Raw genomic sequence first — 57,671 nt, 5'->3', positions numbered from 1 at the left:
AAAAAACACCGAAAGGCACTGCACCTCAGCATGCAGTTTTCGGAGCGATTGAGGATTTCTTAAATCACCCAGCTGATTTGAAAGCTCCGTTATTGGCGCATGCGATTACTCATTGTCGAACTATGCTAGCAAAGGCGAAACAGCAAAAGCAGTGGTTGTCGTTTGATGACCTACTGACCCAGTTATCTGCGTCGATCGATGTCGATGAGCAGTCACTGCTGGTGGAAAGGATTCGCACGCTCTACCCGGTGGCGATGATCGATGAATTTCAGGATACCGACCCACTGCAATACAGTATTTTTAGCCGAATCTATCTTGATAATCCGCAGTGCGGCTTGTTTATGATCGGTGACCCAAAGCAGGCGATTTATGGCTTCCGTGGCGCAGATATCTTTACCTATATCAAGGCGAGAAACCAAGTTAGTGCTCACTACACCTTAGGCACTAACTGGCGCTCAAGTGCCGATATGGTCAGTGCGGTAAACCAAGTGTTTATGAATTCGGACAGCCCGTTTATCTACGATCAAGACATTCCATTTTTGCCCGTTGCTGCCAGTCCATCAGCCGACAAACGCCAATGGGTGATGAACGGAGAAACTCAGCACGCACTTACCTTTTGGCTGCAAGAGGCTGAAGATAAGCCATTGCCGAAAGGTGAATATCACAAGGCAATGGCAGAAGCGACAGCGAGTCAAATTCAAATTATTCTGACCGCTTCTCAAAATCAACAAGCCTATTTTGATAACGGCAAAAAACAACATGCCGTGAATGCGGGTGATATTGCTGTTTTGGTTCGAACCGGTAGTGAAGGTCGTCTGATTAAGAACGCGTTGTCGGAACAAGGCATTGCGAGCGTGTATTTATCCAACCGAGACAGTGTGTTCACCAGCTTGGTCGCACAAGATATTCAACGTTTGTTGCAGGCGGTGCTGACACCTGAAAATGACCGAGCATTACGCGCCAGTTTAGCGTCGGAGTTGTTTGCTCTGGATGCCGCATCATTGGATGAACTCAACAACGATGAAGTGGTGTGGGAAAACGTCGTTAACGAGTTTAGAGAATATCGTAAGTTGTGGCTTCAGCGCGGCGTGTTGCCAATGCTTCGCAGCGTGATCAGTAAACGACATCTCGCGGAACGCTTACTGGAAGAAGAAAATGGTGAGCGCTCACTCACTGATTTAATGCACATTGGCGAATTGTTGCAACAAGCTAGGCAGGAGCTCGACAGTGACTATGGCTTGTTGCGTTGGTTGGCAGAAGCGATATCAGATGCACAAAATGGTTTAGGCGGCAGTGAAGATGACATTCAACGTCTTGAGTCAGAGAGAAACTTGGTTCAAATCGTTACTATTCACAAATCGAAAGGTTTGGAATATGACCTTGTATTCCTCCCATTTGTCGCGAGTTACCGAGAAGCGAGCGAAGGCAAATTCTACGACCATGATTCAGACACCACAGTACTCGATATTACTGGCAGCGACAGTGCCTTAGCGCAAGCCGATAAAGAACGACTAGCGGAAGATTTGCGCCTGGTTTATGTAGCGCTGACTCGTGCGGTTTATGGCTGTTTTATTGGTATAGCGCCACTGCGTAAAGGGCGTTCAACCAAAGAACCGACAGGCGTGCATTTGAGTGCGATGGGCTACTTGGTTCAAAACGGACAAGAGCAGGGTATTGCCGAATTGCATCAAGCTCTAACGGCAATTGAAGGCAAAAATTCAAGTGTGCTGCTAGCCGAAATTCCAACCGCTCACGAGCAAGTGTTTGTACAAACCGAGCAAGTGAGCGAAGACTTACATGCGAGCGAACTCAAGGCTTCAATCGACCGGGCTTGGCGTATCACCAGTTACTCGGGGCTTGTAAAGCAAGGCAGTCACGGTGCGAGTCATGACGCGACCATTGAGGTGTCTGGCTTTGATATTGATTCGGCTGATGAGCAGGATGAGTCTGAGTTGATTGAGCCTGAACGCTCTATCTTTACGTTCCCTCGTGGTGCTCGCCCAGGTACTTTCTTACACACCTTGTTTGAGGAGGTTGAATTTACCGAGCCAGCAACCAGTGAACATAACACGCAAGTAATCACTCACTTATTAGAATCAGAGCAATACGAACTCGAGTGGCTACCTGTGCTTCAGCAACTGGTCGATACGGTACTGAACACCGCGTTGGATGGTAAGAGCTTAAAACTAAGTGAGAAAGACTCAACACAACGATTAGTTGAGATGGAGTTCTTACTACCAATCGAAGTGTTGGCTGCATCTGAATTGAATCAAACCATTCAATATCATGATCCGTTATCGGCAAAAGCGGGCGACCTAGGTTTCCAAACCGTGCAAGGTATGTTGAAAGGCTTCATCGATTTGGTGTTCGAGCATCAAGGTAAATACTATGTTCTTGACTGGAAATCGAATCATTTAGGAGATGATGTTGCTGTCTACCATGGCGAAGCATTGAAATCGGCGATGGCTGACCACCGTTATGATCTGCAATATCAGATCTATGCGTTGGCATTGCATCGCTTTTTACGCAGCCGCGTTGCGGATTACAGTTATGAACAACATTTTGGTGGGGTTTATTACTTGTTCTTAAGAGGAATGGACGGTCAATCTCAACAAGGTATTTTCTCGGCGAAACCAACACTGGCTTTGCTCGATGAAATGGATCAATTGATTGACGGTAAAGTGATAGACAGACGTTCAGCACAATTGAATGACAATGAAACTGGACAGATGGGGCTTTTATAATGACAACAACGACCACTAATACCGGCATAGATACTGCGAACACAGCAAAGCCAGTTTCACTTATTCCTGAGCAACTGATGGATGTACTCCAGTTTCTTGCGGATAAGGGTTCTATTCGTCAGTTGGATTATCAATTTGCCCGTTTTCTTGCTCAGCAAGCCACGAGCTACCCTCAAGAGATCGGCTTTCTCGCGGGGGTAGTGAGCCATGAATTAGGCAAAGGACACATTTGTACTCAGCTTATACAGCAGCATACGACAGGCCCTGAACTAGCGGCAGATCTTGCTCAGTTACTTGGGTTATACGGTGAAACTGCACTGCAATTGAACCAAAAACTGTTGGGTATTGATTGGGTGGCTGTGCTTCAATCATCAAACTTAGTGGGAACGACCAACGATTGTGTTAAGCCTCTAATGTTCGATGGGCAGCGTGTCTATTTACAGCGTTATTGGAACTACGAAGTTGTGTTGGCTGAGACCTTAAACCGTTTAAGTAAGCCGGTAGAGTTCAATACTGAGCAGAAAAAAGCGCTGACTGAAACGCTCAATCTGCTTTTTGCACGTAGCTATCATTTTCTGTTTAACGCCTTAGCCAAGGCTGAAGCAAGCCAACAAACGTCTCAGGTATTACGCCAACAATTGGTGTGTGACCATCTTGATATTGTGAATGAGCAGGCTTTAGATTGGGGATCAATCGACCAAGCGATTGTACAAGCTAAGCAGGTGACGGACTTAGATGTGTTGGACGACTTGGTGCCGTTATCGGCATGTTTGAACTGGCAAAAAGTCGCGGCAGCGGTGGCGCTGAGTCGTCGTTTTGCGGTGATTTCTGGTGGGCCGGGTACTGGTAAAACAACCACAGTAACCAAATTACTGTCGGCGATGATCGAGCAATCGCTCAGCCAAGGTAAAACGCCAACGATTAAGCTGGTGGCACCGACAGGTAAAGCGGCGGCGCGTTTAACCGAGTCGATTGGTAAAGCGATTGAGCAGCTGCCATTAGCGCCTGAAGTGAAGGCCAACATACCAACTGAATCGAGCACGTTACATCGATTACTCGGCGCGATTCCTAACCGTGCTGAGTTTAGACATAACCGACGCAATCCACTCCACCTTGATATCTTGGTAGTGGATGAAGCTTCAATGGTTGATCTGTCGATGATGTATAAGCTGGTGGATGCACTTCCTGAGCACGCAAGGCTCATCTTATTGGGTGATAAAGACCAACTCGCTTCAGTAGAGGCAGGTGCTGTGCTCGGTGATATCTGTTCATTCAACTCTGCAGGGTACAGCACAGCGCAAGGCAATTTGATTGCAGAGATGACAGGTTTTGATGCGATAGCTAAACCAAGACAAGACAAAGCTGGAGCGGTGAATCCCCCTGCGATTGCGGATAGCTTGTGTATGCTGCAGAAGAGTTATCGTTTCGATGCGCGCTCCGGTATCGGTCAGCTGGCAAAAGCAATCAATAATGGTTCTGCGAATCAAGTAGACCAAGTGTTTGCCAAAGGTTTTGGCGATATCGAAAACCACCCTCTGTCGAGTGACAGCTATAACCTGATGCTGCGTACTTTGGTTAACGAGTATGGTGCGTACCTCAATAGAATGAATGTGCCGTTGGAAGAGTTAGAAACTCAAGAAGCGAGAGCGAAATCGGTACTCGATTTGTTCAGCCAATGCCGACTGTTGTGTTCCATTCGTGAAGGGGATTTTGGTGTTAAAGGCCTCAACCACAGAATTGAAAGAGCACTGGCCGCAAGGCGTTTGGTGAGCCCTCATAATGATGAGCTGTGGTATCACGGACGTCCTGTTATGGTGACGCGAAATGATCATGGCTTGGGTTTGTACAATGGTGATATTGGTATCTGTATGCTTGAGGCGGGTTCTAGTCAACCTGACTTAACCCCTCGTTTGAAGGTCTATTTTGAGTTGCCCGATGGCAGCGTAAAAGCTGTGCTACCAAGCCGAGTGCCCGATCATGAAACGGCTTATGCAATGACAATACACAAATCTCAGGGTAGTGAATTTGATCTGACCTTAATGATCTTGCCGCCAGATTTCAGCCCTATTTTAACGCGGGAGCTTATCTATACAGGTATTACACGTGCGAAGAAACGACTGATGATGTTCAGCGATACAAATGTGTTGAAGCGTGGGATTAAGGTGAAAACAGAGCGAGTGAGTGGTTTAGGCAGTCGCTTAACGAATTAGTCGTTATGGACGGCTAGAGAAGGTTTTGAACTTAGGGCTAGACAAACACAAAGCAACCATCCTTAGTTGCTTTGAGCGTTATTAGGAATCAGAGCCTAAAAACGCTCGAGTAAACGATATGTGGTTTATCTTGTACTTTGCTTGGCAATTCAAAATAAACTCTTTTAGATTCTCGCTAACAGGGAACACGCAGTGTACGTCTAGCCCTTCTAAGAATTGGTTATCAGCCATATCCCAAAAACTTTGCAGCGAGTTACAAACAATGGTTCTCATATCAATATTGCTCTTTTTGCTGTTTATATTAACGAGCAGAGCTAATGTTAGCGTGCTGGCCGTCAACGGGTATAGCAATCCGTGCAGTGACCACCTCAATGAGTTCGACATGACTATCGAGATGGCAATTCCAATAAAAACATTTGTTAAGATTATTAAAGCGTCTAAATTCTATACAATTATACGTGTGAGTGAAAGTGCATAGTTAATAAATCTCATATAGAAAACGATTACATTTGCAATTATTTTTCCTTTGAAGTGAGATTTTAGTCCAAAACTTTATTTACACATTTAACGCTAAGATTTTTGAGTTACGTTGATAGTTGTACAGCCCCTGTTTTTCCATCGGTAGCTCATCAACTCCGATCTCGTAAAACCCTTGTTCACGGAACCAATGCAGGCTATGTGTGGTTAAAACGAAAATTTGGTCGATATCACGAGACTTCGATTGATGACGCATGTAGTCCAGTAATATTTGCCCGCGGTTGCCATCACGATAATCAGGATGAATAGCCACGCACGCCATCTCCGCCATATGATCTTCCGGGTATGCGTAAAGCGCTGCGCAACCGATAATCAGCCCGTCTTTTTCAATAATGGTAAATCGGTGGATTTCTTGCTCTAGCTGTTCTCGAGAGCGGCGCACTAAGATGCCTTGTTCTTCAAGAGGGCGAATAAGGTCAAATATGCCACCAATATCGTCAATCTGAGCTTGTCTTACTTGCTCGGCACTAGCCATGACCACTTGGGTTCCAATACCGTCAAAAGAGAACAACTCTTGGATTAATGCGCCATCTACCTTGTAGCTGATTAGATGACAACGAGGCACACCAGCTCGACAAGCGGAGATCGCTCCTTTCAAGAAGCGCAGTGTTCCTGTGCTCATGTCTTCGGCAGGATTTTGAGATTCCGTTAATCGTTCTAGAATTTGCTTGGCATCTTTAGGGAAGAGTTCGGCGAGCACGTTACCGCGTTCATCTGTTACCCCTTGTTCGGAGCAGAAGCCAATCAGCTTGTCGGCCTTTAGACGAATAGCAACTTGGGTAGCGACCTCTTCAGAAAGTAGGTTAAAGCTTTCGCCTGTCACGGAGCTGGCAATAGGGCCAAGCAGTACAATTGAACCTTGGTCAAGCGTGCGATTGATCCCTTCGATATCGATTCGACGAATACGCCCGCTGTGGCAATAATCCGTACCGTCATCCACGCCAAGCGGTTGAGCCGTAATGAAGTTACCACTCATAACATTGAGTTGAGTGCCTGCCATCGGTGTGTTGTTTAAGCTCATTGAGAGGCGTGCGGTGATGGCAAGTTGAAGCTGTCCAGCAGCCTGCATAGCGACGCCCAAAGAATATTCATCAGTGACCCTAATATTCTTGTGATAAGGCGTATGGCAATCTTGCTTGGCGAGCAATTGGTTGATCTGCGGTCTTGCCCCGTGAACGAGAACAATCTTTACTCCAAGGCTGTGGAGCAAGGCTATATCACTAATAATGTTACCAAAGTTCCTGTCGGCAACGGCTTCGCCTCCCAGCATAATGACCATGGTTTTGCCACGGTGAGCATTTACGTAAGGGGTTGATTGTCTGAAACCTTTTACTAGCGCTGTACTTCTTAATTTCACAGAACAAGTCCATTTTGTTTATTTATTCGATAATTTAGCATTTAAATTCAAATGTAAACAACACCTTTTTGGAATAAAGCGCAAACTATTCTTATCTAGGCTTCAATATATAAACTGTCTCAGTGTAGAATGCGCATAGTATCCTTATGAGTAGTCACCGAATGCAACAAGCTCCAGCAACAAAGAACAAAATCGATGAGATAACCAAAGGTCTCTACAGCGAAGCTGATCAGCGCAATCAATCTAAGTTGAAGCGTAAGATCATTGAACGTTGTTTAATGGTTCTAGCCTTAGTGGGTTCGTTTGCGGTGGTTTCTTTGTTCGGCGATGTGCTTTCCCGAGTGCAAAATGCGGCGACGCCCGACAATCTGATATACGGCACTTGGATAGAGCAAGATGTTGCACATTATGCGACCGATGAGTTTGTTCTGAATGCTAATGGTGTGTCAGTTCGTGGGTCTGTTGTTTCGACGAGCTTTGACTTTGATGGAAACTACTTTGAATACAAGGCGGGTGATAAAACCTATCGCTTCCGCATGACCAATTCTGACAATACAGAAATGGTGCTCGATTCTGACAGTCACTACAATCCCATCTTCCGCCTTAAGGGCCATATCGATAACTCCGTCCGATAGGTTATCTTCTTGTAAACTCTTACAATCTAAGATTGTGTTATCTGACTGTTTTTGTCATCCTCGATGCATAGAATTTTTAGGATGACTCTTGTGATTAAAAAATGGCTTCCCCTTGTCGCTGCCTCTTTGTTATTTGGCTGTGCTCAACCCACTGATCTTGCTCAGCAACACCTTGATGACGAATTTCCTCGCACCTTGAATAAGGTCGATCAGGTTGAATCCAATAAACCAAGAGACTACACCGCATTTGCAGAACAAGCTGAGATGGTGGTTTCTAAATCCCCTTCGATGGCTAAAATCTATGAGCCGCTTTATCAACAACTCAATGAGTGGGCGATGCTGAGTGGAGATCCAAGCGAGCTAGCGAATTTTGGCGTTCAAACCGCTCAACTAGGTGGTGGTGATAAACAAGGCAATGTTTTGTTCACGGGCTACTTTTCTCCTGTGATGGAGCTGCGCCACGAAGCGAATGAAGAATATCGTTACCCTGTTTACGGGCTTCCTGAGTGTGGTAAAGAGTGTCCAACACGCCAAGAGATTTACAACGGCGCACTAGAAGGTCAGGGCCTTGAGTTAGGTTACTCAGCAAACCGTATCGACCCATTTATGATGGAAGTACAGGGCAGTGGATTTGTACACTTCGGTGATGATGACACGCTGCAGTATTTCGCCTACGCGGGTAAGAACAATAAAGCTTATGTGAGCATTGGCCGTGTTCTGATTGAACGAGGCTTAGTTCCACGCGAAAAAATGTCGCTAAAAGCAATCAAAGAGTGGGTATTGGCAAACGATCCTGAAGTGGTCAAAGAGCTGCTTGAGCAAAACCCATCTTTCGTGTTTTTTGAAGCGAGAGACGACCTATCTGTGATGGGTAGTGCGGGCATTCCTCTATTACCTATGGCGGCGGTTGCGGGCGATCGCTCTATCTTGCCTATGGGGACGCCGATTCTTGCTGAGGTTCCATTATTGAATGCTGATGGTACTTGGAGCGGCGCTCATCAACTAAGACTGCTATTGGTTTTGGATACGGGCGGCGCGGTTAAGCAAAACCATTTGGACCTTTACCACGGCATGGGCCCTCGAGCGGGTACAGAAGCGGGCCATTACAAGCATTTTGGTCGTGTGTGGAAGCTCGGTTTAGATGGCAGCGCAACTGAAGCGCCTTGGGCTTTGCCTCCTGAAAAGGTTGAGTAAGCTACAATAAAATAGGGCATTGAAAGCGAATCGCTAATCCCCTAGACTTTTTATTCAAGAGTGCGTATAAAACGCACTCTTTTCTTTTTCTCAGAAATAAATTGGCGGCAACAATGCGTGAATTGACCACTCCAGCTTCAGAAAACTATGACCAACGATTTGGTGGCACCCGTCGCCTATATGGCAATAGTGAAGTCGACATACTTAGAGCAGCACACGTGTGTGTGATCGGTATTGGTGGTGTAGGTTCATGGGCGGTTGAAGCGCTTGCTCGTACCGGTTTAGGTGAGCTGACTTTGATCGATATGGATGATGTGTGTGTGACCAACATCAACCGTCAGATCCACGCAATGTCGGGTACCGTTGGTAAAAGCAAAATCGAAGTGATGGCAGAGCGCGTTAAGCTGATTAACCCTGAGTGTAAAGTTAACCTGATTGACGACTTTATCGGCCCTGATAATCAGGCTGAATACCTATCGAAAGAGTTCGACTTTGTATTAGATGCGATTGACAGCATGAAAGCTAAGGCTTCACTGTTGGCTTATTGTCGTAGCAACAAAATCAAGGTGATCACTACCGGTGGTGCGGGTGGTCAAATCGATCCCACTCAAATCAAAGTGGCTGATCTGACGAAGACGATTCAAGATCCGCTCGCGAAGAAGCTAAAAGATACCCTTCGTCGTCATCATAATTTCCCTAAGAATCCAGCACGTAAGTTTGGTATCGATTGTGTGTTCTCAACTGAACAGCTGAAATACCCTCAAGCTGACGGCAGTGTATGTGCTGCGAAAGCGACAGCAGAAGATCCAAAACGTATGGATTGTGCGACGGGTTTTGGTGCGGCAACAGTTGTAACGGCGACGTTTGGTTTTGTAGCTGTTTCGCGTATCGTTGAAAAGCTGATTCAAAAGCACGCTAAGTAACGTCTTTTACTCAATTAACAATCGACTGGATATTAAAATGACCACATTCCCAAGCTCTCCATTCGGCACTGAAATTACCAGTGATGATATCGTCGCGAAGATGCAGACATTCAGCGGCTGGGAAGACCGTTATCGCCAAGTGATTCAATGGGGTAAGAAACTGCCAACGATGCCTGATGAACTGAAAAGTGAGCAGGTGATTGTCTCTGGCTGTGAAAGCCAAGTGTGGTTGGTTTCTCAGAATATCGATGGTGTTTGGCACTTTTGTGCTGATTCTGATGCGCGTATCGTTCGCGGTCTGATTGCTTTGGTGATGGCTGCGTATGATGGAAAAACATCAGAGCAGGTTCAAGCGTTCGATATTGATGGTTACTTTGAACAAATCGGTCTAATTACCCACCTTAGCCCATCTCGCGGTAATGGATTAAAAGCGATTGTTGCTCAAATCCAAGAGCTAAGTGCTTAATATCTCCTTGATACACAGAAGCAAAAAGGGTTGACGTTAAACGCCAACCCTAAGTAATTTCGCTACTCCCTAAAGCATATCAACGGCTTTTTCTATCGCCGCTACGAGCTTTTCAACATCATCCATGTTGTTGTAAATACCAAATGAAATTCGAACCGTTCCTTTCACATTAAGTGCATCCATTAATGGGTGAGCACAATGATGTCCTGCACGTACTGCGATACCTTGCTGATCCAGTAGAGTCGCTATATCTTGATGGTGAACACCATCCATCACAAAAGTAATCACACTTGCGTTAGGTTGATACCCTAAAATCTGAATGTCATCCAGTTTACTGAGAGCAAGATAAGTCTCGTGTTGTAGTTGGTGGATATGATTTTCGACATCTTGTTGTACAAAACCACTTAACCATTCTATTGCGGTGCTTAGTGCTATGGCTCCTGCCACATTTGGCGTGCCCGCTTCGAATTTGCCAGGCAGTTCTGAAAAAGTAGTGCCAGAGAAAGAGACGCGCTCGACCATTTTGCCACCACCATGCCAAGGTGGCATCGCTTCTAACAATTCAAGCTTGCCGTAAAGCACACCGATGCCCGCAGGGGCATAGAGCTTGTGTCCAGAGAATACGTAGAAATCCGCACCTAAAGCTGCAACATCGACTGGTTCATGGACAATGCCTTGCGCGCCATCGACGACGACCACGGCATTCATCTTATGTGTTTTCTCGATAACTTGTTCAATAGGTTGGCGAGACCCAGTCACATTGGTTATCTGGGCCAGAGCAACAATCTTGGTTCGTTCAGTCAACAGTGCATCAAAAGCAGCAAGGTCGAATTCGCAGTCAGATGTCATTGGGATTTTGATGATATTAGCACCGGTTTGTTCTGCCACAATTTGCCAAGGGACAATGTTGGCGTGGTGCTCCATTTCGCTCACCAGGATTTCATCGCCCGGTTGGAGGGTACTTCTAGCGTAGGTTTGAGCGATAAGGTTGAGTGCTTCGGTGGCACCGCGAGTCCAGATAATCTCTTTCGATGAGGTTGCGCCAATAAACTGAGCGACCTTATCTCTGGCAGCTTCAAACTGACTGGTCGCGTTCGCTGTTAAGCTATGGCTACCACGGTGAACATTGGCATTTTGTTTGGAGTAATATTGGCTAATGGCATCAATAACTACCTGAGGTTTTTGTGTCGTTGCCGCGCTGTCTAAGTAAATCAATGGTTGTTGATTGATGGTTTGTGATAGCGCAGGAAACTGCTCTCGGATGTGATTGATATCAAGCATCTATTCTTACCTAAATCTTGGAAATTGGTGCCAGCGTTATGCTTAGCGGTATTGTTATTTTATCGCGACTTGTTGACCGTTGCTGACTAATCTTGATGATTCCAGCTATTTTCTTGCTCTTTGACCTGATTGAACAGCTTTTGGTTAACAGGAACTTCTATCTGATGTTTAAGCGCTGTTTTTATTAGGTGTCCAGTGATGAAGTCGATCTCTGTCTTGCGTTGGTAAAACATATCCTGCTTCATGGATGAGTTGTTCTGCGCCGTGGCTTGGATGACCTGCTTGACACTTGCTTCTAATCCGTCGAATGAACAAGCGATCTCTTCGGCCTGCATAACTTGTGTGAGCTCTTCAACGATAGAACTTAAAATACCCTCAAACCTTTGGTCTGCAAGTTCACCATTCTTGATTTGTTCCAACCCAGTAAGTGGATTGATAGCACAATTGATGGCGAGTTTAGCCCAAAGCGCGGTTTTTATTTGTGGGTTCCAACTCACAGTGGGGAGAGCATCATCCAATACATCAACCAAAAACGTGCACTGTTGACCCGTTTGGTTAAAAGCACCCAACTGGGTTTGTCCTATTCCTGTGTGAGATACACTATTACGATCAGGTTTGAATGCTGCTTGGGTCGTGGTTGCCAATACTATCGGGTGAGCATTAATTTGAGTGGCAATGTTGTCGACCGCGCCCATTCCGTTATGCATGAACATGAGAATGGTGTCAGAGTCGAGATATTGAAGTAACGGAGTGGTGGCTTCTTCTACTTGCCAAGCCTTGACTGTGAAGATCACTAAGTCACTCGCTGATAGCTTGTCGATATTGTTATTGCTGAAGGAAAGTGAAGCTTGTCCATCAAGCGATAAGTCAATTGAGTTATCAGTGGAACGACTCCACAAAGACACATTATGACCAGCTTGAGAGAGTTTGATAGCCCACAAAGAGCCGATAGATCCAGGCCCAATAATTGAGATGTTCACAGCGATACCGAGATAAGAAAGTGATGCAGCAAGGATAGCGAGGCATTAAATGAAAGCAATAAAAAATGGCACCCGAGGGTGCCATTTAGGAAGTTTTCTTAGAAGTTCGATTAGAACTTGTAAGTTACTGCTACGTAGTGACCTACGCCAGAAGACTCAGCTTGTGCTGATGCATTCCATGGAAGGCCTTCGCCATCTGCAAAACCGTATACATCTTTGTATAGTTTTAGACCGTAGCCAACTGCGAACTGATCTGAGTGCCAGTAAAGACCGTTGAACATTGCACCACCATTGCTTGATGTTGCATACCCTTTACCTTCATCCATACCGAATTGGTAATCGATGTAACCTTGGTAAGAGATGAATGAACCGTTCTCGAAGAAGTGGAAAGGTTTGAACCAGTTAGTCGAGATTTGGAAACCGTTCCAATCTTTTTTGTTTGAGTCGTATGTACCGTAAAGGTTTAGACCCATTTTACCGAACCATGGAACCATTACGTCAGAACCAAGACCAATTTTTTGAGTGTTAACACCAGGGCTACCATCGATACAACCTGTAGCATCACAGTTAGTAGCACCACCACCGCCCCATTCCATAAGAGATGCAACGTATAGCTCTTGAACTGGACCAAAAGAAAGGTCTTTACCAGTTAGGCCATCGATAGACATACGAGGAGCAAACTTCATGAACATTTTTTCAGATTTTGCTTTATCGCTGCTTGAGTCCGACGTTAGGTTAAATACATCAACATAGCCGTAAAGATCGAAAATACCATTGCGACCACCAAACTCCATCTCTAGGTAATCATGAGTAGACTCAGAAACACCTTTCTCATTAAAAGCACCCATCAAGTTGAACTGTAGGAACTTGTAATCGTTCTTGTGGATGTCGCCGTCAGAATAATCCGCTGCCATTACTGGAGCAGAAGCTGCTGCTAGTAGGGCAAGAGCTAAAAGTGATTTACGCATAATGGAACTCTCTATGTTTAAAATAAGTAACCCGCTAATCCGTGCGTGTTTGTATGTCCGAATGCCGAGCATAATAGCGATTTTGTTCTCAAATAAAAGTGAGACAGAGTGAAAACTATAATTATTATGGTGAGCCTGATCACACTAACGATCTAAATGATGGAACTTTAATGTGTCAATGCATCTTGATGCACCTCTAATTCTATTGATTTTGTGAGATTAGATTATTTTGTGGATAAATCGGTGAAATACTGCGCTAAGCAAACGATTCTACTAAATAGAGTGACATGCATATCAAAATCAACAGTATTCCTTTCTAATCGTTTTCTCGTGAAAAATGACTCATTAAATCCACCTCTCAATCTTGTCTTTGATCTATTTTTGACCAACTGCGTAATGATGTTGGAATCAATTGATGAACAACTCATGTGATGACTGACTAGGAATTTCAACCTAGCTACTTTTGGAATCACGGAGAATTAAAGACAGTTCACTGCACTAGATTTTGAGGCAATTTTTAAAGATTAGATATTGGACTAATCATTTGTGTGACGAACTGGTCTAACTTTTTTGGAGAGAAGACCGATGAAATATTCACCAATACTCGCGGTAGCGATATCAGCCCTGTTCATTGTTGGGTGTGATGATGACGATGAACCAACAACTCAACTTCAAGCTGTACATGCATCGCCAGATGCCCCGTTGGCTAACGTTTTAGTAAATAGTCAGGCTCGTTGGAGCGGTGTCGATTATGCTCAAGCATCCGGATATGCCTCAGTAGATCAAGGCCAAACCACTCTGCAAGTCGATGTCCAACTCCCAGGTGACGCAGTAGCGACTGTGATTCCGCCAAGCCAATTCGATTTGAGCGGTGACCTAGATTACACCGTAATGGTGGTCGGTGATGCTGATGGTTCTAATAACCCGGTTGAGGCTTTAGTTGTGACGCGACCTTCTGAGGGAACGGCAACGAGTTCAAGTTTAGATGTGCAAGTTGTTCACGCGGCAACAGGGGTTGGAGATGTGAACTTATACGTAACGGCGCCGAATGATCCATTGGGTGCTCCGCTTGGCACTCTCGGTTATAAAGACTTTACTGACGTACTCAATATTCCAGCAGGGCAATACCGAGTGAGATTAGAAACCGTGAGCGGCAATGCTATTGCTTTTGACTCCGGAGAAATAACTCTGTCTGGCGGTAGCGAGCTAACGATCGCGGCTGTGCCAAGAGCTGACTCCAATAGCACTTCCCCAGTAAAATTGATGGTAATGGACGGTTTGGGCTCATCTTTAATCTACGACATGGCAGAAACTGCAGAAGTAAGAGTCGGTCATCTCGTTGATGGCGCCCCAGATGTAGATGTTTTTGTCAACGGAGCTGCATTTGCACCTCTTGCTGATTTGATGTTTAAAGAGATCCGTGGATTTTTAGATTTAGCAGCAGGGACTTACGATATTGACATCTTTGCCGATGGCACAACGACCAATACATTGATTGATGCTGACGGGGTGGCTGTATTTGCCGGAATGGATTACAGCATTTATGCAGTGGGTATGTTAAGTCCACTCAATTTGGAACCACTAGTTGTCCCTGAAAACCGTCGCCCGGTTGCGACCAGTGCGGTGTTAAACATTACTCATGCGGCGGCAAACCCAGTTGCAGCATCGGTTGATATCTACTTGACTGAGAACGTGGGAATATCTGGTAGCACTCCGGCACTAAGTGATGTGAAGTTCAAAGATTACGCGAATGGTATTTATGTTGCAGCGGGATCTTACTACGTGACAATTACTGTCGCAGGAGACCCAACTACTGTTGCCATTGACTCTGCGCCTGCAACTTTGGCTGACGGTGTTGTTTATCAAGTCGTCGCGATTGATGACTCGACGGGAACTGGTTTTAACTTGATCGTAAGTGATACAACAGATTAGCGTTTAATTATCGGCTGGCAGAAAGTAAAAGAGGGTAGCCCAGTGCTACCCTCTTCTCTTTTGTTTTCTTTTACTCTTATTCGTGGTTGTTTTTGGCTTTTTCTAATAAATCAGTGAAAAAGTGGCGTAACGAGTAGAGCATGATCAAACTTGGAATCACCATTAATGACGTTAGTATAAAGAAGGTTGACCAATCATTGAGGAAGTCGACCAGCTCACCGCTAAATGAAGCCAGAGTTGTACGACCGAAATTTCCAAGTGATGCTAGCAAGGCGTATTGCGTTGCCGAGAAAGCTTGCCCAGTTAGTAGCGTTAAGAAGGAAACGAATGCCACTGTCGAAAAGGCGGTCGTGAAGTTATCGACAATAATCGTTGCCAAGAACAGTGTTTCACTTGGGCCTGCTTGAGCGATCCATGCAAACATTAGATTACTGGCTGCCATGGCAACACCGCCAATCATCAGTCCGCGTACAATGCCGAATTTTACATTGAAGACGCTGCCTACCAAAGTGAAGAATATGGTTGCGCCCCAACCAATTAACTTCGAATAGTGGCCGATCTGTTCGTTACTGAAACCTATCTCTTTATAGAAGGTGATCGACATGCGACCTAGGAAGGCTTCACCTATCTTAAATAGGAATACGAACAGCAGTAGGGTGATGGCAACTTGAACTCCGTTTCGTTTGAAGAAGTCATAAAACGGTTCTAACACGGTAACACTGAACCAAGCCACGACTTTCGAACCGACAACCTTATTGTGGCGTTGCTGAGCCTGTTCTTGCAGGGCTTCGCGTTGTGTATTTGGCTCTCCGACAAAAAGAGTAAACAGCATTAGTACGACAACGACGCCTGCCATTCCGTAATACACGCCATTCCAACCGATTGAGTCTGCGTTAATAAAGGCAAGGTAGCCTGGTAGAGAATACCCCGTCCACCAACCAATTACGGCCATTGCAGAAGCTTGCGGCAGTTTTGATGCTTCGGATTTTGGGAAGGTATCAATACGAAATGCATCAATCGCGATGTCTTGCGTGGCTGAGGCAATGGCAATAGCGAGCGCCAACATTGAAGTAAACGCCAAGTTCTCTGCGGGATTGACGCCTGCGATGAATAAGGTACCGATTAAAACAATGGATTGGCAGAAAAAGATCCAACTGCGTCGCTGGCCGAGTATTGCGTGAAGCACCGGCAGTTTTACTCGGTCTACCAATGGTGCCCATAGAAAGTTAATCGCATACACGGCAAACACACTGCCAAAGTAGCCGATGGCAGCACGCGTTAAACCTGCATCTTTTAGCCAACCAGACATATTGGATCCAATAAGAACCCATGGGAAGCCACTCGAACAGCCGAGCATAAACACCCAAAGTAGGCGTTTATCTAGGTAGCTGCGGAAAGTCTGCATCCAAGAAAGAGAGGGAGTGCCTGATGACATAGTGCGTCCTTGTGTAGAAAAACGCCCTTAAGAAATAAGGGCGTTAGATTGGATTACTTAAGAAGGGTCACTTTAGTGATGACGATTGGGTCAACTGGTATGTCTGACATGCGGCCCATTCGCTTGGTTGGAATCGTTGCCATCTTTTGAACAACATCAAAACCTTCAGTTACTTTGCCGAATACAGCGTAGCCTGGGTTGCTACCTTTTGCGTTCAAGAAGTCATTATCAGAGAAGTTAATGAAGAACTGACGAGTTGCAGAATCTGGCGCATTAGTACGAGCCATCGCGATTGTTGCTGTATCGTTCTTCAAGCCATTGCTGCCTTCATTCTTGATAGGAGCGTAAGTTGCTTGTTGATTCATCTCTTGATCGAAGCCGCCACCTTGAGCCATAAAGCCAGGAATAACACGGTGGAAGATAGTGCCTTCGTAGCTGCCGTCAGCAACGTATTTTAGGAAGTTCTCCGCACTAACCGGTGCTTGTTCTTGGTTAAGCTCAATAGTGAAGTCGCCTAATGTTGTTTCCACGTTTACTTTAGGACCAGCCCAAACGCTTACGCTCACTAGCATTAATGCGATAGAAGATAAAATACGACCCATTAGAAACGTTCCTTCATGTAAGTTTGTAGCTCTTGGTCGTTAGCGATCTCAGTAAGAACCAAGTTGATCACGTCATTAAGAACCATAGAGATGTCGTCGTTAGATGCACTCAATGCACCAGTGCGTGTTGCAGTGCCGTTGAATGTTTTAACTAGTTTGCCTTCAGGCGTTTCAGCGGTAACTTCAAGCGTTACTTTACCGTCCATTTTGTTTTCCATAATGGTGTGCTCTACGGTAACGAGTGCTTCTTGAATCTCTAAAACAATCGAGTTTTCACTGTTTACGCTCGCACGAAAACCTTGAGACTCTAACTGCTGTGCAACAGCATTTTCTAGAGAAATACGCATGTTTTGCTTAGCGTGAATTGGCTGAATGTTTGAACGGCCACTATCAACCAATGCAACATATTGAGCGGCACGAACATCTTTACTGGTTAGTGTGTATGTTTTGCCTTGTACAAGGTTGCTTGAGCTTAGTGAAGCTTCTGGCATTACATTGATTTGTTCTTGCTGAGGGGCTGAACATGCTGTCAAAGCCATAATAGAAGCAGCCAAAATCAGTTTTTTCATTCCTTTATCCTTTCTAAATTCACACCAGAAGCTCGGTATCTTAAATTCTTGTGAAGTCGTTTCTGCTTATTTATTAAAATTCGCAGGCTCTCTTGTTGCTTGTAATATCTCAAATTTTTGGTTTAGTTCAAGCGTTTCAACGTTAGCTTCACCAAATAGTCTCGCTAGTTTGACATCGTATCCGAGGTGTCGGTTGCCAATAACAATTAATTTGCCTCCATTGCTAAGAACATGCTTTGCATCACAGAACATTTGCCATGCAATGTGATCAGTAATCGCTTGTTGCTGATGGAATGGAGGATTACACATCACTAAGTAGGTGCTGTTTTTCTTAAAGCCATCTAAACAGTTGTTGGCGATGAACTGGAAGTTGCCGTCTTCACCAAGGTTATCCTTGACGTTTTGGCGTGCTGACTCCACAGCCATAAAGCTTTCATCCACACAGGTAATACGAGCTTGTGGGTTCAATTGCCCTGCTTTTACGCTCAATACACCGTTGCCACAGCCTAGGTCGATGATATGACGCAGCTCTGGATCTTGAGGGATATGCTCTAGCATATAGCGAGCGCCTTGATCGAGTGCTTCCCCTGAGTAAACATTTGGTAAATTTTTCAGGCGGATATCTTCACCGTCTACATCCCACTCCACAAAAGGCTCTACCGTTTGAACAGGTTGGCAATTTGGAGAAGAGAAAACCAAGCGGTGCTTTTTCTTCGCTAGTGATGTTTTGGTTTCGCCTAGGTACTTTTCGAACAGGTTAAGCGTAGAAGTGTGAATCTCTTTTACCTTGTTGACGCCAATCACTTGGCAGCCTACAGGCAATGCTTGGCGTAGCTGGCTCAGTTGCCAGATTAGGTGACGATTTGTTTTTGGCAGCTGCATGATCACAAGGTCGATACCGTGTGGGATATCATCCATCGTGTTCAAGAAGTTCACTCGGTTACTTTGATTACGCTGCAAGTTTTTCAGGGCGCCACGGTGAGAGATAAATGAGTCGCTCATCATAGTGACATCATGATCTTTCGAGAACCAAGTCGATAGGGCACCGAAGCTGTCGTTCATGATCAGGATGTGTTTACCAGGTTCAAGGTTCATCTCTTCAACATGGCTAATAATGTATTCGTCGCCCGCATCCCAAGCTTGAAGGGTTTCATTTGAACGTTTCGGGAAACGATGTAAGGTCAAAGTTCTGTCGTGAAGGGTAAGTTCGGTTTTCATTGCTTGAGATACTTATGTAAGAAATAACAAAGATATTGTCTCAAATGCAGGCTGAACAAGATAGAAAAAACTCAACCAAACCTATGCCATTCGCTATGAAATACTCAGACAGTCGACCGCTTAGGGTTTATACTCATCCCACGGATAATGCCAATACGTTATTAAGGAATCACAATGATCCAAGAAGTTATCGAAACAAAATTGCACAATGAGTTTTCACCAAGTCATTTAAGCGTGGTGAATGAGAGCTATATGCACAATGTTCCGGCTGGTTCTGAGAGTCATTTTAAAGTGATTGTTGTCAGTGATGTGTTTGAAGGTTTGCGTCTTATTGCTCGTCATCGAGCGGTAAATAAGGCACTTTCAGAAGAGTTAGCCAATAATATCCACGCACTGTCTATTCACACTTATACAAAAGATGAATGGATGAAGCAGCTAGATAGCGTGCCAGACAGTCCAATGTGTATGGGTGGCGGAAAGTAAGAAGGCCTATATACAGAGAAAAGCGCCATGGCACTTTTTTTGTCGTCAAACTTATGTATTTTCGTTCTTATATCACCCAAACTGATGTCAAATTGAACGGGCTCAAATACCTACAATGAGTAATGTTTTTATTAACAGTGTTTCAACATAACTAGTAAAATATTAGTTTGTGACAGAGTATTAATCTCTTGTTTAAAACACGATTCAAAAGCCATTTTATCTGTGCGGCTCGTCAAATTTATACATATTTGAGAGGCCATATGCTTCAAATCTCACCAAATAAAGGCTGTATTCAAGTTATTGGTCATGGCATCGAGTTGTCAAAAAATGCTAGAATATCGCACCTGATAAATCTCACATGATTCGTGTGGTGATTTTATTATGAAAATGTTGCGATTTTGGTATCTCAAATTTACCAAAACCGGACACTGTAATGTCGTGTCTAAGGGCGAGTTTAAAACGTCCTGAATTTACGCAATTAAAAGAATCTTTTTCCCGATAAAGTAGTGCAAGTGCGTATGATTACAATAAATAAGGGTTTGGATCTTCCTATCGCAGGAACTCCATCCCAGGTGATTAATGATGGTAAGTCCATCACTAAAGTCGCCTTGCTTGGCGAAGAGTACGTTGGTATGCGTCCTACGATGCATGCTCGCGTTGGTGATGAAGTGAAGAAAGGCCAAGTTCTTTTTGCAGATAAAAAGAACCCAGGTGTTGTATTTACTTCTCCAGCAAGCGGTAAAGTTATTGAAGTGAACCGTGGTGCTAAGCGTGTTCTTCAATCAGTAGTGATTGAAGTAGCAGGCAATGAGCAAATCACGTTCAATAGCTATGAAGCTAGCCAACTAGCAGGTCTTAACCGTGAAACGGTTAAATCTCAGTTAGTTGAGTCTGGCGCATGGACCGCTTTGCGAACTCGTCCGTTCAGCAAGGTTCCAGCCATTGATTCTGAAACTCAGGCTATTTTCGTTACTGCTATGGATACTAATCCGCTAGCAGCTGAGCCAGAATTAATCATTAACGAGCAGTCTGATGCTTTCGTTGCTGGTTTAGATCTTCTTTCAACTCTGACTAACGGTAAAGTGTACGTTTGTAAAAAAGGTACTAGCTTACCTCGTTCAGCTCAGTCTAACGTTGAAGAACATGTTTTTGATGGCCCACACCCTGCAGGTCTTGCAGGCACGCATATGCATTACCTATATCCGGTAAATGCACAAAATGTAGCGTGGAGCATTAACTACCAAGACGTTATCGCATTCGGTAAGTTGTTCCTTACTGGTGAGATTTACTCTGAGCGTGTTGTTTCTCTGGCTGGTCCAGTAGTTAATAACCCACGCCTAGTTCGTACTCAAATTGGTGCTAGCCTTGAAGAGTTGACGGACAGCGAGTTGATGCCAGGTGAAGTTCGCCTGATCTCAGGTTCAGTATTATCTGGTGTTCACGCTTCAGGTCCACATGCTTACCTTGGCCGTTACCATCAACAGGTTTCGGTTCTTCGTGAAGGTCGTGATAAAGAGCTATTTGGCTGGGCTATGCCTGGTAAGAACAAGTTCTCTGTTACTCGTTCATTCCTTGGTCACGTGTTTAAAGGTCAGTTGTTCAACATGACAACGACAACAAACGGTAGTGATCGCTCTATGGTTCCAATTGGTAACTACGAGAAAGTAATGCCATTAGATATGGAGCCTACTTTGCTGCTTCGCGATCTATGTGCTGGCGACGTTGATAGTGCACAAGCACTTGGTGCGCTAGAGCTAGATGAAGAAGATTTAGCACTGTGTACCTTTGTATGTCCTGGTAAGTACGAGTACGGTCAGTTACTTCGTGAATGCCTAGATACAATTGTGAAGGAAGGGTAATTTTCATGGGCCTTAAAAAGTTTATTGAAGACATCGAGCATCATTTTGAACCAGGTGGTAAACACGAAACGTGGTTTGCGCTTTACGAAGCTGCAGCAACACTTTTCTACACACCAGGTACAGTTACAAAGAAAAGCTCGCATGTCCGTGATAGCGTTGACTTAAAACGTATCATGATCATGGTTTGGCTTGCGGTATTCCCAGCAATGTTCTGGGGTATGTACAACGCAGGTGGTCAAGCTATTGCAGCACTAAACCACATGTATTCAGGTGCAGAACTAGTTTCTATCATTGATGGTAACTGGCACTACTGGCTAACCGAAATGCTTGGAGCCTCCTTAGGAGCCGATGCAGGTTGGGGCAGTAAGATGCTCTTGGGTGCGACTTACTTCTTACCTATCTACGCGACGGTCTTTATCGTTGGTGGTTTCTGGGAAGTACTGTTCTGTATGGTGCGTAAGCACGAAGTTAACGAAGGTTTCTTTGTTACTTCTATCTTGTTCGCGCTTATTGTTCCGCCAACACTTCCTCTATGGCAAGCTGCACTAGGTATTACCTTCGGTGTTGTTGTTGCTAAAGAGATTTTTGGTGGTACGGGTCGTAACTTCCTAAACCCTGCACTTGCTGGCCGTGCGTTCCTATTCTTTGCATACCCTGCTCAGATTTCTGGTGACGTAGTTTGGACTGCAGCTGATGGTTTCTCTGGTGCAACAGCGCTTAGCCAATGGGCTCAAGGCGGTGGTAGCGCGCTAATGAACACGGTATCTGGTGAGACGATCACTTGGATGGACGCATTCATTGGTAACATTCCAGGTTCTATCGGTGAAGTATCAACGCTTGCACTTATGATCGGTGCTGCAATGATCGTATACATGGGCATTGCTTCATGGCGCATCATTGCTGGTGTTATGATCGGTATGATTGCTGTATCAACATTGTTTAATGTGATCGGTTCTGACACTAACGCAATGTTCAGCATGCCTTGGCACTGGCACCTAGTTCTAGGTGGCTTCGCATTTGGTATGTTCTTCATGGCAACAGACCCTGTATCAGCGTCATTTACCAATGGTGGTAAGTGGTGGTACGGCATCCTAATCGGCGCAATGTGTGTAATGATTCGTGTAGTTAACCCTGCATACCCAGAAGGCATGATGCTTGCGATTCTATTCGCAAACCTATTTGCTCCTCTGTTTGACCACGTTGTAATCGAGAAGAACATTAAGCGGAGACTAGCGCGCTATGGCAAGTAATAACGATAGCATTAAAAAGACGCTGTTTGTTGTTATCGCATTGAGCCTAGTGTGCTCAATCATCGTTTCAACAGCTGCAGTTGTTCTTAAACCTAAGCAACAAGCTAACGCGGTTCTAGATCAGCAAACTAAGATCCTTGAAGTTGCGGGCATTGAACTTGCGGGTAATATCCCTGAACTGTACGCAGAGAACATTGAACCTCGTCTAGTTGATTTCGCTACTGGCGATTTCGTTGACGGCGATGCTGCTGCATACGACCAACGTAAAGCGGCAAAAGATCCAGCTCAGTCAATCAAGCTTTCAGCTGAAGATGACATCGCTAAGATCCTTCGTCGTGCTAACACGGGTACTGTATACCTTGTGAAAGATGGCGCTGAAACTTCTAAAGTTATCATCCCTGTTCACGGTAACGGTCTATGGTCAATGATGTACGCATTCGTTGCGGTAGAAACTGATGGCAACACAGTTTCTGGTATCACTTACTACGAGCAAGGTGAAACTCCTGGACTTGGTGGTGAAGTTGAGAACCCATCTTGGCGCGCTCAATTCGTTGGTAAGAAATTATTCGACGAAAACCACAAACCTGCTATTCAGGTTGTTAAAGGTGGCGCTCCTCAAGGTTCTGAGCACGGTGTAGATGGCCTTTCTGGTGCAACACTGACTAGCGTTGGTGTTCAACATACATTTGACTTCTGGTTAGGTGATATGGGCTTTGGTCCGTTCCTAGCAAAAGTTCGTGACGGAGGTCTGAACTAATGTCTAGTGCAAAAGAAATTAAAAAGAGCATCTTAGCGCCGGTGTTGGACAACAACCCAATCGCGCTACAGGTTCTTGGTGTGTGTTCTGCTCTTGCGGTAACCACTAAGCTAGAAACAGCATTTGTTATGACTATCGCGGTAATGTTCGTTACTGCTCTGTCTAACTTCTTCGTTTCTTTGATCCGTAACCACATTCCTAACAGTGTGCGTATCATCGTTCAGATGGCAATTATCGCATCACTAGTAATCGTGGTAGACCAAGTGCTTAAAGCATACCTATACGATATCTCTAAGCAGCTATCTGTATTCGTAGGCCTAATCATTACTAACTGTATTGTAATGGGTCGTGCTGAAGCATTCGCAATGAAGTCTGCGCCAATCCCATCTCTAATCGATGGTCTTGGTAACGGTCTTGGTTACGGTTTCGTTCTTATCACTGTTGGTTTCTTCCGTGAGCTTCTAGGCTCTGGCAAACTATTTGGTATGGAAGTACTACCTCTAGTGAGCAACGGTGGTTGGTATCAGCCAAACGGCTTGATGCTTCTAGCACCTTCTGCATTCTTCCTAATTGGTTTCTTGATTTGGGCAATTCGTGTGTTCAAACCAGAACAAGTAGAAGCGAAGGGGTAAGGTAGTCATGGAACATTATATTAGTCTGCTAGTTAAATCGATTTTCATCGAAAACATGGCGCTTTCTTTCTTCCTAGGTATGTGTACATTCCTAGCGGTATCTAAGAAAGTTAAAACTTCTTTTGGTCTTGGTGTTGCGGTAGTTGTAGTACTTACAATCGCTGTTCCTGTAAACAACCTTGTTTACACACACATCCTGAAAGAAAACGCGCTTGTTGAAGGTGTCGATTTAAGTTTCCTTAACTTCATCGCATTCATCGGTGTTATCGCGGCACTTGTACAAATCCTAGAGATGGTTCTAGACCGTTTCTTCCCACCTTTGTACAACGCACTAGGTATCTTCCTCCCACTGATCACAGTTAACTGTGCAATCTTTGGTGGTGTATCTTTCATGGTAACTCGTGACTACAACTTTGCTGAATCTGTTGTTTACGGCTTCGGTTCTGGTGTGGGTTGGATGTTAGCTATCGTTGCTCTTGCGGGTATCCGTGAGAAGATGAAGTACTCTGACGTACCTCCAGGTCTTCGTGGCCTTGGTATCACGTTCATTACTGTTGGTCTGATGGCGTTAGGCTTTATGTCTTTCTCTGGTGTTCAACTGTAGGGTAAGCACCCAGTAATAAGGAATAACAAATGCAAAGCATTATTCTTGGCGTAGCGATGTTTACCATTATTGTATTGGCTCTAGTACTAGTGATTCTTTTCGCTAAGTCTAAGTTAGTACCATCAGGTGACATCACTATTTCAGTAAACGGCGACCCTGAAAAGGCGATCGTTACTCAACCTGGTAGCAAGCTACTTGGTGCCCTGGCTGGCGCTGGTATCTTCGTATCTTCTGCTTGTGGTGGCGGTGGCTCTTGTGGTCAGTGTCGTGTAAAAGTTAAGTCTGGTGGTGGCGACATCCTTCCAACTGAACTTGATCACATCACAAAAGGTGAAGCTCGCGAAGGCGAACGTCTTGCATGTCAAGTTGCTATGAAAACTGACATGGAGATTGAACTAGACGAAGATATCTTTGGTGTTAAAAAGTGGGAATGTACTGTTATCTCGAATAACAACGAAGCTACTTTCATCAAAGAACTTGCTCTAGCGATCCCTGAAGGTGAAGAAGTTCCGTTCCGCGCGGGTGGTTACATTCAGATTGAAGCTGAACCACATCACGTGAAATACGCAGATTACGATATTCCTGAGGAATACCGTGGTGACTGGGATAAGTTCAACTTGTTCCGTTATGAGTCTATCGTTAAAGAGCATTCGATCCGTGCTTACTCTATGGCTTCATACCCAGAAGAGAAAGGCATCATCAAGCTTAACGTGCGTATCGCAACTCCGCCGCCAAACAACCCTGACGTAGCTCCTGGTGTTATGTCTTCATACATCTGGTCTCTTAAAGAAGGCGACAAATGTACTATTTCTGGTCCATTTGGTGAGTTCTTTGCTAAAGACACAGACAATGAAATGGTATTCATCGGTGGTGGTGCAGGTATGGCGCCTATGCGTTCTCATATCTTCGACCAACTTAAGCGTCTTAAGTCTACTCGTAAGATGTCTTACTGGTATGGCGCGCGTTCTAAGCGTGAGATGTTCTACATTGAAGATTTCGATGGCCTAGCGGCTGCAAACGAAAACTTCGTGTGGCACTGTGCACTGTCTGATCCTCAACCAGAGGACAACTGGGACGGTTACACTGGTTTCATCCACAACGTACTGTACGAAAACTACCTGAAGGATCACGAAGCTCCTGAAGATTGTGAGTACTACATGTGTGGTCCACCGATGATGAACGCTGCTGTTATCGGCATGCTGAAAGATCTTGGTGTAGAAGATGAAAACATCCTACTAGATGACTTCGGTGGTTAATCCACTTAAGTGATTGATATTATGGCTGACTCCTACGAGTCAGCCATTTGTTTTTCTAAGACAGCTTTTGACAACATACTGGCTTATATAAGAAAGAGTAAGGCATTCAAAATACCTATTTTTTACTCTTATTTTTCCTTATATAAATCCTCAACATTAGACAGGAGTAAGCAAGTGAGAATTTGGCTTGTTGCATTAACTTCTTTGATTTTTCTTGCGGGCTGTGAGCAGTCAAGAGAGCAAGTGCATTTGAGTGGCCCAACGATGGGCACGAGTTACAATATTAAATACATCAATGGTGATGAATTTCCTGAGTCTAATGAAGTTCATACAGAGATCGATCGTCTACTTGAAGAAGTAAACGACCAGATGTCGACTTACCGTGAAGATTCCGAATTAAGCCGTTTCAACCAGCATAAAGGTGCGGATGCGTTCGAAGTATCTGAGCAAACAGCGACGGTTGTGAAAGAAGCGATTCGTTTGAACGGTCTTACTGAAGGAGCTCTGGATGTAACGGTTGGTCCGTTAGTTAACTTATGGGGTTTTGGTCCTGAAGCTCGTCCTGAAGTTGTGCCATCAGATGAAGAGCTTGCTGCTCGCAAGGCTAAGATTGGTATCCATCATCTTAGTGTTGAAGGCAACATGTTGAAGAAAGACCTACCTAACCTGTATGTCGATCTATCCACGATTGCAAAAGGTTGGGGTGTTGACGTCGTCGCTGACTACCTTGATTCTATCGGTATTCACAACTACATGGTTGAAGTCGGTGGCGAAATTCGTCTGAAAGGTTTAAACCGTGAGAACGTGGGCTGGCGTATCGCGATTGAGAAACCAAGCGTTGATGAGCGTAATATCCAAGAGATCATCGAGCCGGGTGATATGGCTATCGCAACCTCTGGTGATTACCGTAACTATTTTGAACGTGATGGTGTTCGTTACTCACACATCATCAACCCTGAAACAGGAAAGCCTCTTCACCATAAAGTGGTTTCTGTGACTGTTTTAAACCCGTCTTCAATGACTGCAGACGGCTTATCTACGGGCCTTATGGTCTTAGGTGAGGAAAAAGGAATGGAAGTCGCAAACCAACATAACATCCCAGTGTTCATGGTGGTAAAAACAGCAGATGGCTTTAAAGAAATTGCTTCTGAAGCATTTAAGCCATACTTAGGTAAATAAGGTAAGCGAGATAATTATGAATACATTTCTGATTACATTTGGTGTTTTTCTTGCAGTAATCGCAGCGATGTCAATTGGCTACATTATCCAAAAGAAAGTTGTGAAAGGTAGCTGTGGCGGTTTGGGTGCTGTTGGTATTGATAAAGTATGTAACTGCCCTGAACCTTGTGACGCGCGTAAGAAGCGTGAAGCACGTGAAGCTTACCGTGAAGAGAAGCTGGCTGAGCGTCAACAAAAAGAAGCGGCTTGGAGTAAAGACCGTATCGCTTAATTGGTGACAGTCATAGGGGATAGAGTTATCTATGCCCTCAAATTGAAAAGCTCAAGATTATCGTCTTGAGCTTTTTTAGTTTTGAGGTCTAGCAATTAATCTTGGTATACCAAAAATGGAAACAGAGGCGAATGACTATTGTTCGATTTGCATGCTGTTACGCGCAAACACTAGTTGGTTTCTACCTTGCTCTTTTGCCGTATAAAGAAGCTCATCAGCGGCTTTGATCTGCTCATCTAGCTTCGCGTCTAAATCGGTTACGCCGATACTGATACTGACCTTGATTCTTTGAGAGTCATGCTCAACAACATGGCTTTCAATGGCTTCTCTCATGGACTCTAAGTTGTCAACAAAGCTCTCAAACGAACCACACGACTGAATACAAAATTCTTCGCCACCGAAGCGTACAGCAACATCATCTTTAAAATGGTCTTTGATGATCTTGCCGACTTCCACGAGGACTGCATCACCACCATCGTGACCGTAGGTGTCGTTCACTTTCTTGAAGAAGTCGATATCCATCATGGCTATACTGCGCTGCTCACAACCTTTACATGTTTGATTGAACAGGTAACGACGGTTCCATAAGCCAGTAAGAGCATCCTCGTTGGCATGTCGAAATAGCTCGTTGGCCGCTTCTTTCATATCAAGCAGTTGATGGATACGGCAAAAAAATTCTTCTTGGTTAAAAGGCTTGTAAAGGAAGTCGTTAGCCCCCGCTTTAAGGAATCGAGCTGTCATGGTGCGATCATCGCTGCCTGATAACCCTAGAATAGCCAACTGGTTTCTGTCGTGATCGCGTCGTATCTCACGGATCATCGCTATACCGTCTTTCTTCGGCATATCATGGTCTGTAACAACGAACGTAATATCGGGATCGTTATGAAGGAGCTTTAATGCTTGTTCGCCATCTTCGGCTTGGATAGTTTGGATATATTGGTGTTCTAGAAGTTGAGCTATGTAACGGCGAACGACCGCTGAATCATCGACAACCAATGCTTTGTGATGGCGATTATTCGAAATTCTTTGAACCAGGGGAAGTAGGTAGCTTACTGATGACATACTGTCTTTAAGTATGTAATCGATAACGCCTTTGGCTAGGACTTGCTCTCGCAGTTGATTGTCGAACATCCCGGTCAGGACAATGATTTTCTGTTGATAGCCTAAGACGAGATCAATGATCTCGCCGTCTTGGCCGTCAGGTAAACAGTAGTCGAGGACTGCACACAAGAAATCCGTTTCTTGCTCTAAGATCGCTTTGGCTTCTTCTACAGATTCCGCCAACGCAACTTCATAGCCATCGTTCTTAAATTGTTGGTAAAGATAGTTTCTGAATGCGCGACTATCCTCTACCACTAGTATTTTTTCACTCAAAAGCTATCCCTACTTATAGACTAAATACTCCTAACAATACTATCAGAATAGTGGGCGGCGAATGAAGTGAAACCTGTTGAGCTGGACTCCAGATCATTTTAAATCTGAGAATAATTGATTATACTGTTCATAGATACAGTTGTAAGGTTGAGTTATTTCCAAATGTGCAGTTCGGACCAAGAGAAAGTCAGAAAAATAATCCATGTCGATATGGATTGTTTTTACGCGGCTGTAGAAATGCGTGATAACCCTGCTTACCGAAATCGCCCGTTAGCTGTTGGTGGGCATGAAAAGCAACGCGGCGTTTTGAGCACCTGTAATTATGAAGCCCGCAAGTTTGGTGTTCGCTCTGCAATGCCTACCGGAAAGGCCCTACAGCTTTGTCCTAATCTATTGGTTGTGCCGGGAAGAATGTCGGTCTATGTCGAGATATCTAAAAAGATCCGTGAAATCTTCTCTCGATACACATCAATCATTGAACCACTTTCCTTGGATGAAGCTTTCCTTGATGTCACCGATTCTAAGCGGTGTCACGGTTCAGCAACACTTATTGCCGAGTCTATTCGCCGTGATATTTGGAACGAACTGAACCTGACAGCTTCTGCTGGTATTGCACCGATTAAATTCTTGGCGAAAGTGGCCTCGGATCTGAATAAGCCCAATGGTCAGTTTGTTATACCTCCACAGGACGTTCAATCAGTGATTGATGAGCTGCCACTTGAAAAGATTCCTGGTGTCGGCAAGGTGAGCATTGAAAAGCTGCATCAAGCGGGTTTCTTTACTTGTAAGGATATCAAAGAGTCTGACTATCGAGACCTGCTACTCAAGTTTGGCCGTCAAGGCGCATCACTCTGGAAGCGCAGTCATGGCATTGATGACCGAGAAGTTATCATCGAGCGAGAGCGAAAATCGGTAGGCGTAGAGCGCACCTTCACTCAAAATATTTCAACCTACGCCGAATGCTGGCAGGTAATCGAAGACAAGTTGTTTCCTGAACTCGAAACTCGCTTAGAAAAAGCCAGCCCAAGTAAAGCGATCATCAAGCAGGGCATTAAGCTCAAGTTCGCTGACTTTCAACAAACCACGATTGAGCACATCCACGCCTCTCTCGATCGTGAACACTTCAAAGAACTGCTAAGTGAAATACTGAAAAGACAACAGGGGCGAGAAATACGCCTGCTTGGTTTAAGCGTAATGCTGCAACCCAAAGACCAAATGCGTCAGTTGAGTTTCTTTTAGGGAAAGGCACTGAGAGTTAGTCTTAGAGGTGTTACTGGAAATGTTGGTGTTTGAATACCGACTAGGTTTGATAACCTAGCCGGTTTTTACCTAAGTATGGAAACTAGCTTACCTAGGAAGTTGCTTTACTCGCGCTAAGGTATCACTGAATGGTTGCTGCTCTAGCTTACCGTAGCCGACCATTTTGCTGGCTTTAAGCTTGGTTGAAAGTGGGGTGGCGATTCCACAGAGAAAGCGAGTAATCGCTTCATCGGTAATCAATTGCTGGCTTGCTGAAATGAACTCATGGATCCATGTCATTACCGTTTCATCATCAATAGGTTCAACATCAACGGTTGGTAAGATTGCCACTTCTCCTCGACATACAGAGCAGTGACCGCAGTTTGTTGGTGCTTTATCATCAGCAAAGTAACTCGCAAGGCGTGAGCTGAGGCAAGTATCCGCCTCAAAGAAATTCAGCATTTGGTTAAGGCGGTTTATCTCGCTGTTTTCTTTTGCTTTAAACAACTCAGTTAGACGCTCTGACAGTTGCATCATATCTTCAGAAGTATTGTGGATCGCGTAGACATCGGTGATCTGCTTGCTTTCTAGTTCAATCCAACCTTGTTCATTGAAGTAGTCGATAGCCGCAATCACACGCTGACGATCGGCTTGGAAGTGTGTCCAAAGCGCATCGAAGTCGACTTGGCACCACACTCTTGCTTGAGGAGAGCATTGGAAAATCGCTTCGACAAATTGACGACGTTCACTTTGAAATTGCTCTGTGATCTGCTGTTTCGGACGAATGAACTTAAATTTGTAGTCTGCGAAGTAGCTGTACTTGGGCTCAATCACACCTTCAATTTCGAGATACACCAGTAGTGTTTTTAGCGGTAACTGACGAATGTTGGATTCACGTGATAGTTGATTAAGCATGATCTCCCATTGATTCGAGCCAGAAGCGCCAATGTTTTGATTTTCGTAGATCTCTTTTAATACCGCTTGGATCGATATGTTGTCTGGCGTATCACCAAAAACGAAGTTCTCGAGTGTGCTTAAACCGTGTTTGTTAGCCAGTAAAATACATTCAGACGCTTGCCCATCTCGACCAGCTCTGCCGATCTCTTGTGAGTAGTTTTCGATCGATTTTGGTAAGTCAAAGTGAATCACTCGGCGAATGTTGGACTTATCCACGCCCATACCAAACGCGATAGTTGCGACGATACAGCTCACGTCATCATTCATGAATTGGTGTTGAATAGCATCTCTATTTTCAGGCTTAAGACCCGCATGGTAAGCCACTGCATTAACGCCAGCATTGCGAAGCTGCTGAGCCACCATCTCTGCCGTTTGTTGAAGGGTGACATAAACAATAGTCGGAGCGAGAGAAGCTTGGTTAACCACATTGCACAAGGTTTCTAGCTTACTGGTTTGTTCACAAGGTTGAATCGACAGATCGAGATTTTGACGATAGAAACCCGTAACCACAACGCGCTCCTCATCAATTTCAAACTTTGACTTCATATCTTGGATAACCGCTGTAGTCGCAGTGGCTGTCAGTAGTAGAACCTGAGGAATATTGAGCTGTTTTTGGTATTGAGGAAGCTTCAGGTAGTCGGGTCTGAAGTTGTGTCCCCATTCTGAAATACAGTGCGCTTCATCGACCACAAGCAGTGAGATCGACACTTGGGAGATAAACTGACGAAAGCGTTCGTTCTTCAAGCGCTCGACGGAGATCATGAGGATCTTGGTGTCACCGTTACGCACTGACTGCATAACCTGTTGTGTGGTTTGTCGGTCTTGGCTTGATTCGATTGCCGCTGCGCTAATGCCTTTACTGTGCAGGAAAGCGAGTTGGTCTTTCATCAAGGCTAACAGTGGCGATATCACCAAGGTTAAGTGCGGTAACTCTAATGCTGGTAATTGATAGCACAGCGATTTACCTGAGCCTGTCGGGAATATCGCGGCAGTCGAGTGACCAGATAGAACGTTATCAATGACTTGCTTTTGCCCATTGCGCAGTGAGTCGAATCCGAATACTTGTTTTAGCTTCTGCTCAATCATTTATGTTCTACCTGAGTTATTAAGTGTCGTATTGATGCTAAAGCGGGCGCCCATTCATGATAGCGTCGCTTGATGAATCAAATGTCTTGCACCTGATTGTACCTAATTCTATTCTGTAGCTCCTATAGAAAAGCACCCCAATAGTATGAATAAGTCTGAGCTTCGCCAAATAATCATAGAGCAACTTGAATCCCGATTACGTATCGCACAATCTGCTACTCAACGCGCTATTGATGCTGCGACAGATGAAGAGACAGTGCCTGAACATAAGTACGATACATTGGCATTAGAAGCTTCGTATCTCGCCCATGGTCAAGCGGTGAGGGTACAAGAGTGTGAAGACGATATTCAGTGTTATCGTAACTTAGTGTTGCGTGATAGTGAGAAGGTTACGGTGAGCAGTTACGTTGTGGTCATTGACGAGCATGATCAATATAAACACTTTTTTATGGGGCCGAGAGTCGGCGGACTTTCTGTCACGTGGAATGAGAATGAGATTGCCATCGTGACGGCAAATGCACCTTTTGGCCAGGCTCTAATGGGTAAAGAAGTTGGTGATGAGATTGAGTTTAAGGTCGCAGATAAACAGTTTTGCTACGAAGTTATCTCTATCGACTAACTAACTGACTAATAGATATAAAACGTTTCTCTGACAAAGGAGCATATACCAAGGGTATAGTAATCTGTAAGATTGATGAGAGGATGTTATGAAAAACAATGTATTAATTGCATCACTAACAGCGGTTATCGCTGTTGTGAGCTTGCCAACGTTTGCTGCTCAGTGTCGAGTTGATTTGAAGAATGAACTACGAATTGATGACCAAAAAGTCGAAATCCATCAAGTGAATGGTGATACGGCCGTTTTTGATGATAACAACGACCTCTATATTCATGGTGAGAAAGTTGAGCTTGATGCTGACCAACAAGCGGCGATTGAGAAATATCGCGAAAACATGAGTGAGTACTTACCTCGAGCGAAACAAATGGCCAACGATAGCTTAGCGTTAGCCAATGACGTGATTGATGATATCGCGGCTAGCCTGGATTCACCTGAGTCATTTGATAATGTAAAAGAATCAATGAAAACCTACTTTGCAGAACTGGAAGCGCGTTATTACAAAGATGGCGAATTAGTGTTGCCTGCAGAAAGCTTTGATTCGATGGCCAATGGCTGGTCTGAAGATTTCGAGAAGGCGAAAGAAATCTTTAACCAAGAATTTATCTCTAGCGCTTTTAATGCGATGTCAGAAAAAATGAAACAAGACGGTGGCCTAAACCTGACTGAACTGGCTGACAGTATGGCTGAATTAAAGCTGAAAGTTGAAGAGCGAATGAAAGAACACTCTCAACAAGTACAGGAGGAAGCGAATGAGTTCTGTGATTCACTTGATGAGATGGCAGAACAAGAGCAAGAACTGCATGAAATCATTCCGAACTTAAAAGATTACCAAGTCTTCACAATTTAATTCGAGTCTAGTGATGAATAGTAAGAGCACCGGTCGGTGCTCTTTTTGTTTGTATAAATGGAACCACACGGCGAGTATTTATCTCAATTCAATCCATTTCCTTCTTAAGCCTACTGCTTCGCTTTGTTGCTTATAATTGAACGATAAGACTGGTTTTTTGTTAATTTTGTTGTTCTAAATAGCGCATTGATTGTAAAAATCAGAGAATTGTTCATTTATTGGTTGTGCCTATCATTGCTTTTTATTACTGTACTTCTCAACTAGTTCACTGATTTTTAATGCGGGCGATATGGACCAACAATCTTCCTCTTCAAGAGAGCACTTTAGCTCTCGTTTAGGTTTTATTTTAGCAGCGGCTGGTGCAGCGGTTGGCTTGGGTAATATTTGGGGTTTCCCGACTCAAGTTGCTAGCAACGGTGGTGGCGCTTTCCTTTTAGTCTATTTGATCATGATCTTCGTGGTTGCTTTCCCTATGTTGGTGGTTGAGATGGCTATAGGCCGTCACGGCCAAGCAAACCCAGTTGATAGCATGCGATCTTTGACGACAAACCCTTTGGGTAAGAAAGTCGGTGAGTTTGTCGGTTGGGTTGGACTGAGTGTACCAAGCGCAGTGTTGGCGTTTTACAGTATTGTTGGTGGCTGGTTGATCTGTTTCCTAATTGGTGCGGTCGCGGATCTTATCGGCCTAGAAGCGATTGCTGATTGGTTTAAGGGCTTCAGTGTTGAGCGCAACGTATTTGGTACCGTCGCGTTCTATGTACTGACTATCTTGATTGTGCAGGGCGGTGTTAAGCAAGGCATCGAGAAATGGTCGACTCGTTTGATGCCTGCGCTGTTTGTTTTATTTGGCTTATTGTTTGTTTACATCATGACGCAATCTGGCGCGATGGAAGGCCTAAAACATTACCTTATTCCAGACTTTGAGAAAGTGTGGGATAGAAAACTGATTCTGGCGGCAATGGGACAGGGGTTCTTCTCACTCACTATTGGCGGTTGCTCGATGTTGGTTTATGGCTCTTACTTAAGCAAGAAAGAGAACCTACCAAAAATGGCGATGAACGTAACTCTGGTGGATACTGCTGTCGCTTTTATTGCTGGATTAGTGGTGATGCCAGCAATGTTTGTTGCGATGCAAAAAGGCGTTCAAATCTACGCTGAAGACGGCTCACTATTAAGCTCTGACACTCTAGTATTCACGGTTTTGCCGTTGATGTTTGATAGTTTAGGTGTGCTTGGACAGATCTTTGCGATTGTGTTCTTTTTACTACTAACGATTGCTGCACTGACTTCTTCGATTTCGATGCTTGAAGGCCCGGTTGCGCTAGTGAGTGAGCGTTTCAATACTAGACGAACGCCAACAAGCTGGGTGATTGGTGGTGCTATCGCGCTGTTTAGTGTGGTGATTGTTTACAACTTTGCTGCGATGTTTGGCATGGTAGCGATGATTGCAACTCAGTATCTTCAACCAGTCGCTGCACTGATGTTCTGTGTGTTTGGTGGTTGGGTATGGAGCCGAGCTTCAAAAGTGAAAGAGCTTGAACAAGGCAGTCCTGATTTTCAACTTGGTTGGTTTGGTAAGGTTTGGCCAATGTATGTGAAGTTTGTGTGCCCAATTTTGGTAGCAACGGTTATCTGGGCATCTTTCGGTTAATGCAGAACCCTATCTGGGCTTTTTGAAATTACCTCCTCTGAACTTGAAATATTAAGCACAAAGCCACTCATAAAGAGTGGCTTTGTTGTTTTTATATAAAGCTTAGTGGCACGAAATATAAAGCTATAGCGGCACGAACAAGATAGAAAAAAGGCGCTGAACATAATATTCAGCGCCTTTGCATTGTTCGTTAAGCAATCGTGATTACTTAATTTCCATACCTTGAGCTTGCAAGTCCGCATGGTAAGAAGAACGTACAAACGGGCCACACGCTGCGTGAGTAAAGCCTAGCTCTAGAGCAATCTCTTTCAGCTCATCGAACTCAGAAGGCGGCACGTAGCGTTCTACTGGTAAGTGGTGACGGCTTGGTGCTAGGTATTGACCTAGTGTCAGCATAGTCACACCATGTTCGCGAAGGTCTTTCAGTACTTGAACGATCTCTTCTTTTGTCTCGCCAAGACCCATCATCACACCTGATTTTGTTGGGATATCAGGGTGCTGCTCTTTGAATTTCTTCAGTAGATCAAGAGACCACTTGTAGTTCGCACCTGGACGCGCTTTACGGTATAGACGTGGCGCTGTCTCTAGGTTGTGGTTGAAAACATCTGGCGGGTTGTCTTTCATTAGGTCAAGCGCAACGTCCATACGACCGCGGAAGTCTGGAACCAGTGTTTCGATACGAATATTTGGGTTGAGTTCGCGAATCTCACGGTTACAGTCAGCAAAGTGCTGAGCACCGCCGTCACGCAAGTCATCACGGTCAACTGAAGTGATTACAACGTACTTCAGTTTCATGTCTTGAATTGTTTTAGCCAGTTTCTTCGGCTCTTCAGCTTCAGGAGCAACAGGACGACCATGGGCAACATCACAGAACGGGCAGCGACGAGTACAGATAGCGCCAAGAATCATAAACGTTGCCGTACCGTGGTTGAAACACTCGGCTAGGTTAGGGCAAGACGCTTCTTCACAAACTGAGTGCAGGTTGTTTTTACGCATTGCTGATTTGATTTCTTGAATACGATGGCTGTCTGAAGGAAGTTTAATCTTCATCCATTCAGGCTTACGTAGAACTTCTTTCTGTTCAGCAGGCATATTCTTTACGGGAATTAATGCCATTTTGTCAGCGTCACGATATTTAACGCCTTTTTCCATTTGGATTGGTTTGCTCATGATTTTATGCTTCTGCTGTAATGTTACTGGTGGCTTGAATGTCTACTTGGTCATAGCCGAGTAGCTCTACGAGCTCTTGTATTAACTGTTGCTCAACGTTTTCTAGTTCACTTGGTCCGCCGAGTTGGCTTACCTGCGCCATTTCCATACCTTGGTAACCACATGGGTTAATACGTAGGAATGGAGACAGGTCCATATCGACGTTGAGTGCTAACCCGTGGAACGAGCAGCCACGTCGAATACGTAATCCAAGTGAACAGATTTTCTTGCCATCGACATAAACACCAGGAGCGTCAGGTCGGGCAGCTGAATCTATATTGTAAGCTTTCAGAGTATTGATTACGAGGTTCTCTATATGAGTAACCAAATCACGTACTCCGAATTTCTTGCGGCGGATGTTAATCAGAAAGTAAGCCACTAATTGGCCTGGGCCGTGATAAGTCACTTGGCCACCGCGATCGCTTTGTATTACAGGGATATCACCAGCATTTAATACATGCTCAGCTTTGCCTGCTTGTCCTTGAGTGAAGACAGGGTTGTGTTCAACCAACCAAACTTGGTCTACGTCTTCTTCCGTGCGTTCGTCTGTGAACTTATGCATGGCTTTCCATACAGGTTCGTAATCCTGACGGCCTAATTTTTTTACGATTAGCTTATTTTGCAAAGCTGCACTCCCTCAAGGATTAATAAAGTGAACGCATTATAAACGCGAAACATGATTCTAACTACAGACGGACTGCAAGGTTTTTCAACTTTCTTTGTATTTATTGAAAATTAAGTTGAATGAATTTGAGCTAGATAGGGTGCTTTAAACAAAAACAGCGGCAATAAGCCGCTGTTTTTCATGTGTAATCGGAGATTACAGAACCATACGAACGATTTCGATCTCGCCCAGTTCTTTATAAAGAGTTTCTACTTGTTCAATTGAAGTCGCAGTAATATTGATAGAAACAGAGTGGTAGTTGCCTTTCGCACTCGGTTTTAGCGTTGGGCTGTAGTCACCAGGAGCATGACGCTGGATCACTTCTAGTACTAGCTCAGTCAGTTCTGGCTTAGCGTGGCCCATTACTTTGTAAGTGAATGAACAAGGGAACTCTAAGAGGTCTTTTAGTTTTGCATCAGAATTGATGTTCATGATTAGCTCCAAAAGGCTAGACTCTCGCAAATTGGCGAAATGTCGATAAAAAGCGTGTTCGGTCAACAGACACGAGTAATAAGGCGGAATATTACGTGTAAATATCACCGAACTCAAGATCAACAAAAGCCGCACATGGCGGCTTTTGGTTCGCTAATGAGTAAATCATGAACTTACTCATTAGGTTAGCTATACAACAAGCTTGGGTTTTACCTAGAACAAACCTTTTGCTTGTTTAGAATAAACCCTTGAACAGAAGAACTAGGTAGTCCCATAGACGGCTGAATAGGCTGCCTTGGTCTACATCTTCAAGTGCTAGTAGTGGGTATTCAGCAACGTCTTCACCGTCTACTTGGTAGAATAGTTTACCAACTACATCGCCTTTGCTGATTGGCGCTTCTAGCTCTTTCTCAAGAACGAAGCTTGCCTTCAGGTTCTTAGCTTGACCACGAGGTAGCGTTACGAAAGTATCTTCGTCGACACCCAGTGCAACTGTGTCCTTGCTACCCATCCAGATCTTCTCTTCTACGAAGGTTTCACCGGCTGTGTGTGGTGCCACTGTTTCAAAGAAGCGGAAGCCGTAGCTAAGCAGTTTTTTGCTTTCTGTTTTACGAGCATTCGCATTCTTGGTGCCCATAACTACAGCCACTAGGCGCATTTTGCCTTCTGTCGCTGAGCTTACTAGGCTGTAACCTGCATTGCTTGTGTGGCCCGTTTTGATGCCATCAACGTTCATGCTCTTATCCCATAACAGACCGTTACGGTTGTATTGGGTGATGCCGTTGTATGTGAATTTCTTCTCTGAGTAGATACGGTACTCGTCTGGTACGTCGCGAATCAGCGCCTGACCAAGTAGCGCCATATCGTAAGGCGTTGAGTATAGGTTCGGGTTGTCTAGACCGTGCACGTTAGCAAAGTGCGTGTCTTTCATGCCGATAGAGCTTGCCCAAGCGTTCATTAGGTCAACGAATGCATCTTCAGAGCCAGCGATGTGTTCAGCCATAGCAACACATGCGTCGTTACCTGATTGAATGATGATACCGCGGTTTAATTCTTCAACTTTAACCGTAGTGCCCACTTCAACGAACATCTTAGATGAATCTGGGAAGTTTTTAGCCCAAGCATTTTCACTGATTACAACATCGTCGTTTAGGTTGATGTTGCCACGGTCGAGCTCTTGGCCGATCACGTAGCTCGTCATCATCTTGGTTAAACTTGCTGGAGAAAGCTGAGTATTCATCTCTTTCTCTGCTAGTACTTTGCCTGAATGGTAATCCATCAGAACAAAACCTTTAGCGGCGATTTGAGGTGCATCAGGAACAACAATAGGAGCGGCGAATGACGATGTAGCTATCGTTGCAGAAAGAGCAACAGAAGTAGCAAAAATCGATTTAACAAGTTTATTAGATTTAATCATTTTGAATGCAATTATTTGGTGAACTATTCATATATTAACAGAATCACTCTGTCACACCAGAGCGCTGATTACCAGAAGTAACTGTTAGATTAATTAGCGAGTTAGGGTGTGTTTTTTTATATAAGCTGACGGGTGACCCATCAGCTTAACTTGTTCTAATTTCTCTTGAGTCAGAGCATAGTCATGAAATGGCCCAATCATCAGACGGTAGTTGTCATCATTTGGCTGCAAGAACGTTGCTACTTCTAGCTTTTCGGCTAGATCTTTTGCTAACTTCTCTGTTCTATCTTCATGCGGAGATGTCGCGACTTGAATAATAAATTGCGGTAAAGCAGCCTTTTTATTTGCGTCGGTTGGCATAGCTACAGTAATGACTTCAATCTCAACATTTGCCGTGCCGGTTCTTAACACATCGAGCTTGTAAGCTGCCGCATAACTAAGGTCAATGATTCGGCCTTCATGGAATGGGCCGCGGTCATTGATACGAACAATCGTCGTTTTGTTATTGTCGGTATTCGTCACTTTTACATAGCTTGGAATTGGCAATGTTTTGTGCGCCGCAGACATCGAATACATGTCGTAGATCTCGCCATTAGACGTTAAGTGACCATGAAACTTCTTACCGTACCAAGAGGCTTTGCCTTTCTCAGTAAAACCTTCGGTTTTCTTTACGATCTTGTAGTCTTCGCCACGCAAAGTGTAATCCGTATTACCACCTAAACTATAAGGTTCATACTGAGGGTGAGCATCCTCGAGATGCTCTACTGAGATCGGTGCGTCTGGTGCAATATCTGAATCAATATCGTAGCGCCCTGTTGGCTGCTTTGAAGAACAACCATTGATTAAAATCGCTAGCCCCAAGATAGAGACTATTTTTTTGATTGGCAGCTCTTCAACCAAGGATGCTTTGTTTTGAAACGTTGTAATAGACATCGATTAGGTCGCCTTTGAGAATGCTTTTCTGTGTGTATGTATCGACATTAAAATACCAAAACCAGCCATGAGGGTAACCATTGAAGTACCGCCATAACTGACTAGAGGAAGAGGAACACCAACCACAGGTAGAATGCCACTTACCATGCCAATGTTTACAAAAATATAAACGAAGAAGCTCAGTACAATACTGCCGCCCATCATTCGACCGAATGCGGTTTGAGCTTGGCTCGCAAGCACTAAGCCACGTCCAATAATGAACAAGTAGATAGCAAGCAAGAACAATATACCAATCATGCCCCACTCTTCGGCAATGACCGCAAAAATGAAGTCGGTATGACGCTCTGGAATAAACTCTAGTTGAGATTGAGTGCCTTGCAGCCAACCTTTTCCTGAAATACCACCAGAGCCTATCGCAATCTTACTTTGAATGATGTGGTAACCCGCACCTAATGGATCTGATTCAGGATCAAAGAGGGTTCTAACACGCACTTTTTGATATTCACGCATCAAGAAGAACCATAGGATTGGGATAAATGCCCCTAATGCGATTGCCGCGCTAGCAATGATTTTCCAACTGATACCAGCCAGGAATATCACGAAGATACCAGATGCGGCGATAAGGATAGATGTACCTAGGTCAGGCTGCTTTGCGATTAGAATCGTCGGTACAAACACCATCACTAGCGAGATCGCTAATGTTTGGAATGTTGGTGGAAGTGAGCGCTTACCGATAAATCGTGCCAGCATCAAAGGCACCGCGAGCTTTAATAGCTCTGACGGTTGGAATCGAACAAAGCCGAAGTTTAACCAACGCTGGGCGCCTTTAGAGGCTTCACCAAAGAACAACACGCCCAATAGCAAGATGACACCACCTACAAATAGCAGTGGTGCCAAGGTTTCATAAGTACGAGGTGAGATTTGCGCTAGGAAGATCATCACACCTAAAGACAGAGCCATGCGCATCGCCTGGCGGTCCATCATCGCAAGGCTTTGTCCGCTTGCGCTGTACATGATCAGCAGGGCAAAGCCCATTAAAACCAGAATGCCAAGCAAAAGCGGCAGGTCGATATGCAGCCTTTCGAATAGGGCTCTATTTCGTCCAGTTGAAGGATCAAGTTTCATTATTTAATTGGCTCACTTTGATAATCTTCTGCAAGGATAATATGGTCTAAAATCCTTCTTACTACTGGGCCGCCGTTAGAAGAACCGCCACCTGCGTTCTCTAGAACGATAGTCACGACGGCTTCAGGATCTTCAAAAGGCGCGTAACCCGTAAAGAGGGCGTGATCGCGTAAGTGCTCTGCGATTTCATCCGCGTTGTACTCTTCATCTTCTTTTAAGCCGAATACCTGTGCGGTACCCGATTTACCAGCGGTTTGGTAAGACATCTTCTGGAATGAACGTCTTGCCGTACCTTTCTTACCGTGGTTAGCCAGCCTCATGCCTTCCTGAGCGATATCCCAATACTTCTTCTTAACCCCGGTTAGCGGTGGGTAAGTTTCAATGTCCGACATGATTTGTTCATCGAATGGACGACCGTTATCAATGGTTGAACGAAGTAGGTGAGGTGCGGTTACTTCACCTTCATTGACCAAAACTGATGTGGCTTTTGCAATCTGCATGGGTGTTGCAGTCCAGTAGCCTTGGCCAATACCAACTGGGATGGTGTCACCTTGGTACCAAGGCACACGGTGTCTTGCCATCTTCCAATCACGAGTTGGCATATTGGCTTTGCTTTCTTCATAAATATCGATGCCAGTATAATCACCAAAGCCGAACATCATCATCCATTTGGATATGCGATCAATGCCGAGATCATAAGCAATTTGGTAAAAGAAAGTATCCACTGACTCTTCAATCGCTTTCTCTATATCAACGACCCCGTGTCCCCAACGCAACCAGTCACGGAATGGTCTTGTTTTTGAGTTTGGTATCTTCCAATAACCTGGGTCATTACGCGTTGTATTAGGTGTAATCACACCTTCTTGCAGAGCCGAAACAGCAATGAAGGGTTTGATCGTCGATGCTGGTGGGTAAATCCCTAGCGTGGCACGGTTAACCAAAGGGCGGTTTTTGTCTTGAAGTAGCGCGTTATAGCCTTTAGACGAGATACCATGCACGAATGCGTTTGGGTCGTAGCTTGGGCTCGATACCATGGCTAACACGCCATTGTCTTTCGGATCGAGAACGATAGCTGAACCACGGCGGCCATCAAGTAACTTATGTACGTATAGCTGTAGCTTGATATCTAAGTTAAGTACGATATCTTTGCCTGGAACCGAAGGGACAAATTTGAGGGTACGAATCACTCGTCCACGACTGTTAACTTCGACTTCTTGGTAGCCAGCTGTACCGTGCAACATATCTTCGTAATAACGCTCAATACCCAACTTACCGATATCACGTGTAGCTTGGTAATTGGCGTCTTTTTCTTCTCGCATCAAGCGCTGCATATCACGGTCATTGATGCGCGATACATAGCCTATTACGTGAGTGAGCACATCACCGTAAGGGTAGAAACGCTTCAAAGTTCCCGTAACTTCAACACCTGGGAATTTGTGTTGGTTTACAGAGAAGACGGCAACTTGTTCTTCAGACAGTTGATTAAGAATAGGTACTGATTTAAAGCGTCGTGAATTATGACGATCACGATTAAAGCGCTCGATACGCTCTGGCGGGATCTCAATTAATGCTTGCAGACGAGCAAGCGTGTCATCCATATCTTTAATTTTTTCGGGTATGATTTCTAGATTGAAAACAGGACGGTTTTCGGCAAGAAGTATACCGTTGCGATCGTAAATCAAACCACGGTTAGGGGCGATCGGAACGACCTTGATACGGTTGTCGTTAGAACGAGTTTTATAGTCTTGGTATTGATTGACCTGAATGTTGTACAGGTTAACAACCAACATCGACATCATGACTATGATCCCCGCAAACGCAACAAAAGCACGGCTAGTAAATAGTCGTGCTTCTGCTTTGTAATCGCGGATTTGGCTACGTTTACGTAACATTAACGCTTATTCTCGATGATAAGGGTGGTTAGCAGTGATGCTCCAAGCTCGATACAAGCTTTCAGCCATGATAACGCGTACTAATGGGTGAGGGAGAGTAAGCGCAGACAGAGACCAACTTTGGTCTGCGGCCGCTTTACATGCAGGTGCTAATCCTTCAGGCCCGCCAATTAGGATAGATACGTCACGTCCATCCAGCTTCCAACTTTCTAATTGCTCAGCAAGTTGAGGTGTATCCCACTTTCTACCTGGGATATCGAGCGTGACAATACGGTTGCCTTTTGGAACTGCAGCCAGCATCGCTTCACCTTCTTTTTGAAGAATGCGTGCAATATCTGCATTTTTACCGCGCTTTCCTGCAGTAATTTCAATGAGCTCTAATGGCATATCGTGAGGGAAGCGGCGTTTGTATTCTTGAAACCCTTCTTCAACCCACTTTGGCATTTTTGTGCCAACTGCGATTAACTGGATCTTCAAAGCTTAGCCCCAAAGTTTTTCTAGTTGGTACAGCTCACGATGCTCTTCTTGCATAACGTGAAGCATGCTTGTGCCCATATCTAGAACAACCCATTCACCTTCTTGCTGACCGTCCATACCTAGAGGTTGCATACCCGCTTTACGCACTTCATCAGCAACATGCTGTGCAATAGAGGCAACATGGCGTTTAGAGGTGCCAGTACAAACAATCATGTAATCAGTAACGCTTGATTTGCCTTCTACATCGATAGTTACAATCGATTCTGCTTTCATGTCGTCGGCTTTGTCTGCAAGAAAATCTTTTAGTTCTTCACGTAACACTGGGTGTTCCTTTAATCTGAATTTAGCTTTGTTTAGGGCTTGTTGACCCTAGAATATAACACGCTTTTATGCGTGGAATGGTATTGAAGCTGAAGGGATACAAAACTCTACGCTTAACTGATGAATTAGTGGCCAAGGCGACTGCTCATATTGAGTTTTTGTCATCAATTCAGCTTGAGTGAGCAACGCGAACAAAGAGTGTAATTGAGAAATCGAAACTCTTGTTAGCGCGGCGTTATAAAGAGGCTTTTTAGATTGCCAGATACGGTGTTTTTCGAAGACCTGACCAATCGGCATCTGTTTCATTTGTTGCTGCATTTGTAATAGCAGAGCAAGCTCTCGTTGTATGCTACGTAATAAAATGACGGGTTCGACACCTTCAGCTTCTAGCTGACGCAGGATTCGTTGTGCTCGGTTACCTTTGCCTGCCAATAACGCATCACTCCAATGGAATGGAGTAAAATGGTTGTGTCGACTCAGCGATTCTTCTAAGCGTACTAACGTGAGTTTTCCATCTGGGTATTGGAGAGCCAGTTTTTCTAGGCTTTGGGTGAGAGCAAATAGATTACCCTCATGCCATTGCGCCAGCATTTGAATCGCTTCAGGGTCTGGCGTTAAACCGATTTGACGGCAACGCGCTTGGACAAACTGAGGTAACCGACTGACATCTGGCGTTAGGCAACTGACCCAGTGACCCTGATTCGAAAGAGCCTTAAACCACTTAGCGCTTTCTTGAGCTTTGGTGAGCTTAGTGCCCACCAAGATTAACAAGATATCACTGTGGATATGCTCGGAGATTGCGAGTAGCTCTTTCGCTATTGCGGCATTGACGCCTGACTCTGGCAGTTCAAGCTCGATGACCTGACGGCTAGAGAATAGGCTCAGTGCTTGAGTGCAGTCGTAGACTTGATTCCAGTCGAGACTGCTATCAATCGCAAAGCGGTGACGTTCTTCAAAGCCTTGCTGTTTTGCAGCCTTTTGAATCGCTTCTCGGCTCTCTTGCAACAGTAGCGGTTCGTTACCAAAAATTAGGTAAACATTACTCAACTGTTTAATAAGTTGCTCTGATAAGCGGTCAGCAAAAATACGCATCAAATAAACCTATTACTCAGCCGAATCGCTAAGTGTTGGTTGTTCTTCTGAAGCTGGTACGATCTCAACATTCTTGATGTTGTATTGCTTTTCGAGTTCTTTCACTTGAACGTGCTCTAGTGCATCTAGGTCCATGCTATCAGCTGCAATGTTCGCTTTTAGTCGAGCCATCTGACGAAGGATTTGGCTTGTTGCCAACTTACGCATCTCATCTTCGATCATGTCTCGTTCAACCGACTTCGCAAGTGCAGTTAGCGGGTTATCTAGGTAACTACGGGTTACGCTGGTTGAGAACGTCTTTGAGCCTAGATCCGGGACAGTTACGCGGTATGAAGCGCGGAATGTCAGTTCTTTCTCTGCTGCACGAGTGTTTTGGTATAGAGACAGAGTTCGCTCACCTACGCTCTCACTAATAATATGCAGGTTAGGTGTATTCTCAGCCGGTGGCACAATTTCTACATCATTCATACGCAGTTGACCTTTCATCATACGTGTAAACGTACTGTATTGGTCGTAACTGGTTACCGAGATCTTGTTGAGTTCTTCTGGTACGGAGTAATCACCACGTAGGTGGAAACCACACGCACTTAATAGGCTGACGGTTAAAACAACAACAGAAACTTTCAATGAAGATAGTGAAATCAGGCGCATTATTTGATGGCTCTCATGAAGGTAGAATACTTATTTAAAGGCTTTAGTTCGTTTGAGTGGTTAGGCTCAAGTCTAAAGCGCTTAAATAAGTAGACAGGGCAATTAGCTACCCTGTCTACAGACTGCTTTTGATGAATTAAGTTCGTTAATTCTTTAGCAATTGCATTGTGCTAACGAAATTAGTTAGCAACGATGTTTAGAAGCTTACCTGGTACGAAGATAACTTTACGGATAGTTAAGCCATCTAGGAACTTCTTAGCGTTCTCATCGTTTAGACCAAGCTCACGAACTTGCTCTTCTGTTGCATCAGCAGCAACGGTTAGTTTCGCACGTAGCTTACCGTTGATCATAACAACGATAGTTTTCTCGTCTTCAACTAGCGCTTTCTCATCGAAAGTTGGCCATGTTGCTGAGTCTACGTTTGATTCACCAAGTGCAATCCACATTTCGTAAGAGATGTGTGGAGTCATTGGGTAAAGCATGCGTACTACCGCTTTTAGCGCTTCGTCAAGGATTGCACGGTCTTGTGCAGATTCTTGAGGTGCTTTCGCCAGCTTGTTCATCAGTTCCATGATTGCAGCGATTGCCGTGTTGAACGTTTGGCGACGGCCAATATCGTCCGTTACTTTCGCGATAGTTTTATGGATATCACGACGAAGTGCTTTTTGGTCGCCAGATAGCGCAGAAGCATCAACAGATTCAGCAGCACCCTTAGAAGAGTGAGCGTGAACCAATTTCCAAACACGTTTAAGGAAGCGGTTAGCCCCTTCAACGCCAGACTCTTGCCACTCAAGCGTCATGTCTGCAGGTGATGCAAACATCATGAATAGACGTACTGTATCAGCGCCGTACTTGTCTACCATCTCTTGTGGGTCGATACCGTTGTTCTTAGACTTAGACATTTTGATCATGCCTGAGTGTTCAACTTCACGACCTTGATCGTCGACTGCTTTTTCGATGCGACCTTTACCGTCACGTTCAACCGTTACGTCAGTCGGTGCAATCCACTCTTTGGTGCCTTTTTCGTTTTCGTGATAGAACGCGTCAGCCAGAACCATGCCTTGACATAGTAGTTGCTTGAACGGTTCATCAGACGTCACGTAGCCAGCATCACGTAGAAGCTTATGGAAGAAACGAGAGTAAAGCAGGTGCATACAAGCGTGCTCGATACCACCAACGTATTGGTCAACTGGTAGCCAGTAGTTTGCTTTCTCTGGATCTAGAATGTCGTCTGCTTGCGGTGAACAGTAACGTGCGTAGTACCAAGAAGACTCCATAAACGTATCGAACGTGTCAGTCTCACGTAGAGCGGGTTCGCCGTTGAATGTTGTTTCAGCCCAAGACTTGTCAGCCTTGATTGGGCTCGTTACGCCATCCATTACTACATCTTCAGGAAGAATGACTGGCAGTTGGTCTGCTGGTACTGGGTGAACTTCACCGTCTTCAGTGGTTACCATTGGGATTGGAGCGCCCCAGTAACGTTGACGAGATACACCCCAGTCACGTAGACGGAAGTTTACTGTCTTCTTACCTTTGCCTTCAGCTTCAAGCTTCGCAGCAATTGCATCGAATGCTTCTTGGAACGCAAGACCATCGAATTCACCAGAATCAAACAGTACACCTTTTTCAGTGTAAGCCGCTTCAGACACGTCTAGTTCAGAACCATCTTCAGGTTTGATTACTGGGATGATATCGATGCCGTACTTAGTTGCGAACTCGTAGTCACGTTGATCGTGAGCAGGAACCGCCATTACCGCACCTGTGCCGTAATCCATAAGTACGAAGTTTGCTACGTATACAGGAACAACACGACCGTTAAGAGGGTGGATAGCCGTTAGGCCAGTATCCATACCTTTCTTTTCCATCGTTGCGAGTTCAGCTTCAGCAACTTTAGTGTTACGACACTCTTCAACGAATGCAGCAAGCTCTGGGTTGTTCTTCGATGCTTTCTCTGCAAGAGGGTGACCTGCAGCGATACCAACGTAAGAAACACCCATTAGTGTATCTGGACGTGTTGTGTACACTTCTAATGGTGCTTCTTCGCCGTTAACAGCGAAAGATAGCTCAACACCTTCAGAGCGGCCGATCCAGTTGCGCTGCATGGTCTTAACCATTTCAGGCCAACCTTCAAGGTTGTCTAGATCGTCTAGTAGCTCTTGAGCGTACTCAGTGATTTTAATAAACCACTGTGGAATTTTCTTTTGCTCTACTGGAGTGTCACAACGCCAGCAACAACCGTCTTCTACTTGCTCATTTGCCAGTACTGTTTGGTCGTTTGGACACCAGTTCACTGAAGATGTCTTCTTGTAAACCAGGCCTTTTTCGTAAAGCTTAGTGAAGAACTCTTGTTCCCAACGGTAGTACTCTGGAGTACACGTTGCGAATTCACGGTTCCAGTCGTAACCAAAGCCTAGAAGCTTAAGCTGGTTCTTCATGTACTCAATGTTTTCGTAAGTCCATGGTGCAGGTGCTGTATTGTTTTTAACAGCGGCGTTTTCTGCAGGTAGGCCGAATGCATCCCAACCAATTGGCTGCATTACGTTTTTGCCTTGTAGACGTTGGAAACGAGATACCACATCACCGATGGTGTAGTTACGCACGTGACCCATGTGCAGTCGGCCACTTGGGTAAGGGAACATAGAAAGACAGTAGAATTTTTCTTTGTTTGGGTCTTCACTTACAACGAAAGTCTCGCTGTTATCCCAGTGTTGTTGAACCTTTTGTTCAATCTCTTGCGGGTTATATTGTTCTTGCATCGATGGTATCCGGTTATCTTGGAATTTGTGAGTTCGGTTAGAACAGAATCTTACAGATCGTCATAGAATACCTAAAGGAGCTGAGTACAACAATAGTTATACCCTTCATACTTGCAGTTGCCGCTTAGTAGATTGTGTAATTTTCACTGAATTTCGCAGGGCAACTATACTTAAGAGTATGAATTGCATTTGTTTGTAAGCGGGAGTGCATTGCAGCGCATCCGTTTGCTCACTAAAAGGTTGGTTATCTTAAGGAGGTTGTTATGCCGAAGAAAAAAGCGCTCTATGAAGAAGTCGTCGAAGAGGTGATTGAAACGCTGAAGCATAGCCCTGAAGAGCTCAACAACAAAATCGAAACGTCGGGCAAGTTTGCGAAAGCAGCTAATGATATGACTAAAGATGAGCTTTCATTGATCTCTGCCTACGTGAAGTCGGACTTAAAAGAGTTTTCCGAAAGCTATGAAGAGAGTAAAAGCGGTCCATTCTATTTGATGATTGCGGACTCTATTTGGCAAGGGCTGTTGGATATTACTGATCGTACTAAGGTGGAATGGGTTGAACTGTTCCAAGACTTAGAACACCAAGGCTTGTATCAAGCGGGTGAAGTCATTGGCTTGGGAACCTTAGTATGTGACGAGTGTGGTCACCAAACCGAATATAACCACCCAACCAATATCATTCCATGCATTAAATGTGGTTCTAAAGGGTTTAGTCGTAAAGCCCTTAAACCGTAAGCTTCTGAACCATAGCGTATCAACGCAAAACCACAGCAATGAAAAAGGGTTGACCCGATCAGTCAACCCTCAAATCACTTTTCGTCGAATCTAGCTTTTTGGCTTTCTAATTACCCAACCAATCACCAAGCTGAGCATCGCCCAGATATACAGTGGCCAAGTACCTACTGTGTGATAAGGCGTTTGACCATCCGTTGAAATGAGTTCAGCTTTTAACACTGCCGTTTCAAACTGAGGCACTTGCTTGATTATATTGCCTTTGTAATCAGTAACTGCCGTCACACCGTTGTTGGTCGAGCGAATAACCGGCTTACCAAGCTCCAGAGCACGCATCTGTGCAATTTCCATATGTTGCAGAGGGCCAATCGAACGACCAAACCACGCATCGTTAGAGAGCGTTAAAATAAAGTCAGTCTCGTCGGTTACGTTCTGTCTAACTTGATCATTAAAGATGATCTCGTAACACAACGCAGGCGCTAAGTGACGACCATTTGCCACGATGTTGGGTTGAACAAAGTCGCCACGGCTAAATGATGACATTGGCAAATTAAAGAAAGGTGCTAATGGGCGCAAGATATCTTCAAACGGCACAAACTCACCAAATGGTAACAGGTGGTGTTTATGGTAGCGTTCGTCTGGATCGTAGCTGTACTCACCATATGGATTCACGCCGATAGAAAGAACACTGTTGTAGTATTTCTTATCTTCAGACTGATTCAGTACACCGGTAATGATCGAGCTGTTGTTCATCTTCGCTGCGCTATCCAAGTTACGTAGGAAAGATGGGATCTCAACTTCGAATGCTGGAATAGCGGCTTCAGGCCAGATGATGATGTCCGCTCCCCAATTTTCTCTGCTTAGGTCGGTGTACTTCATCATGGTCGGCCAGCGATGACTCGGCAGCCATTTGCTGTCTTGATCGACGTTGCCTTGGATTAAGACGACTGACGTGGTTTTTTCAGGGTTCGGCGTGACCCAGTCGATGTTGCGAATACCAAAGCCTGCACTAAATACGACGGCGGGAATGAGAGCGATGCTCCAAGCTCGGTTAACAATCGCATAAGTGAATGCAGAGGCTGAAACAATGATCGCTAAAGTTACTAGATCTACGCCGCCAATCGGTGCAAATGAACCTAATGGCGAATCGATTTGGCTGTAGCCTAACCAAAGCCAAGGAAAGCCCGTCATTACCCATCCACGCAGCCAATCGCTGACTAACCACAATGCAGGAGCTGCGAGGAAAAAGCGGCTTAGGTTATTGGCAGGGAAGAATTTATTCAAACCCCAGGTAAATAGCCCTGAATAAACGGCTAGGTAGCCAACAAGCAATGCCATCAAAAATAGGTTGGCTGCCAGTGGCATGCCGCCAAAACCATCAATGCTGACGTATACCCAGCTGATACCTGTGGTGAATTGACCTAAACCCCATGCGTAGCCAATCCAAAGCGCACTTTTAGGAGAGCGGTTGTGGATCAGTAACAGCAACAAAGCTGGGCTGAGAATAGCAAGAGGCCATATAGAGTATGGAGCGAATGAAAGGGTGGTTATAGCGCCAACAAAAACGGCCGCAAGCGGCCGTAATAGGCGATGAATAAAGGTATTAGTCATCTAATTTCTGTCATCTCTTTAGAGAGAAGTTGTTATTCTTCGATAGTCGGAAGAGGCTGTTCGTCAGGAATGGTTACCTGTAGCTGAATCACACGACGGTTATCTGCTGATGTTATTTTGAAATGGTAGTTTTCGATTTCTACAATTTCGCCACGAACCGGCAGGTGGCCGAGTGCTGTCATAACCATGCCGCCTACCGTATCCACTTCGTCGTCACTAAAGGCAGTGTTAAACGTATCGTTGAACTCTTCAATAGTGGTTAAAGCTTTTACAGAGAAGGTATGCTTACTCAGCTTACGAATATCTAGCTCTTCTTCATCGTCGAACTCGTCTTCAATTTCACCAACGATTTCTTCGAGGATATCTTCAATGGTTACCAGGCCAGAAACTCCACCAAACTCATCGACAACGATAGACATGTGGTAACGCTCTTCTTGGAACTCCTTAAGCAGGCGATCAACTCGCTTACTTTCAGGAACAACCACGACAGGGCGAATCACTTGTTCGATATCAAATGGAGCACTTTCTGAACCCAAATACTTAAGTAGGTCCTTCGCTAATAGAATGCCTTCAACATGGTCTTTATCTTCACTGATCACTGGGTAGCGAGAGTGTTGAGCATCAGTAATGAGCGCAATCAATGTATCTAGATCATCTGTGCGTTCAACTGTAACCATTTGAGAGCGAGGCAGCATGATATCGCGTACTCGCATCTCTGAAATTTCCATAACACCCTCGAGCATGTCGCGTGTGTCGTGGTCAATTAGGTCATTAATTTCTGAGTCGCGGATTACATCTACGAGCTCTTGGCGATCTTTTACTTCACCTTGAAATAGTTGGCCTAGGCGTTCAAAGAAGGACTTTCTACTCGGACCTTCAGATTTTTTACTTCCCTCAGAAGTGGGGGGGTTACCTTCGTTCATGATTTCTCAAAAAATAACGCTATCAGAAGTGTGATAGCACACGTTACAACTCAGATTCCTGTGAAAATCACAGGTTCGATGAGTTATTGTTTCTCTGCAACCTACTTTACTAGAATCAATTTACTTTTCTAGAATGTAAGGGTCTTCAAACCCCATAGATTGCATGATTTCTGTCTCGAGTGACTCCATCTCTTCAGCTTCATCATCTTCGATATGATCATAACCTAGCAGATGCAGACTGCCATGTACAACCATATGAGCCCAGTGTGCTAGCAGAGGCTTACTTTGCTCTTCTGCTTCTTTTTCGACAACTTGGCGGCAGATAATGAGGTCGCCCAGTAGATCTAACTCGATCCCTGGAGGAGCCTCGAATGGAAAAGACAACACGTTAGTTGGCTTATCTTTGCCACGATATTCATGATTGAGCTGGTGGCTTTCTTGTGTATCAACGATACGAACCGTCAACTCAGCGTTCTCTTGAAACTGAGGAATTGTCTTGTCCAACCAAAGCTGAATATCTTGCTCAGTTGGAAGACCTTGCTCATTTTCGACCGCTAATTGCAGGTCTAGTTCAATAGACATCTATTTATCACCTTGTTCTGCAATTACAGAGCTATTTTGTGTTGCTAATTGTGTCGTAACTACCTGCTGAGCCTCAAGAAGTTTGGCTTCACGCTCTTCACGTTTACGCTTTTCAAACTCTTTGCGCTCTTTCTGGTCTTTTGCTTCCCACTTCTCGTATGCGTTGACGATACGAGCAACTACAGGGTGACGAACGACGTCTTCAGACATGAAGAAGTTAAAGCTAATGTCGTCGACTTCATTGAGCACTTCAGTCGCATGGCGTAAGCCTGATTTTGCACCACGAGGTAAATCGATTTGCGTAATATCACCTGTGATCACAGCGCGTGAGTTAAAACCGATACGGGTTAAGAACATCTTCATCTGTTCTACCGTGGTGTTTTGGCTCTCATCAAGAATGATAAACGCATCATTCAATGTACGACCACGCATGTAAGCCAGTGGCGCAACTTCAATTACGTTACGTTCAATCAGCTTCTCAACTCGCTCAAAGCCAAGCATCTCAAACAGCGCATCGTAAAGTGGACGTAAATATGGGTCTACTTTTTGGCTTAAATCACCCGGTAGGAAACCAAGCTTCTCACCGGCTTCAACAGCAGGACGAGTCAGTAGGATTCGGCGAACCTCTTGGCGTTCAAGTGCATCAACTGCTGCAGCAACGGCTAAGTAGGTTTTACCTGTACCTGCTGGCCCAATACCAAAGGTGATGTCATGAGTCACCATGTTCATTAGGTACTGTGCTTGGTTTGGCGTTCGAGGTTTGATGACGCCTTTTTTAGTCTTAATGGTCACTTCTTTGCCGTAGTCAATTTCAGACTCGACGTGTTGCTCCAAAATGCCTGACTCGGTGATCGCCAGATGTATTTGCTCTGGTTCGATATCGATTATGTTGCCTTTAACTGGAGCCGTTTCAACATAGAGGTGTTTTATGATGTCTAAAGCTGCGGCTGTAGTGTGAGGCTTACCAACAATGGTGAAAAAGTTGCTACGGTAATTAATCTCAACGCCCAGACGACGCTCAAGATGCTTGATGTTGTCGTCAAATGGTCCGCATAAACTTGCCAAGCGCTTGTTGTCTGCTGGTTCTAGATTTATCTCTAAGGTAACGATTTTATTGCTCAAATTAGCCTCTCATTTTGTGCCACTCACTCTTAAATAAAACAAAGAGCAAAAAGCCCGATTTAGACCGGGCTTCTGATGGTGATATCCCTATTTCTAAGATGGTCACTTAGTTAGGTAATTTCAAGCTTTGTGTTTGCGCTTTGTGCTCAAACAGTTGTATTGCCTATGGCGTAAATGTCGCTACACCTAGCTCGTCTTCGCGTTTTGTGTTCGCCATCATTTGAGTCGGCGAGATCACGCTGCGAAGATCCATGTCTTTCTCAGTACGTACTATTTCACCACGGAGTGAGTTAGCAAATACTTCTGTGATTTTCACGTCTACGAACTGGCCGATAAGGTCAGCAGAACCTTCGAAGTTCACTACGCGGCTGTTTTCAGTACGGCCGCGAAGTTCCATTAGGTTCTTTCTTGATGGGCCTTCAACAAGGATACGTTGCTCTGTGCCTAACATTAGACGAGAGAAACGCATAGCTTGTGTGTTTACCGTTTGCTGCAGTTCGTACAGACGATCTTTCTTCTCTTGTGCTGGTACATCACATGGGTAATCTGCCGCTGGCGTACCTGGACGTGGAGAGAAAACAAAGCTGAAGCTCATATCGAAATCAACGTCTTTAATTAGCTTCATTGTATCTTCGAAGTCTTGCTTAGACTCACCAGGGAAACCAACAATAAAGTCAGAGCTGATTTGAATGTCAGGGCGAGCTTTACGCAGTTTACGGATAATAGATTTGTACTCGATAGCCGTATGTGGGCGCTTCATCATCGTAAGAATACGGTCACTACCACTTTGTACTGGTAGGTGAAGGAAGCTCACTAGCTCTGGTGTGTCTTTGTAAACTTCAATGATGTCGTCACCAAACTCAAGCGGGTGGCTTGTTGTGAAACGAATACGGTCGATACCGTCGATAGAAGCAACAAGACGAAGCAGTTCTGCGAATGAACAGATATCGCCTTCGTGTGTTGGACCGCGGTATGCGTTTACGTTTTGACCTAGCAGGTTAACTTCACGTACGCCTTGCTCTGCAAGTTGAGCAACTTCGAAAAGTACATCATCCATTGGACGGCTAACTTCTTCGCCACGTGTGTATGGTACAACGCAGTAAGTACAGTATTTAGAACAACCTTCCATGATAGAAACGAACGCCGTCGCGCCTTCAGCTTTTGGCTCTGGCAGGTTATCGAACTTTTCGATCTCTGGGAAAGAGATATCCATTACTGGCTTTTCGTTAGACAGTGATGATTTAATCATCTCTGGCAAACGGTGTAATGTTTGTGGGCCAAAGATAACGTCTACGTAAGGTGCACGTTGACGAATGTGATCACCTTCTTGAGTCGCTACACAGCCACCCACACCGATCACCACACCTTCTTTTTTATCTTTAAGCGTTTTCCAACGACCAAGCTGGTGGAATACTTTTTCTTGCGCTTTTTCGCGGATAGAACAAGTATTCAATAGTAGTACGTCTGCTTCCTCAGGTACTTCAGTTAGCTCATAGCCATTTGCAGCGTTAAGCAGGTCGGCCATTTTTGATGAATCATATTCATTCATCTGACAGCCCCAAGTTTTAATTAGCAGTTTCTTACTCATTATATGTTCGCTCGATCGTTAGTTTAATTTAAGGGAGCAAATCGCCCATTATTCATCCGCTAGCCCCGTTTGTCATAATTCGGTATTCAATTTTATGACAGGCTCTAGCGGCAAGCGGCGTATTGTACTGGTTTCAAAACCGACTGACTAGTAGTCTGAACAAATCTCTTATGTAGTGGTTTTTATTATCGTTAACGCCATATGCCATAAGGGATAACCCTTTTTTCGAATAAGGTTTTTGGTTACAAGTTAGTTATGAAAAAGTACAATCAAAAACAGTCAAAGAATCAAACTGATAAGTACGAAATATGAACAGTTACGATATTGTAGTAGTCGGTGGCGGCATGGTTGGCGCAGCAACAGCAATCGGTTTTGCAAAGCAAGGTCTGAGTGTTGCGGTGATCGAAGGTTTTGCCCCACAAGCTTTTGATGAATCGCAAGCGATGGACATTCGTGTGTCAGCGATTTCTCAAGCATCGGTCGATTTGCTTGAAGATCTTGGTGCATGGCAAAGTATTGCAGCAATGCGAGTGTGTTCTTATAAACGTTTAGAGACGTGGGAGCACCCAGAGTGTCGTACTCGATTTGATGCTGCCTCACTAGACCTTCCTCGTTTGGGCTATATCGTTGAGAACAGACTCATTCAATTAGGTTTATGGTCTCAATTTGATGCCTACGACAATCTCGAACTGTTATGCCCAGAAAAGCTCGATGTGATTGAGTTTGGTGAAATCAATATCGTAAAGCTTCAATCAGGGGCTGAGTTGTCTGCGAAGTGGGTGGTTGGTGCTGATGGTGCGAATTCAGCCGTTCGCCAACAAGCTGGAATTGGCATCACGGCTTGGGATTATCGACAACACTGTATGCTTATCAATGTAGAAACAGAACAACCTCAGCAAGATATTACTTGGCAGCAATTTCTACCAAGTGGCCCTCGTTCATTTTTGCCTTTGTGTTCTCTAACCTCTGACGGTCAAGAAGTCGGGCTGGGCTCGTTAGTTTGGTATGATTCTCCACTGCGTATTAAGCAACTGTCAGCAATGGCCCCTGAAAAACTACGTAACGAAGTACTTACTCACTTTCCTAAAGAGTTAGGTGATATCAAAGTCTTGAATTCGGGTTCTTTTCCTCTGACACGACGTCATGCTCAATCATACTCGAAGAATAACTGTATTTTGGTCGGAGACTCTGCGCATACCATCAACCCTTTGGCTGGGCAGGGTGTTAACTTAGGCTTCAAAGATGTATCAGTACTGCTGGATGTCACCAAAGAAAAGGGTGAATTGAACCAGTCTGTAGCAAGACGCTATGAAGTGATAAGAAGAGGCGACAATCTAATGATGCAAAGTGGCATGGATTTCTTCTACAAGACATTCAGCAACGACATTGGTCCACTGAAATTTGTACGTAATGCTGCTCTAAAACTAGCTGAAAATTCAGGCCCGATTAAAGCTCAAGTATTGAAATACGCTTTGGGTCTCTAATTGAGCGTTTAAGACTGCTTATGAAAAGAAGGAGAGCGAATGCTCTCCTTTTTTGTATCAGATGACTACTATCGCTGTTGCGTCACACAAACCGGTGCATCGATCTCTAAAGAGTACCCTGTATAAACCAAAGACCCATCTTCATTATCTCGCTTGAATGAGGTGATGTTGTTGGAGTGCTGGTTGGCGGCGATAAGCCATTTCCCATCGTTCGTTATATGGAAGTCTCTTGGGAATTTGCCTTCAGTGTCGTAGCTATCAATGAAAGTCAGCCTTTGAGTCTCAGAGTCGATTTTGAAGCTACTGATTCTTGATTGGTGTCGACATGACACATAAAGGAATTGCTCATCAGGCGATAGCTTAATCGCAGCTGCGGCTTCTCCCTTCTCCATATTAGGCAATGCATCAATCTCTTCCACTACATTCCAAATGCCTAAAACCTTTTCCAAAGTCAGCAACGTTTCAGAGAGTTCACAGACCACATAGGCTCTGTCTTCAGCTTTGTTAAAGATTAAATGGCGAGGTCCATTGCCGGCGGGCACCTTAATAGACTGCATTGGCTCATCAAGGAACTCTTCTTGCTCTTCATCAAAGCAATAGAAGTTGATGCGATCGGTGCCGAGATCGACAGTCACAAACTGTGGTGAGTTTTGTAAGAACAGGCATTGATGGGCGTGTGGGCTAGTTTGTCTCTCTTTGTTTGGCCCGGAACCAACCATCTGGATTGTTTTGAGTCGTTTATCGATGCTGCCGTTGATACTTAAGCTAAAAATATCGAATGTGCCTGATGAGTATTGCGACGTGATAGCAAACTTATTGTGTGGATCTATCGCGACGTGACAAGGGTGATCTCCCGAGATGAGGCTTGTATTGTGTGTTAGCTGTGAATCAACATTAGGTATATGAATGAGCTGGGGCTGTTTTTGCTGGTCCACTTCCGATGCAGTATAGATCCCAGTCTTTGTTACAGTAATAAAAGAGGGGTTAGTACATTTGATGATCAGCTCTAGAGGTAATAGTTTTCCTGTTTCTAGATCTAACTGAGTTTGATAAACACCTTGGCTTTTACTTGGTGTATCTGTGTAGCAACCGATCGTTAAGGGGAGGGGTTTCATAGGCTAGTCATACTCAATTAGAAAATGGAGCTGACATTGTCTTATAAAATCGTATTAAAAGTGAGGTTATAGAAGAGAATACTTGGTGACTTGGCTAGCAGATTTGCATATTCCAGATAAAACAAAACCCAGCTAAAAAGCTGGGTTCTATTTAATAATGGTGCGGTCGGAGAGACTTGAACTCTCACACCTCTCGGCGCCAGAACCTAAATCTGGTGCGTCTACCAATTCCGCCACGACCGCAGCAAAGCTTTATAGTCATACTGAATATTGGTGATTCAATAAAACGTTGTATAAGTGGTGGCTACTGCGGGATTTGAACCTGCGACCCCATCATTATGAGTGATGTGCTCTAACCAACTGAGCTAAGTAGCCATAATAAATCTAATAGATTCACTATTTGTTCTCTAATGAAAGAGAAATAATGGTGC

The 57,671-nt window shown here is 44.6% G+C and carries 51 protein-coding genes and 2 tRNA genes (1 of these 53 running past the window's edge); 22 read left to right on the top strand and 31 right to left on the bottom strand.

Annotation, left to right across the window (positions count from 1 at the left end; all coding sequences use genetic code 11):
- Positions 1 to 2,744: the 3' portion of an exodeoxyribonuclease V subunit beta gene (gene recB / locus AB4133_RS02235; protein WP_372223882.1), read on the top strand. It extends 931 nt beyond the left edge of the window; the window shows 2,744 of its 3,675 coding nt (coding positions 932-3,675); its start codon lies beyond the left edge, outside the window; its stop codon occupies positions 2,742 to 2,744.
- On the top strand, positions 2,744 to 4,954 hold the full coding sequence (recD, locus tag AB4133_RS02230; protein ID WP_372138964.1) for an exodeoxyribonuclease V subunit alpha: 2,211 nt from the start codon (positions 2,744 to 2,746) through the stop codon (positions 4,952 to 4,954). Before recB ends, recD begins: the two co-directional genes overlap by 1 nt.
- An 81-nt stretch (positions 4,955 to 5,035) precedes the next feature.
- On the opposite strand, the gene AB4133_RS02225 is transcribed toward recD, so the two are convergent.
- Positions 5,036 to 5,227, bottom strand: a complete 192-nt coding sequence (locus tag AB4133_RS02225; RefSeq protein ID WP_046224581.1) for a hypothetical protein — start codon at positions 5,225 to 5,227, stop codon at positions 5,036 to 5,038.
- Positions 5,228 to 5,510: 283 nt separating this feature from the next.
- On the bottom strand, positions 5,511 to 6,848 hold the full coding sequence (gene argA, locus AB4133_RS02220) for an amino-acid N-acetyltransferase (protein WP_017064194.1): 1,338 nt from the start codon (positions 6,846 to 6,848) through the stop codon (positions 5,511 to 5,513).
- A 161-nt stretch (positions 6,849 to 7,009) separates the two neighbouring features.
- On the opposite strand from argA, the gene AB4133_RS02215 reads away from it, so the two are divergent.
- The 4 genes from AB4133_RS02215 (at position 7,010) to csdE (ending at position 10,066) form a co-directional block, all read left to right on the top strand.
- Entirely contained in the window at positions 7,010 to 7,483 is a 474-nt protein-coding gene (locus AB4133_RS02215) for a DUF2850 domain-containing protein (RefSeq protein WP_017064193.1), read from the top strand.
- Between the two features lie 81 nt (positions 7,484 to 7,564).
- Complete coding sequence (mltA, locus tag AB4133_RS02210) at positions 7,565 to 8,677, top strand: murein transglycosylase A (protein WP_017064192.1); 1,113 nt, start codon at positions 7,565 to 7,567, stop codon at positions 8,675 to 8,677.
- Positions 8,678 to 8,790: 113 nt separating this feature from the next.
- Positions 8,791 to 9,600 carry a tRNA cyclic N6-threonylcarbamoyladenosine(37) synthase TcdA gene (gene tcdA, locus AB4133_RS02205; RefSeq protein ID WP_372223881.1) on the top strand — a complete coding sequence of 270 codons (810 nt, stop codon included), beginning with the start codon at positions 8,791 to 8,793 and terminating at the stop codon, positions 9,598 to 9,600.
- Between the two features lie 37 nt (positions 9,601 to 9,637).
- A complete protein-coding gene (gene csdE / locus AB4133_RS02200; protein ID WP_017059900.1) occupies positions 9,638 to 10,066 on the top strand; it encodes a cysteine desulfurase sulfur acceptor subunit CsdE in 429 nt (142 codons plus the stop codon).
- A gap of 69 nt (positions 10,067 to 10,135) precedes the next feature.
- Here csdE and csdA read toward each other — a convergent pair whose 3' ends face one another.
- The 3 genes from csdA to AB4133_RS02185 form a co-directional block, all read right to left on the bottom strand.
- Positions 10,136 to 11,347: a cysteine desulfurase CsdA gene (gene csdA, locus AB4133_RS02195; protein ID WP_372223880.1), complete on the bottom strand. Its 1,212-nt coding sequence runs from the start codon at positions 11,345 to 11,347 to the stop codon at positions 10,136 to 10,138.
- 86 nt (positions 11,348 to 11,433) lie between these two features.
- The gene (panE, locus tag AB4133_RS02190; RefSeq protein ID WP_372223878.1) at positions 11,434 to 12,327 is read right to left on the bottom strand and encodes a 2-dehydropantoate 2-reductase; all 894 of its coding nucleotides are present in this window, start codon (positions 12,325 to 12,327) and stop codon (positions 11,434 to 11,436) included.
- A 110-nt stretch (positions 12,328 to 12,437) separates the two neighbouring features.
- Positions 12,438 to 13,295 (bottom strand): outer membrane protein OmpK, encoded by an 858-nt coding sequence (locus tag AB4133_RS02185; protein WP_029406370.1) that lies wholly within the window; start codon positions 13,293 to 13,295, stop codon positions 12,438 to 12,440.
- A gap of 585 nt (positions 13,296 to 13,880) precedes the next feature.
- Here AB4133_RS02185 and AB4133_RS02180 point away from each other — a divergent pair.
- Positions 13,881 to 15,227 (top strand): DUF4397 domain-containing protein, encoded by a 1,347-nt coding sequence (locus AB4133_RS02180; protein ID WP_372223876.1) that lies wholly within the window; start codon positions 13,881 to 13,883, stop codon positions 15,225 to 15,227.
- A gap of 76 nt (positions 15,228 to 15,303) precedes the next feature.
- Here the strand turns inward: AB4133_RS02180 and AB4133_RS02175 are convergent, their stop codons facing one another.
- The 4 genes from AB4133_RS02175 to AB4133_RS02160 all read right to left on the bottom strand — a co-directional run bounded on the left by AB4133_RS02175 (position 15,304) and on the right by AB4133_RS02160 (position 19,051).
- The gene (locus AB4133_RS02175) at positions 15,304 to 16,662 is read right to left on the bottom strand and encodes an AmpG family muropeptide MFS transporter (protein WP_372223875.1); all 1,359 of its coding nucleotides are present in this window, start codon (positions 16,660 to 16,662) and stop codon (positions 15,304 to 15,306) included.
- Positions 16,663 to 16,715: 53 nt separating this feature from the next.
- A complete protein-coding gene (locus AB4133_RS02170; RefSeq protein ID WP_017059906.1) occupies positions 16,716 to 17,264 on the bottom strand; it encodes a peptidylprolyl isomerase in 549 nt (182 codons plus the stop codon).
- Entirely contained in the window at positions 17,264 to 17,833 is a 570-nt protein-coding gene (locus AB4133_RS02165; protein WP_017059907.1) for a YajG family lipoprotein, read from the bottom strand. The genes AB4133_RS02170 and AB4133_RS02165 overlap by 1 nt, the downstream gene beginning before the upstream one ends.
- Before the next feature lie 66 nt (positions 17,834 to 17,899).
- The gene (locus AB4133_RS02160) at positions 17,900 to 19,051 is read right to left on the bottom strand and encodes a methyltransferase (protein ID WP_372223874.1); all 1,152 of its coding nucleotides are present in this window, start codon (positions 19,049 to 19,051) and stop codon (positions 17,900 to 17,902) included.
- Positions 19,052 to 19,225: 174 nt separating this feature from the next.
- Between AB4133_RS02160 and bolA the strand changes: the two genes are divergently transcribed.
- From bolA to nqrM, 9 genes are all read left to right on the top strand, one after another.
- Complete coding sequence (bolA, locus tag AB4133_RS02155; RefSeq protein WP_010439043.1) at positions 19,226 to 19,534, top strand: transcriptional regulator BolA; 309 nt, start codon at positions 19,226 to 19,228, stop codon at positions 19,532 to 19,534.
- 518 nt (positions 19,535 to 20,052) lie between these two features.
- Entirely contained in the window at positions 20,053 to 21,393 is a 1,341-nt protein-coding gene (locus tag AB4133_RS02150; RefSeq protein ID WP_372223872.1) for a Na(+)-translocating NADH-quinone reductase subunit A, read from the top strand.
- A gap of 5 nt (positions 21,394 to 21,398) precedes the next feature.
- Entirely contained in the window at positions 21,399 to 22,643 is a 1,245-nt protein-coding gene (locus AB4133_RS02145; RefSeq protein ID WP_010439046.1) for an NADH:ubiquinone reductase (Na(+)-transporting) subunit B, read from the top strand.
- The gene (locus AB4133_RS02140; RefSeq protein ID WP_017059911.1) at positions 22,633 to 23,400 is read left to right on the top strand and encodes a Na(+)-translocating NADH-quinone reductase subunit C; all 768 of its coding nucleotides are present in this window, start codon (positions 22,633 to 22,635) and stop codon (positions 23,398 to 23,400) included. The genes AB4133_RS02145 and AB4133_RS02140 overlap by 11 nt, the downstream gene beginning before the upstream one ends.
- The gene (locus AB4133_RS02135; protein WP_008223083.1) at positions 23,400 to 24,032 is read left to right on the top strand and encodes an NADH:ubiquinone reductase (Na(+)-transporting) subunit D; all 633 of its coding nucleotides are present in this window, start codon (positions 23,400 to 23,402) and stop codon (positions 24,030 to 24,032) included. Before AB4133_RS02140 ends, AB4133_RS02135 begins: the two co-directional genes overlap by 1 nt.
- A gap of 7 nt (positions 24,033 to 24,039) precedes the next feature.
- Positions 24,040 to 24,636 carry an NADH:ubiquinone reductase (Na(+)-transporting) subunit E gene (nqrE, locus tag AB4133_RS02130; RefSeq protein WP_009848375.1) on the top strand — a complete coding sequence of 199 codons (597 nt, stop codon included), beginning with the start codon at positions 24,040 to 24,042 and terminating at the stop codon, positions 24,634 to 24,636.
- A gap of 29 nt (positions 24,637 to 24,665) precedes the next feature.
- Entirely contained in the window at positions 24,666 to 25,892 is a 1,227-nt protein-coding gene (nqrF, locus tag AB4133_RS02125; protein WP_008223085.1) for an NADH:ubiquinone reductase (Na(+)-transporting) subunit F, read from the top strand.
- 174 nt (positions 25,893 to 26,066) lie between these two features.
- Entirely contained in the window at positions 26,067 to 27,071 is a 1,005-nt protein-coding gene (locus AB4133_RS02120) for an FAD:protein FMN transferase (protein ID WP_017059913.1), read from the top strand.
- A 16-nt stretch (positions 27,072 to 27,087) separates the two neighbouring features.
- A complete protein-coding gene (gene nqrM / locus AB4133_RS02115; protein WP_009848378.1) occupies positions 27,088 to 27,342 on the top strand; it encodes a (Na+)-NQR maturation NqrM in 255 nt (84 codons plus the stop codon).
- 135 nt (positions 27,343 to 27,477) lie between these two features.
- Here nqrM and AB4133_RS02110 read toward each other — a convergent pair whose 3' ends face one another.
- A complete protein-coding gene (locus AB4133_RS02110) occupies positions 27,478 to 28,716 on the bottom strand; it encodes a response regulator (protein ID WP_102333772.1) in 1,239 nt (412 codons plus the stop codon).
- A 162-nt stretch (positions 28,717 to 28,878) separates the two neighbouring features.
- Between AB4133_RS02110 and dinB the strand changes: the two genes are divergently transcribed.
- Positions 28,879 to 29,955, top strand: coding sequence for a DNA polymerase IV (gene dinB, locus AB4133_RS02105; RefSeq protein WP_029236421.1), 1,077 nt, complete (start codon positions 28,879 to 28,881; stop codon positions 29,953 to 29,955).
- A 108-nt stretch (positions 29,956 to 30,063) separates the two neighbouring features.
- Here the strand turns inward: dinB and AB4133_RS02100 are convergent, their stop codons facing one another.
- Positions 30,064 to 31,998 carry an ATP-dependent DNA helicase RecQ gene (locus tag AB4133_RS02100; RefSeq protein ID WP_017059916.1) on the bottom strand — a complete coding sequence of 645 codons (1,935 nt, stop codon included), beginning with the start codon at positions 31,996 to 31,998 and terminating at the stop codon, positions 30,064 to 30,066.
- Between the two features lie 145 nt (positions 31,999 to 32,143).
- On the opposite strand from AB4133_RS02100, the gene AB4133_RS02095 reads away from it, so the two are divergent.
- The 3 genes from AB4133_RS02095 to AB4133_RS02085 all read left to right on the top strand — a co-directional run bounded on the left by AB4133_RS02095 (position 32,144) and on the right by AB4133_RS02085 (position 35,115).
- A complete protein-coding gene (locus tag AB4133_RS02095) occupies positions 32,144 to 32,617 on the top strand; it encodes a GreA/GreB family elongation factor (protein WP_017059917.1) in 474 nt (157 codons plus the stop codon).
- An 88-nt stretch (positions 32,618 to 32,705) separates the two neighbouring features.
- On the top strand, positions 32,706 to 33,464 hold the full coding sequence (locus AB4133_RS02090) for a YggN family protein (protein WP_017059918.1): 759 nt from the start codon (positions 32,706 to 32,708) through the stop codon (positions 33,462 to 33,464).
- A gap of 289 nt (positions 33,465 to 33,753) precedes the next feature.
- Positions 33,754 to 35,115 (top strand): sodium-dependent transporter, encoded by a 1,362-nt coding sequence (locus AB4133_RS02085; RefSeq protein WP_017059919.1) that lies wholly within the window; start codon positions 33,754 to 33,756, stop codon positions 35,113 to 35,115.
- A gap of 204 nt (positions 35,116 to 35,319) precedes the next feature.
- Here the strand turns inward: AB4133_RS02085 and lipA are convergent, their stop codons facing one another.
- The 12 genes from lipA to leuS all read right to left on the bottom strand — a co-directional run bounded on the left by lipA (position 35,320) and on the right by leuS (position 48,084).
- Positions 35,320 to 36,285, bottom strand: coding sequence for a lipoyl synthase (lipA, locus tag AB4133_RS02080; protein WP_017064177.1), 966 nt, complete (start codon positions 36,283 to 36,285; stop codon positions 35,320 to 35,322).
- A gap of 4 nt (positions 36,286 to 36,289) precedes the next feature.
- Positions 36,290 to 36,949, bottom strand: coding sequence for a lipoyl(octanoyl) transferase LipB (lipB, locus tag AB4133_RS02075; protein WP_004737632.1), 660 nt, complete (start codon positions 36,947 to 36,949; stop codon positions 36,290 to 36,292).
- A gap of 195 nt (positions 36,950 to 37,144) precedes the next feature.
- Positions 37,145 to 37,423 (bottom strand): DUF493 family protein YbeD, encoded by a 279-nt coding sequence (ybeD, locus tag AB4133_RS02070; protein ID WP_026084358.1) that lies wholly within the window; start codon positions 37,421 to 37,423, stop codon positions 37,145 to 37,147.
- A gap of 232 nt (positions 37,424 to 37,655) precedes the next feature.
- A complete protein-coding gene (locus AB4133_RS02065) occupies positions 37,656 to 38,837 on the bottom strand; it encodes a serine hydrolase (protein ID WP_017068508.1) in 1,182 nt (393 codons plus the stop codon).
- A 93-nt stretch (positions 38,838 to 38,930) separates the two neighbouring features.
- Positions 38,931 to 39,770: a septal ring lytic transglycosylase RlpA family protein gene (locus tag AB4133_RS02060; protein WP_017071279.1), complete on the bottom strand. Its 840-nt coding sequence runs from the start codon at positions 39,768 to 39,770 to the stop codon at positions 38,931 to 38,933.
- Between the two features lie 3 nt (positions 39,771 to 39,773).
- Complete coding sequence (gene rodA / locus AB4133_RS02055) at positions 39,774 to 40,895, bottom strand: rod shape-determining protein RodA (RefSeq protein ID WP_017062334.1); 1,122 nt, start codon at positions 40,893 to 40,895, stop codon at positions 39,774 to 39,776.
- A complete protein-coding gene (gene mrdA / locus AB4133_RS02050; RefSeq protein ID WP_372223870.1) occupies positions 40,895 to 42,787 on the bottom strand; it encodes a penicillin-binding protein 2 in 1,893 nt (630 codons plus the stop codon). The genes rodA and mrdA overlap by 1 nt, the downstream gene beginning before the upstream one ends.
- 6 nt (positions 42,788 to 42,793) lie before the next feature.
- Entirely contained in the window at positions 42,794 to 43,264 is a 471-nt protein-coding gene (gene rlmH, locus AB4133_RS02045) for a 23S rRNA (pseudouridine(1915)-N(3))-methyltransferase RlmH (protein WP_017068506.1), read from the bottom strand.
- 3 nt (positions 43,265 to 43,267) lie between these two features.
- Positions 43,268 to 43,585, bottom strand: a complete 318-nt coding sequence (gene rsfS / locus AB4133_RS02040) for a ribosome silencing factor (RefSeq protein ID WP_004735247.1) — start codon at positions 43,583 to 43,585, stop codon at positions 43,268 to 43,270.
- Between the two features lie 66 nt (positions 43,586 to 43,651).
- Positions 43,652 to 44,677 carry a DNA polymerase III subunit delta gene (gene holA, locus AB4133_RS02035; RefSeq protein ID WP_017068505.1) on the bottom strand — a complete coding sequence of 342 codons (1,026 nt, stop codon included), beginning with the start codon at positions 44,675 to 44,677 and terminating at the stop codon, positions 43,652 to 43,654.
- Positions 44,678 to 44,689: 12 nt separating this feature from the next.
- On the bottom strand, positions 44,690 to 45,328 hold the full coding sequence (lptE, locus tag AB4133_RS02030; RefSeq protein ID WP_372223869.1) for an LPS assembly lipoprotein LptE: 639 nt from the start codon (positions 45,326 to 45,328) through the stop codon (positions 44,690 to 44,692).
- Between the two features lie 179 nt (positions 45,329 to 45,507).
- Complete coding sequence (gene leuS / locus AB4133_RS02025; RefSeq protein WP_048614215.1) at positions 45,508 to 48,084, bottom strand: leucine--tRNA ligase; 2,577 nt, start codon at positions 48,082 to 48,084, stop codon at positions 45,508 to 45,510.
- Between the two features lie 263 nt (positions 48,085 to 48,347).
- On the opposite strand from leuS, the gene AB4133_RS02020 reads away from it, so the two are divergent.
- Complete coding sequence (locus tag AB4133_RS02020) at positions 48,348 to 48,818, top strand: zinc ribbon-containing protein (protein WP_017062329.1); 471 nt, start codon at positions 48,348 to 48,350, stop codon at positions 48,816 to 48,818.
- 90 nt (positions 48,819 to 48,908) lie between these two features.
- Here the strand turns inward: AB4133_RS02020 and lnt are convergent, their stop codons facing one another.
- From lnt to miaB, 5 genes are all read right to left on the bottom strand, one after another.
- The gene (gene lnt / locus AB4133_RS02015; RefSeq protein ID WP_136974119.1) at positions 48,909 to 50,426 is read right to left on the bottom strand and encodes an apolipoprotein N-acyltransferase; all 1,518 of its coding nucleotides are present in this window, start codon (positions 50,424 to 50,426) and stop codon (positions 48,909 to 48,911) included.
- A gap of 32 nt (positions 50,427 to 50,458) precedes the next feature.
- Positions 50,459 to 51,349 carry a CNNM family magnesium/cobalt transport protein CorC gene (gene corC / locus AB4133_RS02010; protein ID WP_012603382.1) on the bottom strand — a complete coding sequence of 297 codons (891 nt, stop codon included), beginning with the start codon at positions 51,347 to 51,349 and terminating at the stop codon, positions 50,459 to 50,461.
- A gap of 120 nt (positions 51,350 to 51,469) precedes the next feature.
- Complete coding sequence (gene ybeY / locus AB4133_RS02005) at positions 51,470 to 51,931, bottom strand: rRNA maturation RNase YbeY (protein ID WP_012603383.1); 462 nt, start codon at positions 51,929 to 51,931, stop codon at positions 51,470 to 51,472.
- Positions 51,932 to 53,053, bottom strand: coding sequence for a PhoH family protein (locus AB4133_RS02000; RefSeq protein ID WP_017064169.1), 1,122 nt, complete (start codon positions 53,051 to 53,053; stop codon positions 51,932 to 51,934).
- Between the two features lie 163 nt (positions 53,054 to 53,216).
- Positions 53,217 to 54,641, bottom strand: a complete 1,425-nt coding sequence (miaB, locus tag AB4133_RS01995) for a tRNA (N6-isopentenyl adenosine(37)-C2)-methylthiotransferase MiaB (protein ID WP_372223868.1) — start codon at positions 54,639 to 54,641, stop codon at positions 53,217 to 53,219.
- Between the two features lie 308 nt (positions 54,642 to 54,949).
- On the opposite strand from miaB, the gene AB4133_RS01990 reads away from it, so the two are divergent.
- The gene (locus AB4133_RS01990; protein ID WP_017064167.1) at positions 54,950 to 56,125 is read left to right on the top strand and encodes a 2-octaprenyl-3-methyl-6-methoxy-1,4-benzoquinol hydroxylase; all 1,176 of its coding nucleotides are present in this window, start codon (positions 54,950 to 54,952) and stop codon (positions 56,123 to 56,125) included.
- 68 nt (positions 56,126 to 56,193) lie between these two features.
- Here the strand turns inward: AB4133_RS01990 and AB4133_RS01985 are convergent, their stop codons facing one another.
- The 3 genes from AB4133_RS01985 to AB4133_RS01975 all read right to left on the bottom strand — a co-directional run bounded on the left by AB4133_RS01985 (position 56,194) and on the right by AB4133_RS01975 (position 57,615).
- On the bottom strand, positions 56,194 to 57,240 hold the full coding sequence (locus AB4133_RS01985) for a lactonase family protein (protein WP_017071286.1): 1,047 nt from the start codon (positions 57,238 to 57,240) through the stop codon (positions 56,194 to 56,196).
- Between the two features lie 158 nt (positions 57,241 to 57,398).
- Positions 57,399 to 57,483 (bottom strand) — tRNA-Leu (locus AB4133_RS01980).
- 55 nt (positions 57,484 to 57,538) lie between these two features.
- A tRNA-Met gene (locus AB4133_RS01975) sits at positions 57,539 to 57,615 on the bottom strand.
- Between the last annotated feature and the right edge of the window lie 56 nt (positions 57,616 to 57,671).

Origin of the sequence: Vibrio sp. 10N.286.52.F8, from assembly GCF_041468745.1 — a bacterium.
GTDB lineage: Bacteria > Pseudomonadota > Gammaproteobacteria > Enterobacterales > Vibrionaceae > Vibrio > Vibrio crassostreae_C.
Note: the sequence above shows the minus strand (reverse complement) of the source record. Positions and strands in the feature narration are given on the sequence as shown.

Coding starts and splice junctions, on each gene's coding strand:
- AB4133_RS02225 (WP_046224581.1), bottom strand. CDS start 5,227: ATGAGAACCATTGTTTGTAACTCGCTGCAAAGTTTTTGGGATATGGCT.
- AB4133_RS02165 (WP_017059907.1), bottom strand. CDS start 17,833: ATGAAAAAACTGATTTTGGCTGCTTCTATTATGGCTTTGACAGCATGT.
- mltA (WP_017064192.1), top strand. CDS start 7,565: ATGACTCTTGTGATTAAAAAATGGCTTCCCCTTGTCGCTGCCTCTTTG.
- AB4133_RS02185 (WP_029406370.1), bottom strand. CDS start 13,295: ATGCGTAAATCACTTTTAGCTCTTGCCCTACTAGCAGCAGCTTCTGCT.
- AB4133_RS02170 (WP_017059906.1), bottom strand. CDS start 17,264: ATGGGTCGTATTTTATCTTCTATCGCATTAATGCTAGTGAGCGTAAGC.
- AB4133_RS02065 (WP_017068508.1), bottom strand. CDS start 38,837: ATGATTAAATCTAATAAACTTGTTAAATCGATTTTTGCTACTTCTGTT.
- AB4133_RS02095 (WP_017059917.1), top strand. CDS start 32,144: ATGAATAAGTCTGAGCTTCGCCAAATAATCATAGAGCAACTTGAATCC.
- nqrE (WP_009848375.1), top strand. CDS start 24,040: ATGGAACATTATATTAGTCTGCTAGTTAAATCGATTTTCATCGAAAAC.
- bolA (WP_010439043.1), top strand. CDS start 19,226: ATGATCCAAGAAGTTATCGAAACAAAATTGCACAATGAGTTTTCACCA.
- AB4133_RS02060 (WP_017071279.1), bottom strand. CDS start 39,770: ATGTCTATTACAACGTTTCAAAACAAAGCATCCTTGGTTGAAGAGCTG.
- corC (WP_012603382.1), bottom strand. CDS start 51,349: ATGAACGAAGGTAACCCCCCCACTTCTGAGGGAAGTAAAAAATCTGAA.
- AB4133_RS01990 (WP_017064167.1), top strand. CDS start 54,950: ATGAACAGTTACGATATTGTAGTAGTCGGTGGCGGCATGGTTGGCGCA.
- AB4133_RS02020 (WP_017062329.1), top strand. CDS start 48,348: ATGCCGAAGAAAAAAGCGCTCTATGAAGAAGTCGTCGAAGAGGTGATT.
- AB4133_RS02140 (WP_017059911.1), top strand. CDS start 22,633: ATGGCAAGTAATAACGATAGCATTAAAAAGACGCTGTTTGTTGTTATC.
- AB4133_RS02180 (WP_372223876.1), top strand. CDS start 13,881: ATGAAATATTCACCAATACTCGCGGTAGCGATATCAGCCCTGTTCATT.
- AB4133_RS01985 (WP_017071286.1), bottom strand. CDS start 57,240: ATGAAACCCCTCCCCTTAACGATCGGTTGCTACACAGATACACCAAGT.
- leuS (WP_048614215.1), bottom strand. CDS start 48,084: ATGCAAGAACAATATAACCCGCAAGAGATTGAACAAAAGGTTCAACAA.
- csdA (WP_372223880.1), bottom strand. CDS start 11,347: ATGCTTGATATCAATCACATCCGAGAGCAGTTTCCTGCGCTATCACAA.
- rodA (WP_017062334.1), bottom strand. CDS start 40,895: ATGAAACTTGATCCTTCAACTGGACGAAATAGAGCCCTATTCGAAAGG.
- nqrM (WP_009848378.1), top strand. CDS start 27,088: ATGAATACATTTCTGATTACATTTGGTGTTTTTCTTGCAGTAATCGCA.
- csdE (WP_017059900.1), top strand. CDS start 9,638: ATGACCACATTCCCAAGCTCTCCATTCGGCACTGAAATTACCAGTGAT.
- AB4133_RS02085 (WP_017059919.1), top strand. CDS start 33,754: ATGGACCAACAATCTTCCTCTTCAAGAGAGCACTTTAGCTCTCGTTTA.
- miaB (WP_372223868.1), bottom strand. CDS start 54,641: ATGAGTAAGAAACTGCTAATTAAAACTTGGGGCTGTCAGATGAATGAA.
- AB4133_RS02145 (WP_010439046.1), top strand. CDS start 21,399: ATGGGCCTTAAAAAGTTTATTGAAGACATCGAGCATCATTTTGAACCA.
- AB4133_RS02150 (WP_372223872.1), top strand. CDS start 20,053: ATGATTACAATAAATAAGGGTTTGGATCTTCCTATCGCAGGAACTCCA.
- AB4133_RS02215 (WP_017064193.1), top strand. CDS start 7,010: ATGCAACAAGCTCCAGCAACAAAGAACAAAATCGATGAGATAACCAAA.
- holA (WP_017068505.1), bottom strand. CDS start 44,677: ATGCGTATTTTTGCTGACCGCTTATCAGAGCAACTTATTAAACAGTTG.
- lptE (WP_372223869.1), bottom strand. CDS start 45,328: ATGCGCCTGATTTCACTATCTTCATTGAAAGTTTCTGTTGTTGTTTTA.
- recD (WP_372138964.1), top strand. CDS start 2,744: ATGACAACAACGACCACTAATACCGGCATAGATACTGCGAACACAGCA.
- dinB (WP_029236421.1), top strand. CDS start 28,879: ATGTGCAGTTCGGACCAAGAGAAAGTCAGAAAAATAATCCATGTCGAT.
- AB4133_RS02100 (WP_017059916.1), bottom strand. CDS start 31,998: ATGATTGAGCAGAAGCTAAAACAAGTATTCGGATTCGACTCACTGCGC.
- AB4133_RS02090 (WP_017059918.1), top strand. CDS start 32,706: ATGAAAAACAATGTATTAATTGCATCACTAACAGCGGTTATCGCTGTT.
- AB4133_RS02160 (WP_372223874.1), bottom strand. CDS start 19,051: ATGAAAACCGAACTTACCCTTCACGACAGAACTTTGACCTTACATCGT.
- lipA (WP_017064177.1), bottom strand. CDS start 36,285: ATGAGCAAACCAATCCAAATGGAAAAAGGCGTTAAATATCGTGACGCT.
- AB4133_RS02175 (WP_372223875.1), bottom strand. CDS start 16,662: ATGTCATCAGGCACTCCCTCTCTTTCTTGGATGCAGACTTTCCGCAGC.
- mrdA (WP_372223870.1), bottom strand. CDS start 42,787: ATGTTACGTAAACGTAGCCAAATCCGCGATTACAAAGCAGAAGCACGA.
- AB4133_RS02135 (WP_008223083.1), top strand. CDS start 23,400: ATGTCTAGTGCAAAAGAAATTAAAAAGAGCATCTTAGCGCCGGTGTTG.
- ybeY (WP_012603383.1), bottom strand. CDS start 51,931: ATGTCTATTGAACTAGACCTGCAATTAGCGGTCGAAAATGAGCAAGGT.
- tcdA (WP_372223881.1), top strand. CDS start 8,791: ATGCGTGAATTGACCACTCCAGCTTCAGAAAACTATGACCAACGATTT.
- nqrF (WP_008223085.1), top strand. CDS start 24,666: ATGCAAAGCATTATTCTTGGCGTAGCGATGTTTACCATTATTGTATTG.
- lnt (WP_136974119.1), bottom strand. CDS start 50,426: ATGACTAATACCTTTATTCATCGCCTATTACGGCCGCTTGCGGCCGTT.